General features: G+C 66.2%; 46 protein-coding genes. 20 read left to right on the top strand and 26 right to left on the bottom strand.

The features are described from left to right. The first annotated feature begins 246 nt into the window (after positions 1–246). From OEJ36_RS28750 to OEJ36_RS28760, 3 genes are all read left to right on the top strand, one after another. Entirely contained in the window at positions 247–804 is a 558-nt protein-coding gene (locus tag OEJ36_RS28750; RefSeq protein WP_263404400.1) for a helix-turn-helix transcriptional regulator, read from the top strand. Between the two features lie 113 nt (positions 805–917). Next, a complete protein-coding gene (locus OEJ36_RS28755; RefSeq protein ID WP_263404401.1) occupies positions 918–1,496 on the top strand; it encodes an HD domain-containing protein in 579 nt (192 codons plus the stop codon). A 185-nt stretch (positions 1,497–1,681) separates the two neighbouring features. After that, positions 1,682–2,065 carry a c-type cytochrome gene (locus OEJ36_RS28760; RefSeq protein WP_263404402.1) on the top strand — a complete coding sequence of 128 codons (384 nt, stop codon included), beginning with the start codon at positions 1,682–1,684 and terminating at the stop codon, positions 2,063–2,065. 39 nt (positions 2,066–2,104) lie between these two features. Here OEJ36_RS28760 and OEJ36_RS28765 read toward each other — a convergent pair whose 3' ends face one another. From OEJ36_RS28765 to OEJ36_RS28780, 4 genes are read right to left on the bottom strand one after another with little or no spacing between them, the layout of a single operon-like run. After that, positions 2,105–2,245: a DUF2256 domain-containing protein gene (locus tag OEJ36_RS28765; RefSeq protein WP_081711661.1), complete on the bottom strand. Its 141-nt coding sequence runs from the start codon at positions 2,243–2,245 to the stop codon at positions 2,105–2,107. After that, positions 2,242–3,783 (bottom strand): cryptochrome/photolyase family protein, encoded by a 1,542-nt coding sequence (locus tag OEJ36_RS28770; protein ID WP_263404403.1) that lies wholly within the window; start codon positions 3,781–3,783, stop codon positions 2,242–2,244. Before OEJ36_RS28770 ends, OEJ36_RS28765 begins: the two co-directional genes overlap by 4 nt. Positions 3,784–3,841: 58 nt before the next feature. Beyond that, the gene (locus OEJ36_RS28775) at positions 3,842–4,384 is read right to left on the bottom strand and encodes a DUF3833 domain-containing protein (RefSeq protein WP_263404404.1); all 543 of its coding nucleotides are present in this window, start codon (positions 4,382–4,384) and stop codon (positions 3,842–3,844) included. Positions 4,385–4,395: 11 nt separating this feature from the next. Beyond that, on the bottom strand, positions 4,396–4,947 hold the full coding sequence (locus OEJ36_RS28780; protein WP_263404405.1) for a chalcone isomerase family protein: 552 nt from the start codon (positions 4,945–4,947) through the stop codon (positions 4,396–4,398). Between the two features lie 742 nt (positions 4,948–5,689). Here OEJ36_RS28780 and OEJ36_RS28785 point away from each other — a divergent pair. Then, positions 5,690–6,349, top strand: coding sequence for a hypothetical protein (locus OEJ36_RS28785; protein WP_263404406.1), 660 nt, complete (start codon positions 5,690–5,692; stop codon positions 6,347–6,349). A 322-nt stretch (positions 6,350–6,671) separates the two neighbouring features. On the opposite strand, the gene OEJ36_RS28795 is transcribed toward OEJ36_RS28785, so the two are convergent. Further along, on the bottom strand, positions 6,672–7,613 hold the full coding sequence (locus OEJ36_RS28795) for an aromatic alcohol reductase (RefSeq protein WP_263404407.1): 942 nt from the start codon (positions 7,611–7,613) through the stop codon (positions 6,672–6,674). A gap of 90 nt (positions 7,614–7,703) precedes the next feature. Between OEJ36_RS28795 and OEJ36_RS28800 the strand changes: the two genes are divergently transcribed. Beyond that, the gene (locus tag OEJ36_RS28800; RefSeq protein WP_263404408.1) at positions 7,704–8,162 is read left to right on the top strand and encodes a winged helix-turn-helix transcriptional regulator; all 459 of its coding nucleotides are present in this window, start codon (positions 7,704–7,706) and stop codon (positions 8,160–8,162) included. Between the two features lie 97 nt (positions 8,163–8,259). On the opposite strand, the gene OEJ36_RS28805 is transcribed toward OEJ36_RS28800, so the two are convergent. Then, entirely contained in the window at positions 8,260–9,510 is a 1,251-nt protein-coding gene (locus OEJ36_RS28805; protein WP_263404409.1) for a hypothetical protein, read from the bottom strand. A 240-nt stretch (positions 9,511–9,750) separates the two neighbouring features. On the opposite strand from OEJ36_RS28805, the gene OEJ36_RS28810 reads away from it, so the two are divergent. Beyond that, positions 9,751–10,413 (top strand): hypothetical protein, encoded by a 663-nt coding sequence (locus tag OEJ36_RS28810; protein ID WP_263404410.1) that lies wholly within the window; start codon positions 9,751–9,753, stop codon positions 10,411–10,413. 318 nt (positions 10,414–10,731) lie between these two features. Then, the gene (locus tag OEJ36_RS28815) at positions 10,732–11,208 is read left to right on the top strand and encodes a hypothetical protein (protein WP_263404411.1); all 477 of its coding nucleotides are present in this window, start codon (positions 10,732–10,734) and stop codon (positions 11,206–11,208) included. A gap of 24 nt (positions 11,209–11,232) precedes the next feature. Here OEJ36_RS28815 and OEJ36_RS28820 read toward each other — a convergent pair whose 3' ends face one another. The 6 genes from OEJ36_RS28820 to OEJ36_RS28845 form a co-directional block, all read right to left on the bottom strand. Continuing rightward, entirely contained in the window at positions 11,233–12,900 is a 1,668-nt protein-coding gene (locus tag OEJ36_RS28820) for a GMC family oxidoreductase (protein WP_263404412.1), read from the bottom strand. Between the two features lie 17 nt (positions 12,901–12,917). Further along, positions 12,918–14,219 (bottom strand): carbohydrate porin, encoded by a 1,302-nt coding sequence (locus OEJ36_RS28825; RefSeq protein ID WP_263404413.1) that lies wholly within the window; start codon positions 14,217–14,219, stop codon positions 12,918–12,920. A gap of 109 nt (positions 14,220–14,328) precedes the next feature. Continuing rightward, on the bottom strand, positions 14,329–15,063 hold the full coding sequence (locus tag OEJ36_RS28830; RefSeq protein ID WP_263404414.1) for an SDR family NAD(P)-dependent oxidoreductase: 735 nt from the start codon (positions 15,061–15,063) through the stop codon (positions 14,329–14,331). Between the two features lie 2 nt (positions 15,064–15,065). After that, positions 15,066–16,124, bottom strand: coding sequence for a 2,3-butanediol dehydrogenase (locus OEJ36_RS28835; protein WP_263404415.1), 1,059 nt, complete (start codon positions 16,122–16,124; stop codon positions 15,066–15,068). After that, complete coding sequence (locus OEJ36_RS28840) at positions 16,124–17,395, bottom strand: MFS transporter (protein ID WP_263404416.1); 1,272 nt, start codon at positions 17,393–17,395, stop codon at positions 16,124–16,126. Before OEJ36_RS28840 ends, OEJ36_RS28835 begins: the two co-directional genes overlap by 1 nt. Positions 17,396–17,439: 44 nt before the next feature. Next, positions 17,440–17,973, bottom strand: a complete 534-nt coding sequence (locus tag OEJ36_RS28845; protein WP_263404417.1) for a 2,4'-dihydroxyacetophenone dioxygenase family protein — start codon at positions 17,971–17,973, stop codon at positions 17,440–17,442. A 262-nt stretch (positions 17,974–18,235) separates the two neighbouring features. Between OEJ36_RS28845 and OEJ36_RS28850 the strand changes: the two genes are divergently transcribed. Further along, positions 18,236–19,207: a helix-turn-helix domain-containing protein gene (locus tag OEJ36_RS28850; RefSeq protein WP_236205184.1), complete on the top strand. Its 972-nt coding sequence runs from the start codon at positions 18,236–18,238 to the stop codon at positions 19,205–19,207. A gap of 36 nt (positions 19,208–19,243) precedes the next feature. Here OEJ36_RS28850 and OEJ36_RS28855 read toward each other — a convergent pair whose 3' ends face one another. From OEJ36_RS28855 to OEJ36_RS28875, 5 genes are read right to left on the bottom strand one after another with little or no spacing between them, the layout of a single operon-like run. Beyond that, positions 19,244–20,344 (bottom strand): caspase family protein, encoded by a 1,101-nt coding sequence (locus tag OEJ36_RS28855; RefSeq protein WP_263404418.1) that lies wholly within the window; start codon positions 20,342–20,344, stop codon positions 19,244–19,246. A 30-nt stretch (positions 20,345–20,374) separates the two neighbouring features. Further along, a complete protein-coding gene (locus OEJ36_RS28860; RefSeq protein ID WP_263404419.1) occupies positions 20,375–22,837 on the bottom strand; it encodes an effector-associated domain EAD1-containing protein in 2,463 nt (820 codons plus the stop codon). A 4-nt stretch (positions 22,838–22,841) separates the two neighbouring features. Continuing rightward, entirely contained in the window at positions 22,842–23,699 is an 858-nt protein-coding gene (locus OEJ36_RS28865) for a hypothetical protein (RefSeq protein WP_263404420.1), read from the bottom strand. Between the two features lie 2 nt (positions 23,700–23,701). Beyond that, positions 23,702–24,655 carry a TRAFAC clade GTPase domain-containing protein gene (locus OEJ36_RS28870; protein ID WP_317891609.1) on the bottom strand — a complete coding sequence of 318 codons (954 nt, stop codon included), beginning with the start codon at positions 24,653–24,655 and terminating at the stop codon, positions 23,702–23,704. Then, positions 24,655–25,956 carry a GTPase-associated system all-helical protein GASH gene (locus tag OEJ36_RS28875; protein ID WP_263404422.1) on the bottom strand — a complete coding sequence of 434 codons (1,302 nt, stop codon included), beginning with the start codon at positions 25,954–25,956 and terminating at the stop codon, positions 24,655–24,657. Before OEJ36_RS28875 ends, OEJ36_RS28870 begins: the two co-directional genes overlap by 1 nt. 662 nt (positions 25,957–26,618) lie before the next feature. Here OEJ36_RS28875 and OEJ36_RS28880 point away from each other — a divergent pair. Then, positions 26,619–26,879, top strand: coding sequence for a hypothetical protein (locus OEJ36_RS28880; protein WP_263404423.1), 261 nt, complete (start codon positions 26,619–26,621; stop codon positions 26,877–26,879). A gap of 56 nt (positions 26,880–26,935) precedes the next feature. Here the strand turns inward: OEJ36_RS28880 and OEJ36_RS28885 are convergent, their stop codons facing one another. Beyond that, on the bottom strand, positions 26,936–28,504 hold the full coding sequence (locus tag OEJ36_RS28885; protein WP_263404424.1) for a hypothetical protein: 1,569 nt from the start codon (positions 28,502–28,504) through the stop codon (positions 26,936–26,938). A 235-nt stretch (positions 28,505–28,739) separates the two neighbouring features. On the opposite strand from OEJ36_RS28885, the gene OEJ36_RS28890 reads away from it, so the two are divergent. Continuing rightward, the gene (locus tag OEJ36_RS28890) at positions 28,740–29,588 is read left to right on the top strand and encodes a CAP domain-containing protein (RefSeq protein WP_263404425.1); all 849 of its coding nucleotides are present in this window, start codon (positions 28,740–28,742) and stop codon (positions 29,586–29,588) included. A gap of 248 nt (positions 29,589–29,836) precedes the next feature. Here OEJ36_RS28890 and OEJ36_RS28895 read toward each other — a convergent pair whose 3' ends face one another. Then, a complete protein-coding gene (locus tag OEJ36_RS28895) occupies positions 29,837–30,445 on the bottom strand; it encodes a TetR/AcrR family transcriptional regulator (protein ID WP_263404426.1) in 609 nt (202 codons plus the stop codon). Positions 30,446–30,529: 84 nt separating this feature from the next. Between OEJ36_RS28895 and OEJ36_RS28900 the strand changes: the two genes are divergently transcribed. Continuing rightward, positions 30,530–31,420, top strand: coding sequence for an oxygenase MpaB family protein (locus OEJ36_RS28900; protein ID WP_263404427.1), 891 nt, complete (start codon positions 30,530–30,532; stop codon positions 31,418–31,420). Between the two features lie 61 nt (positions 31,421–31,481). On the opposite strand, the gene OEJ36_RS28905 is transcribed toward OEJ36_RS28900, so the two are convergent. After that, positions 31,482–33,485, bottom strand: a complete 2,004-nt coding sequence (locus tag OEJ36_RS28905; protein ID WP_263404428.1) for a peptidase U32 family protein — start codon at positions 33,483–33,485, stop codon at positions 31,482–31,484. Between the two features lie 227 nt (positions 33,486–33,712). Here OEJ36_RS28905 and OEJ36_RS28910 point away from each other — a divergent pair, with 227 nt between their 5' ends. Further along, complete coding sequence (locus OEJ36_RS28910) at positions 33,713–34,531, top strand: hypothetical protein (RefSeq protein WP_263404429.1); 819 nt, start codon at positions 33,713–33,715, stop codon at positions 34,529–34,531. Here OEJ36_RS28910 and OEJ36_RS28915 read toward each other — a convergent pair. The 3 genes from OEJ36_RS28915 to OEJ36_RS28925 form a co-directional block, all read right to left on the bottom strand. Then, complete coding sequence (locus OEJ36_RS28915) at positions 34,488–34,964, bottom strand: DUF488 family protein (protein WP_263404430.1); 477 nt, start codon at positions 34,962–34,964, stop codon at positions 34,488–34,490. The two genes, OEJ36_RS28910 and OEJ36_RS28915, sit on opposite strands and share 44 nt — an antisense overlap. Positions 34,965–35,086: 122 nt before the next feature. Then, complete coding sequence (locus OEJ36_RS28920) at positions 35,087–35,368, bottom strand: hypothetical protein (RefSeq protein ID WP_184491174.1); 282 nt, start codon at positions 35,366–35,368, stop codon at positions 35,087–35,089. 216 nt (positions 35,369–35,584) lie between these two features. Then, positions 35,585–36,541, bottom strand: coding sequence for a DMT family transporter (locus OEJ36_RS28925; RefSeq protein WP_263404431.1), 957 nt, complete (start codon positions 36,539–36,541; stop codon positions 35,585–35,587). A gap of 133 nt (positions 36,542–36,674) precedes the next feature. Between OEJ36_RS28925 and gcvA the strand changes: the two genes are divergently transcribed. Beyond that, positions 36,675–37,556, top strand: a complete 882-nt coding sequence (gene gcvA / locus OEJ36_RS28930) for a transcriptional regulator GcvA (protein WP_263404432.1) — start codon at positions 36,675–36,677, stop codon at positions 37,554–37,556. A gap of 10 nt (positions 37,557–37,566) precedes the next feature. After that, a complete protein-coding gene (locus OEJ36_RS28935) occupies positions 37,567–38,019 on the top strand; it encodes a GNAT family N-acetyltransferase (protein ID WP_263404433.1) in 453 nt (150 codons plus the stop codon). A gap of 13 nt (positions 38,020–38,032) precedes the next feature. Here the strand turns inward: OEJ36_RS28935 and OEJ36_RS28940 are convergent, their stop codons facing one another. The 3 genes from OEJ36_RS28940 to OEJ36_RS28950 all read right to left on the bottom strand — a co-directional run bounded on the left by OEJ36_RS28940 (position 38,033) and on the right by OEJ36_RS28950 (position 41,909). Beyond that, the gene (locus OEJ36_RS28940) at positions 38,033–39,646 is read right to left on the bottom strand and encodes an FMN-binding glutamate synthase family protein (protein WP_263404434.1); all 1,614 of its coding nucleotides are present in this window, start codon (positions 39,644–39,646) and stop codon (positions 38,033–38,035) included. A gap of 115 nt (positions 39,647–39,761) precedes the next feature. Then, complete coding sequence (locus tag OEJ36_RS28945) at positions 39,762–40,529, bottom strand: substrate-binding periplasmic protein (RefSeq protein WP_263404435.1); 768 nt, start codon at positions 40,527–40,529, stop codon at positions 39,762–39,764. A 426-nt stretch (positions 40,530–40,955) separates the two neighbouring features. Continuing rightward, positions 40,956–41,909 (bottom strand): LysR family transcriptional regulator, encoded by a 954-nt coding sequence (locus OEJ36_RS28950; RefSeq protein WP_263404436.1) that lies wholly within the window; start codon positions 41,907–41,909, stop codon positions 40,956–40,958. A gap of 171 nt (positions 41,910–42,080) precedes the next feature. Between OEJ36_RS28950 and OEJ36_RS28955 the strand changes: the two genes are divergently transcribed. From OEJ36_RS28955 to tpx, 6 genes are all read left to right on the top strand, one after another. Continuing rightward, the gene (locus OEJ36_RS28955) at positions 42,081–43,586 is read left to right on the top strand and encodes an efflux transporter outer membrane subunit (RefSeq protein ID WP_263404437.1); all 1,506 of its coding nucleotides are present in this window, start codon (positions 42,081–42,083) and stop codon (positions 43,584–43,586) included. A gap of 9 nt (positions 43,587–43,595) precedes the next feature. Continuing rightward, positions 43,596–45,767 (top strand): FUSC family protein, encoded by a 2,172-nt coding sequence (locus OEJ36_RS28960; protein ID WP_263404438.1) that lies wholly within the window; start codon positions 43,596–43,598, stop codon positions 45,765–45,767. Next, a complete protein-coding gene (locus OEJ36_RS28965; RefSeq protein ID WP_021219158.1) occupies positions 45,757–45,957 on the top strand; it encodes a DUF1656 domain-containing protein in 201 nt (66 codons plus the stop codon). Before OEJ36_RS28960 ends, OEJ36_RS28965 begins: the two co-directional genes overlap by 11 nt. A gap of 7 nt (positions 45,958–45,964) precedes the next feature. Continuing rightward, positions 45,965–46,849: an efflux RND transporter periplasmic adaptor subunit gene (locus tag OEJ36_RS28970; RefSeq protein WP_411861068.1), complete on the top strand. Its 885-nt coding sequence runs from the start codon at positions 45,965–45,967 to the stop codon at positions 46,847–46,849. A 205-nt stretch (positions 46,850–47,054) separates the two neighbouring features. Then, entirely contained in the window at positions 47,055–47,309 is a 255-nt protein-coding gene (locus OEJ36_RS28975; RefSeq protein WP_236232614.1) for a DUF2790 domain-containing protein, read from the top strand. Positions 47,310–47,489: 180 nt separating this feature from the next. Next, positions 47,490–47,987, top strand: a complete 498-nt coding sequence (gene tpx / locus OEJ36_RS28980; protein WP_021219155.1) for a thiol peroxidase — start codon at positions 47,490–47,492, stop codon at positions 47,985–47,987. Positions 47,988–48,551 lie beyond the last annotated feature (564 nt).

The following is a 48,551-nucleotide window of genomic DNA, read 5'->3' on the forward strand; positions in this document are numbered from 1 at the left end:
CCGCGCTCGGCGCCAACCTACGGCACCTTGCGCAACCCATCGTCGGGAATCACAGAGGCCGCCGGGAGGCACGAAGCCCAACGTCGCGGGGGGCCGGGCATCGTTGCGTTGGGCCTCGCCGCGCTCGGCGCCAACCTACGGCACCTTGCGCAACCCATCGTCGGGAATCACAGGATTATCTGGCCGCGTTCCGCATGAGCCTGCAAAATCCGCTCTCTTTCCACGGATTTCCCCTGGGCCCGCACCATGAACGACTGCCTTCTGAAACCGGCCGTGCTCGGCGTCGCGCTGCGGCGTTGGCGCCTGCTGCATCGGGTCAAGCAGGCTCATGCGGCGCAGCTGTTCGGTGTGGCGCAATCGACCATCTCGCGCTGGGAAAGCGGCGTGCAGGAGATGGAGCCCGCCGAGCGGGCGCGGGTGGAGCAGATGCTGGCTGCCCGCCTGGAGGCCGCAGCCGACCAGGCCCTGGCGCGGCTGGTGACCGACAGCCCGCGCGCCGTGCACCTGGTCTGCGACCTGAGCCATCGCCTGCTGGCCTGTTCCACCGCTCGCGCTGCCGAATTCTCCGTGCCCCTGGCCGAGCTGATGGGGCGCTCACTGTGGCGCTACGCGACACCGGAGATCGCGCGCAAGGAGGCGGCCCTGGATGCCCTGGGCTGGCGCGACCTGCTGATGCCCCCGGCGCTGGAGTTCGGCAGCGGCGCCAATGATTCCGCCATCGTGCCCATCCGCCAGGGCCTGTGCCGCTGGACGCGCATGACCCTCTCCGACGGCACCGCCGCGCGCCTGGTGGAAACCCTCTGAGCCCCGGCCGTCCACGCATAATCCATGCGTGGACGCGGCGCCGCCCTCGCACCTAGGCTGTGCGTTTGCAAGGGCGCCCCCCGCGCCCCAACGGCCATATTCGCGGGTGAACCATGAACATCGACAGGATCAAGGGACGGCTCGACTTCCTCCGCGAGGCGGAGCGCCTCAAGGACGTACTGCGCAGCGCCCACACCTCCAGCGGGCGTGCGGAAAGCACCGCCGAACACAGCTGGCGCCTGTGCCTGATGGCCATCACCTTCGCCGATGAGCTGGCCGGGCTCGACCTGCTGCGGGTGCTGAAGATGTGCGTGGTCCACGACCTGGGCGAAGCCATCCACGGCGACATCCCCGCCATCGAGCAGGGCGGCCATCCCGACAAGGGCGCCCAGGAGCGGGAAGACCTGCTGACCCTGACCCGCACCCTCGACGCCGGGCTGCGCGACGAGATCCTCGCGCTGTGGGACGACTACGAAAACGCCGCCTCCCCCGAGGCGCTGGCGGTCAAGGCGCTGGACAAGCTGGAGACCCTGCTGCAGCACAACCAGGGCGCCAACCCGGCGGACTTCGACTACGCCTTCAACCTCGGCTATGGGCGCCGCTACACCAGCGGTGAGCCGCTGTTCGCGGCCATTCGCGAGCAGCTGGACGCAGGCACGCGACAGCGCATGGAAGCCCAGGCAGGCGAGTAGGCCCCCTCTGGCACCCCGCTCGAACCCCATCACATCTGCGCCCGACATGGCACGAAAACCCTGACGCTGGAGCGGCTGCCTGTGGGACCATGGCGGCGTGCCGGTCGACCTTTCTGGACGACGCGCGTGTTGCAGGAGCAACGCCGAGGCACGCCCTCGATCCCGTCTGGTTCGTACAAGGCCGTATGAAAATCAAACTGTCGCTTATCGCGCTGCTGGGCGCGCTGTCACTCACCCAGCCACTCTTTTGTTTTGCGGGTATCGCCAACGGCAAGACGCTCTACCAGCAGCGATGCGCCGTGTGCCACGGGGCGGATATCAAGGGCACTGGGCCCCTGGCCCACAAGAGCGACCCGCCCACCCCCGACCTGACCACGGCCGCGTTCAAGCAGCGGCTCGCGGACTACCCGGGCGTCATCGTCTCGTCGGTGATTCTCCGCCCCAACGGCAACCTGATTCCCCGCACCTTGCAGGAGAACGGCGTGAAGATCCCGCCCCACACCTGGAGCGTTCAGGACTTTCGCGACCTCAACCAATACATGAGCGGCGTGATCCTCAAGGCGCACTGAAGGGCAGGGCGTAAAGGTGAGCTGGCTCCAGTCCACCCTTCAGTGCGCCGCGTGGCGTTGGCGACGGCAACGCTCGGAGCAGTAGCGCACCTCGTCCCAGCAGTGCGCCCAGCGGCGGCGCCAGGCGAAGGGCCGCCCGCACACCGCGCAGGTCTTTTGTGGCAGGTGGGCCTTCTTCACAGCGCCTCGCCGGCATCCAGCCGCGCCAGCAGCCGTTCGCCACGCTCCCAGAGCGCGTCGATCCGGGCGTCGTCCATGTGCTGCAGGTTGCGATAGGGCATGGCCAGGCGCGGGTTGCGGCCCAGGCGCTCGCTGTGGCGCATCAGGAAGTGCCAGTAGAGCGCGTTGAACGGGCAGGCGTCCTCCTCGGTCGCCCGGTCCACGCGGTAGCGGCACGACGCGCAATGGTCGGACATGCGCTGGATGTAGCGCCCACTGGCGCAATAGGGCTTGGAGCCGAGGTAGCCGCCGTCGGCGTGCATCACCATGCCCAGGGTGTTGGGCAGCTCCACCCACTCGAAGGCGTCCAGGTAGACCGCCAGGTACCACTCGCAGATGGCTGCGGGGGCGATGCCGGCGAGCAGGGCGAAGTTGCCGGTCACCATCAGCCGCTGGATGTGGTGCGCATAGCCCAGCTCCAGGGTCTGGCTGATGGCCTGGGCCATGCAGCGCATCTCGGTGCGGCCGGTCCAGTAGAGCTCCGGCAGCGGCCGGCTGTTGCCGAAGACGTTGAGCGTGGCGTAGTCCGGCATGCGCAGCCAGTAGATGCCGCGCACGTACTCGCGCCAGCCGATCAGCTGGCGGATGAAGCCTTCCGCCGCGTTGAGCGGCACTTGGCCCTGGCGGTGGGCGCTCTCCACGTCGGCGCATAGCTGGCGCAGGTCCAGCAGGCCGATGTTCAGGGCGGCGCTGATGCGCGCATGGAAGAGGTAGGGCTCGCCTTCGGCCATGGCGTCCTGGTAGTCACCGAAGGCGGGCAGGGCGAACGCCAGGAAGTGCTGCCAGAGCGCCTGGGCCTCGGCGTGGGTCACCGGGTAGTCGAAGCCCTCCAGGCGCCCGTAATGGTGGGCGAAGCGCTCGCCCACCAGGGCCACCACCTCGCGGGTGATGGCGCCCTGGCCGAAGCGCGCGGGAAAGGGGCCGCGTACGCCCTTGGGCAGTGCCTTGCGATTGTCGGCGTCGAAGTTCCAGCTGCCCCCCAGCGGTTGGCCGTCCGGCTCCAGCAGCAGGCCGCTGCGCTTGCGCATCTCGCGGTAGAACAGCTCCATGCGCAGTTGCTTGCGCTCACCCGCCCAGCGCGCGAACGCCTCGCGGGAGCAGAGGAAGCGGCTGTCGGCGTGCCAGTTCAGCGGCAACCCGGTGGCACGCAGTGCGTCCTCCACGCGCCATTCACCGCACTCGGTCAGGTGCAGCTCCGGCTCGCCCAGGGCGGCGTGCCAGCGGCGCAGCTCGCCCGCCAGGCTGCCACTGTTGTCGGGCGCGTCGAGCCGGGTGTAGATCACCCGCCAGCCACGCTCCTCCAGCGCCGCGGCGAAGTGGCGCATGGCGCTGAAGACCAGCACGATCTTGTGCGGGTGGTGCGGCACGTAGCTCGCCTCTTCGTTGACCTCCGCCATCAATATCGCGTCGCGAGCCGGGTCCAGGGCCGCGAACAGCGAGAGGTCGAAGCTGAGCTGATCGCCCAGCACCAGGCCGAGCCGCCTTGCAGAGTTTTTCACCGGGGCTGCTCCCGGGGCAGTGACCGGAGGGTTTTCAGCGTCATGGTCACCTCCGCCTTCAGTCGGGCGCGCCCGCCGCCGGGGCGCGGCGGAAGAACAGGGTCACCTGGCCGAGCTCGACGCCGAGCTTGCTCATGCTCGAGCGGTTGATCAGGGTGTCCTCGTCCATCAGGTACATCCAGTCGTCGAAGTCCACTTCCCAGGTCGAGCCGTCCACTTCCAGGTTCAGCGCGTAGCGCCAGCGCAGGGCGTTGCCCGCCACCTCGCCGTCGGCCTCGCCTATGACGTCCGCCGCGCGGCCGCGCCAGCGTCCATCACCCACCGGGGTCAGGGTCCATACCCGCTGCTGGCGGGTGCCGTCGCTGTAGAGGAAGCGCTCGTCGAGAATCAGCCGCTCGCCCTCGCGGTGGCTGCTGATGTCGACCTTGAAGCGCTTGACCACCTCGCCCGAGCGGTTCTGGAAGATGCCCCAGGCCTGCACCGGCCGGGAGAAGAACCCCGGCAGGTCCAGCTGCGGGCGCTCCTGCGCGTAGTGGTCGACCTCCACACCGCCGCAACCGCCCAGCAGCAGGCAGCACAGCAAGCAGATTGCGGCACGCATCATCGATCTCCTCAGGGGTTCTCTTCATTGAGCCCCAGCAGCTCGCGGCGCAGCTGGGGGTTGCGGGTGCGCTCATCCAGCCAGATGGCGAAGAACGCGCGGGCGAAGCCGGCATCGGCCACCGCGTGGCGGAACTGGCCGTCGACGTAGAAGCGGCTTCCCCGGCCCGGCAGGTAAAGGCCGGTGATGCGCTGGCCCGGCTGCACATCGACGAAGGCCTGGCGCATCTCACCGTTCCAGGCCGCCAGGCGCGCCTCGTCGAGCGAGGAGCCACCCAGGCGGCGCATCTCGTCCAGGCTGGCCTGCACCAGGGTGTCCCGCGACAGGTCACGGTGGTAGATGAGCTCCAGGGCGAAGGGCCGCTCCCAGTTCACCGGCGCCGCCGGGCTCCACAGGCGCGCCTGGTACACCCGCAGGCCGAACCAGGTGAACTCGCCCTGGCCCACCAGCTCGGCCTTGGGAAGCTCGCCCCGCCAGTCCGCCCAGCACGGCGCGGCTATCAGGAGCAGGCACAGCACCACGGCACGGCGCAGCGCCGAAGTGGGGGATGTCGCCAGGTGCATGGTGATCCCTTCCTGTCTGCGGGTGGCTGATAAAAACTATACAAATATTAGCGTTGTATAGGTATTTGTATAGATTTATCGATCGGCGACGGGCGCAACAACCAGCACGAAGCGGGCCCGTGCGGGGTGGACATCGCTCTTCATGTCCACCAGGCGGTGCTGGACGGGACTCCGCTGGTGGATGAAAAAAGCGCCATCCACCCTACGAATAGCCGCCTGTAGGTCGGGTGAAACTCGACAGATTCGGTGCTGGGGATTCGCGGGTTTCACCCGCCCTACGGCGTGCCGTACAGCCAACACGGAGCGGGCCTATGTGTAGGGTGGACATCGCTCTTCATGTCCACCAGGCGGTGCTGGACGGGACTGCGCTGGTGGATGAAAAGAGCGACGTCCACGAATAGCCGCCTGTAGGTCGGGTGAAACCCGACAGATTCGGTGCAGGGGATTCGCAGGTTTCACCCGCCCTACGAAGTGCCGCAACAGCCAGTACGGAGCGGGTCCGTGCGTAGGGTGGACATCGCTCTTTATGTCCACCAGGCGGTGCCCGCTGCGACTCCGCTGGTGGATGAAAAGAGCGCCATCCCCCTACGAAGAGCGACAACGGTGCGAAGTGATCACCGGGTCACGCTTAGTACAGATGTACTAGTTGACCCTCGCGGGCGCACGTCGCTAGATTCCCGCTCCCTCTTCGCCGCCGGGCCTGTCGCCCCGCAGCGGTCACAGTGGCAAGGACCGGCCCGTCATGCACAAGATCACCTCCTTTCTTCTCATCAGCGCCCTGGCGCTCAGCTGCCTGCCCAGCCACGCAGATGACAATGAGGTTTACAGCTGCGACAGCGGCTACTTCCCCTCCGAGGGCAAGTTCAGCCAACTCTACAAGGTCGTGAACAAACACCAGACGCACTTCTTCAAGGACGACGAACGCTGCCCCGAGTCGGAAGGGTGCATGCGGAAGGCCTACGTCATCGAGGGCGATGAAGTGCTGGTCAACAAGATCGAAGGCGGTTGGGCCTGTTCCTGGTACCAGGGCAAGAAGCGCGAAACCGTGGGCTGGATCGAGTTGGAGTACCTCGCGCCAGCCGCTGACCCCTTGCCGGAAACCAGCGATTGGCTGGGCACCTGGAAGGCCCGGGCCAGCACCATCACCATCGAGCAGCAAGAGCAGGGGCCGGGCCTGCACGTGACCGGTGATTCGACCTGGGGCAGCGGCGCCAGCACCCACATCGGGCAGATCGACGGCACCTTCAAGCCCAAAGGCCGCTACGCCATGACCCGGGACGGCGACGGCAAGTACGACTGCGCTGTCGAATACACCCGCATCGGCCGCTTCCTGATCGTGGACGACAACAACAATTGCGGCGGCATGAACGTGAGCTTCGACGGGGTTTACGTCAGGGAGTGACGGGCTGGGCGGCGCGGTAGAGCGAGATCAACGCGACTCCCAGAGCCCCAGATGGCCGTGCCGTCTGGGGCTCTTTCATTTGAGCGTGGGAAACCACGTCCTTAGGGCGTGGCCATGAGTCATCGGCTCTGCCTGTGACGACTTGAGATGCTCTACCCGGTGCTCATCGGCCGCCACAAGCTCCAGCATCTGAGCGCGGTGGACGTCTCCCGGACCTTCACCACCGAGCCCCGCTGCCAGGGTGAGAAGCCTGGGGGTTGAGGGGAGGTGATGGCAAACAATCCACTGGGCTGTTCGGCAGATCGCTTGCCCACCGCTGCGCTTACGAGCGTGCGAGGTTCAGCCTGGCCCATTCCTCAGCAGTCGTCACAGAAATACCCTGCTGCTCGTTGAACGTGCCTGCTTTCGGCCACGCCACGCCCCGACCTTGCGCGAATACGGCGCGGTACTTCTTGATGTGGTGGGTGGGGTCCTTCTCCAATTCATGGATCAGATGCTCGACGGTCCACACATTACGTTTGAAGGGGCGTCCCAGCACTCGCTCGAGCATGTCCGCGACCTGCCCGTAGGTAACGGTGTCGCCGGAGAGGTAGATGATCTGGTTGCGGAAGCGTGGCTGGAAGAAAACGATTTCTGCAGTCAGGGCACCGATATCATCCGGTGTCGTGAGCGTGACGCTGTTTTCAAGGCTGCCCAGTGCGTTCAGGGTGTCGCTTTCGAAGTCGACCACCTCGAACACCGGCTCGAAAAGGAAGCTGGTGAACATGCCCGTCGAAATGATCACCCACTCGGTTTTGTCCTGGGCGCGAAGCAGCTCGCGCACATCGAGTTGCGCATCGAACAGATCCTGGGGGCTGCCCCGGCCGATCACCTCGAAGTCCACGCCAAACTGCCAGGGGAAATAGCGCTTCACGCCTGACTTCAGGGCTGCCGTCGCCAGTTTCATGGGCGTTTCACGGCCTGCGATCATGCCTGCGCACCCTATGACGGTGTCGAACCGTGCAAACACCTCGGCGAGTTGATCGATCGAGTCGCTCACCAGGTCAGCGGCGACCATCTGGATGCCCAGGCTTCGCAGTTCGTCGATCTCCACCTTCTTCTCGGGCACCTGGGTGTTGATGGTCGAATCCCTGAGCAGGACGCTGATCTGGGAGCCGGGCGCGCGGTGTGCCACCCGCGCAAGATTGCGCAAAACCGGCAGGCCGAGTTCACCGGCGCCCAGGACGAGAATTGATTGGCGGGAAAGCTGTGTCACTTCGGTCATCTCCGAATTCGTTGTCGATAAGATGAGCAAATGCTTGCATGCTTCGGCAGCACCCGTAAGAAGGCACACCTGTGATACCAGGGGGGAGAAATGACCGATCAGGAAATACTTGGACAGGCGGAAATCATCTGCCAGACGCTCCGAGAGGACGACGACGGCGTCAGGCGGGAGGTGCTCGCTCACGCAGGCAGTCGCTGGTCATTGGGCATCCTGCACGCCCTGGGCGTGTACGGCACGATGCGCCACGCGGAGATAAAACGGCAGATGGCTGGCGTGACCCAGCGGATGCTGACGAAGACGCTGCGTTCCATGGAGCGGGATGGCCTGCTGACCCGACGCGAGTTCGACGAGATTCCGCCCCGCGTCGAATACGAGCTGACGCCACTGGGCATGGGGCTGCTGGTCCGCATGTCCCCCATCTGGACCTGGGTGGTCGAGAACGTCGAGGCGTTCCGCACGGCACGTCGCGCCTTCGACAGCCAGGAGGGCAGGAAGCCTTCCTGGCAGATTCCGGTACCGGAACTACCCGACCAGGATCCCTCCGAGTAATCGCGTCCTGATAGGTCGTTCATGGCTGCAATCCGTGTCTGGCCGAGGTCCGTTCTCGACCAGGGCGGGCGCCCTGACGTGCCTCCGATTCCGTGTGCTACTGCGGCTTCGCCGGAAAGCGCTCGCGCAACTGCCGTGAAAGATCGCCCAGGGCACTGAACTCCGCGAAGTACGGCGCGTGGTCCATGCGCCTGGGCCACAGCTGGGCGGCGGTCTTGTGCCAGTAGAGGATGGCGTCGTGCCCCGCGACGGAGTCCGGCATCTGCCGGCGGGTGTATTCCCAGGGCTCGCCGCCCGCCCAGCGCCACTCGCGCGAGACGTCGTCCGGCTCGCCGCTGGTGGCGACCTTGACCAGCTCGCCGGCCTGGTAGGTGTAGAAGTAGCGCAGGTACATCTCGTCATCGGTGCCCGTGAGCCAGACCGTGCAGACCTCGCCGTTCGGCTTGCTGGTGACGTAGACCTCGGCTTCGTGGCGATACGGCCAGCCCGTGGAGACGGGCAGCGTGGCGAGGTAGCGGCTGTTCTCGTAGCCCTGGCCGTCGGGGAGCGGGCAGTGGTCACGGAGCGAGTCGAGGCGTGTCGCCGGGTTCCAGCGCCAGCCTCCGTCGGGGGCGGGGATCGCCGAGAACATATCGAGCAACTCGTCGCTGACCATCTGCTGGTCATCGCCGAAATGGCCGCGCACGCGCTCCAGCACCGTGTTCCGGTTCGCCCAGCTGATTTCATCGCCGACCTTCAGCCCGCAATCGGCCACCTCGGGCGCCGCCCTGGCGCCGCGCGAATAGGTGAGCAACAGGCCGTTGGAGAGGATCTCGCCGCGTTCGGTGTCGTCGGCGAAGCAGCTCAGGCGGATGTCCATGCGCTGCTCCTCGCACCCCTTGGCGCAGGTCATGTATTCCAGCGACAGGTCGTCGATGCGGAAGGTGCCGCCCTGGTCCTCGATGACCGGGGCGAAGTCCAGCTCCAGGGTGCGCGGGCCGGCCGCCATGACCTGCGAGGCCGGCAGCTTCAGCCACACCGTGCGGTTCAGTGTGCGTGTGCAGCGCTTGAAGGAGGGCAAGGTGCCGAAGCGCGAGGGCGAGACGCAGTTGGCTCGCGAGGTGGTCGTCTCCGTGGTGTTCGGCGAACCGTCCACCAGGGGGCGATAGGTGGCGTTGACCTTCACCCGCCAGGTGCCGACCGGGGGCGCGTCGGGGGCCAGCACCTGCAGGCTGACGCGGTGGTTTTCGGCAGCCAGGCGCTGGGCCGCGCAGGGCAGGGGGGCGCCCAGGCAGGCCACCAGCAGCAGGGCGAGGCCGGGCCGGTTGGCATTCTTCAGCCAGTGGGTGCCGAACGGGTGTTTTCTCAACGGGGTCTTCCTTGGGGCCGATCGCATCGCTCGCGAGTGCCTGCATTCTGATGGGCGCGGATGCGAACCGCGCGTGCATGGCCGACATTTTCGTCGTCATTGCCCGGGCCATCCGCATCGGCTCGTCCTAGTACAGCTGTGCTAGTTGAGCCTCGCTCGCGCCCGTCGCTAGATTCCGGCCCTTCTTCGTAGCAGGGCCCGTCGCCCCGCAGCGCCAACAGTGGCAAGGACCGGCCCGTCATGCACAAGATCACCTCCTTTCTTCTCACCAGCGCCCTGGCGCTCGCCTGCCTGCCCAGCCACGCACAGGACAACGAGGTCTACAGCTGCGACGCCGGCTACTTCCCCTCCGAGGGCAAGTTCAGCCAGCTCTACACCGTCGTGGGCAAGCACCAGACGCACTTCTTCAAGGACGACGAGCGCTGCCCCGAATCGGAAGGGTGCATGCGCAAGGCCTACGTCATCGAGGGCGATGAGGTGCTGGTCAACAAGATCGAAGGCGGTTGGGCCTGTTCCTGGTACCAGGGCAAGAAGCGCGAAACCGTGGGCTGGATCGAGTTGGAGTACCTCGCGCCAGCCGCTGACCCCTTGCCGGAAACCAGCGATTGGCTGGGCACCTGGAAGGCCCGGGCCAGCACCATCACCATCGAGCAGCAAGAGCAGGGGCCGGGCCTGCACGTGACCGGTGATTCGACCTGGGGCAGCGGCGCCAGCACCCACATCGGGCAGATCGACGGCACCTTCAAGCCCAAAGGCCGCTACGCCATGACCCGGGACGGCGACGGCAAGTACGACTGCGCTGTCGAATACACCCGCATCGGCCGCTTCCTGATCGTGGATGACAACAACAACTGCGGCGGGCTGAACGTGAGCTTCGACGGGGTTTACGTCCGGGCGCAGTGAGCCCGTTGGCACGGCCCGCAGGATGAACACCGTGCGCACCTCTGCAGGCTGCTGCCGGTAGAGCGGACGATGGCCATCTCCGTCTTCGGCGCGCTGTCCGCCGGATGATGATCTTCCTCACCCACTACTGCTTGTGCCGCCACCACGAGCGCAGGGGGGCACATGCGCCTCCCCTCTGCGAACCCTTCGGCAGGAACTCATTCCCGGGATTGACCTGGCGCGCGCCCCGTCGATGATGGCGCCCTGGGTACGCCCAACCGCAGGCAGGGAAGCCGCCTCGTCGGGCGTCGGGGATGATCCACACAAGGAGGTTGGCACATGCACGGCATGGCATTGATCGGGATGTTGCTGGTGGGCACGCTGCCCGCGCTGCTCCCTGGATGGCGAGCGTTTCTGGCGGCCCTGGCTGGGGTGGCGGTGCTCTACTGGGTGCAGGTCGCCTGGTTCTTCTGGGCCGTGGAGCGGGAGGCGTCCGAAGGGCCCGCCTTTATGGCAGGCATCGCCATCCTGGGCGTCGAGCAGGTGCTCGTCGTTGCCTCGGTCATCGGGCGGTTCATCGTTCACGCCCTGGCCCGCAGCTTGAGCCGGCGCGTGCGTGCCGGCCTGCTCTGGGGGCTTGCCGTGCTGGCAGCCAGCATCTGCGCCTTCTCGCTAAGCGGTTACGCCTCGACCCTGCTCATGGGGGCGGCGGTGCCGTTCGCCTGGTTGTGGCTGGCCTTGCTGCTGGCGCCTCGTCCGGCCCGGCCCTTATCCCCTGAAGGTGCCAGGCAGACCTCTGGTCTGCTTGGCGGCTGACGTCGTTCCTACCTGGCGCGCACCCTAGGAAGTGAGCTCGGGCAGGGCGACGTCATTGGGTTGCGAGTCAGGCGCCTTGCGTGCCGTACCCAGAATCATCTCCGCCGCCTTCTCCGCGATCATCATTGCCGGGGCGTTGGTGTTGCCGGTGATCAGGGTGGGCATGATCGAGGCGTCCACTACGCGCAGGCCGTTGATGCCGTGGACGCGCAGCTGGTCGTCGACCACGGCGAGCGGGTCGTGGCCCATCTTGCAGGTGCCGACGGGGTGGAACACGGTGCCGAGGTTGTGGCGTATCCATTGCTCGATCTGCGCCTGGCTGTCGATGGCCTTGCCGGGCACCAGCTCGCCGCGCAGGTGCTGGCGGAAGGCGGCGGTGCCGGCCAGGCGGCGTACCAGGCGCACGCCTTCCACCAGTTTGCGCAGGTCTTCGGGGTGGCTGAGGAAGTTGGCGGCCAGGTGTGGTTTGTCGCGCGGGTCCGGCGAGTTCAGGCGCACTTCGCCGCGGCTTTGCGGGTGCATCACCGCCACGTGCAGGCTGATGCCGTGGCCGAAGGGCACTGGCCGTTGCGGCTGGTTCTTCAGTGCCGGGGCGACGATCAGGCCCAGTTCCGGTGTCGGCGCGCCCGGGTCGAGCCGCAGGAAGCCGCCGGCTTCCACGGTGTTGGAGGTGAGCGGGCCGCGCCGGCCGGCCAGGTACTGCCAGGGCGAGCGCAGCAGCGGCCAGAGCCCGCGTGGGGAGAGGCCGTAGCCCAGGGCGGCGTCGCTGCGGTACATGAGCACCACGTCCTGGTGGTCCTGCAGGTTCTGGCCGACGCCGGGCAACTCGTGGCGCAGGGCGATGCCGTGGCGCGCCAGCTCCACCGCCGAGCCGATGCCGGAGAGCATCAAGAGCTGCGGCGAGTTGATGCTGCCGGCGCTGAGAATCACCTCGCGCTCGGCGAACAGCTGCAGCAACTCCTCGCCCTGGCTCACTTCCACGCCCACCGCGCGGTCGCCCTGCAGCAGCACGCGGTGGGTGAGGGCGCCGCTGAACACCTGCAGGTTGGGACGCGCGAGCACCGGGTGGAGGAAGGCCCGCGCGGCGCTGCAGCGTTCGCCGTTGATCTGGGTGACGTGGAAGGGGCCGATGCCTTCCTGATCACTGCCGTTGAAGTCGGCGTTGTAGCGCCAGCCGAGTTCTTCGCCGGCCTGGTAGAACACCGCATTCACCGCACTGGGGCTGCGCAGCTCGGCGACGTTGAGTTCACCGCCCTGGCCGTGCCAGGACGAGGCGCCGGGCTCGAAGTGTTCCGAGCGGCGGAAGTAGGGCAGCACCTCGTCGTAGCTCCAGCCGCGGTTGCCCTGGGCGGCCCATTGGTCGTAGTCGTGGCGGTGGCCCCGGATGTAGATCATCCCGTTGATGGCGCTGGAGCCGCCCCACACGCGGCCGCGCGGGCAGGGCACCTCCACTTCGCCGCTGCCGGTGGCGTGGCTGAAGCGGTGCATCCAGTTCCATTTCGGGTTGGCGATGAGGCGGATGATGCCCGCCGGCGTGCGGATGTAGCTGCCGGGGAACAGGCTGCGGTCGCTGGGGCCGGCCTCGATCAGGCAGACCGAGAGGCCCGGATCGGCGGAGAGCCGGTTGGCCAGCACGCAGCCGGCCGAGCCGGCACCGACGATGATGTAGTCGAAGCGACGGGGTGAGGTCATGGCGGATTCCTTGCGGTTCACAGGCCCAGCAGCGAGCCGAGGTCCAGGGTCAGCTGCAGGGCGACGACGAAGCCGTCGCCACTGATCTCGGTGGCGCCGGGGTTGTAGTAGTTGTCCGGGTTGAAGAGGTACTGGACGCTGGGTTCCAGGGCGAGGTGGCGGGTGAGGGCGAAGTGGCCGTTGCCTTCCAGCGCGTAGACGTCCCGCGAGCCCTGGCTCGGGTCGCCGCCGGCGGCGATGCGGCTCTGGCGCTGGAACTCCAGCTGGTGCGGGTTGAGGCGCAGGTAGCTGGCCTTGAGGTTGAGTTTGTCGCCGGGGCGCTCGAAGGGGGCCAGCCAGCTGATGCCGGCCTCGGCGAAGTGGCGGAAGGGCTGCTTGTCGTCGGCGGCGGCCGACAGCGAGCCGAACAGCTGCGCCGCCTGGGGCGCATCACCCTGGCCGCCGTCGGCGCGCCATACCGTTTGCTGGAACTTGAAGAAGGCGCCGCTGCTGCCGTGCTCGCTGGCGCCGGTGAGCGGGTCGGTCTGTTTTGAGGTGTTGTGGTAGCCGTTGAGCTCGTAGTGGGAGCTGTAGGGGTTGCGCTCGGTGCCTTCGCGGCGGCCGATGCCATAGAGCAGGCTGGTGCCGCTGGCGTCGGTGGTGCTGAAGTCCAGCCCGTGGCGCTTTTTCAGATAGTCCACGGGGTTGGATTCGAAGGCCCCGGCGTGCAGGTACAGGTCCGGCGTCAGGCGGTATTTCAGGTAGCCGCCCCAGGCGCCGTAGGGCGGCGGCAGCACGCCGGTGGAGGCGTCGATCACCGGGTCGTTGCAGGTGACCTGGCTCTCGCAGTTGTAGATGAAGAAGTAGCGGCGTGCGTTGGTGCGGCCCAGGTGGGTTTCGAGATTGCCGTCGAGCCATTGCTGCTCCCAGGTCAGCAGGCTCAGCTGGCTGGCGCCGATGTCGTTGTGGATCGGCGCGCCGCCGAAGTAGCTGCCGACGGCGCCTTGCCAGGCGCCCGAGGTGGGCTGGCCGGTGTTGCGGTCGAGGATGAACTGGGTCTGCTCGATGTGCAGGGCGGCGCCGTCCAGGCCGGCCATTTTTCCCAGGTCCAGGTCGGCGCCGAGGAACAGGTCGCCGCTGTTGCCGAAGCTGTGCGGGCGCGGGCCGGTGTCGAGGTTCTTCACGGCCAGGCTGAGGAATACCGCGTGGGTCTTGATGCCGTGTTCGGCGAGCTGGCTGCCCAGCTCCGCCAGCGGGCCGGGGGCGTCGTCGGCGAGGCCGGGCAGGGGCAACAGGGGCAGGCTGAGGAACAGGGCGTTGCGGGCCAGGGTGCGGTTCATGGTTGGGCGGTCCTTTCTTGTTGTTGTTAAGGCGCGGTTGTTTTGGGCAGCAGGGCCCCGCCCCGGGGCGCGGGCTCCGGGGTGGGCGTTGTCGGGTTGGGTCAGGGCTTCAGGTGCAGAGGTAGCCGCCATCCACGGCGAGCACGGCGCCGGTGATGAAGCTGGCCGCCGGGCTACAGAGGAAGGCCACCGCAGCGGCCACCTCGGCCGGTTCGCCCCAGCGCTCCAGCGGCGTGCGCTGCATGATCCGCCGGGTGGCTTGCGCGTCCGCCTTGAGGCCGGCGCCCAGGGGCGTGTCGATCCAGCCGGGGGCGATGGCGTTGACGCGGATGCCGAGGGCCGCGTACTCGATGGCCAGCGACTTGCTCAGCTGCACGATGGCACCCTTGCTGGCGCTGTAGGCCGGGCGGTCGGCCGAGCCGAAGGTGCTGAACATCGAGGCGATGTTGACGATGCTGCCGCCCTGGCGGGCCAGCAGTTCGCGGGCACACTGGCTGGCGCGCATCGCAGCGACGAGGTTGATCTGCAGCACGCGCTCGAAGCTCGCCGGCTGGTATTCCTCGCGGTCGCGGCTGATGCCGGCGCAGTTGACCAGCACATCCAGCCGGGGCAGGGCCTGGATGGCCGCCTCCAGCGCGGCGGCATCGCTCACGTCCAGCTCCTGCGGGCGCACCAGCGGGTGGCGCGGGGTGAGCGCGCCATCGGCGTTAAGCCCGAGGGCCAGCACCGAGGCACCCAGCTCGGCGAACTGCAGGGCGATGGCGGCGCCGATGCCGGAAGTACCTCCGGTGACCAGCACCTGGCGATCGCGGAACAGCCCGGGGTTGAAGGTCGATGCGTGCATGTTCAGGCCTCCGCCAGTTCGGGGTTGGGATTGACCAGCACCTTGATCTGCGCCTTGTCCGCCAGCAGGGCTTCGAAGCCATCGCTGACGGCGCGCTCCAGCGGCACGCAGCGGGTCACCGCGCGGCCCAGGTCGAGGCGGCCGCTGTCCAGCAGGGCGATCAGCTCCGGGTAGACGTCGCGGTAACCGACGCTGCTGGTGATGCGCAGCTCGTTATTGACCAGGTGGAAGGCGTCGAAGCGCGCCTCGCCCATCAGGCCCACCAGCACCGCTTCGCCACCCTTGCGCAGGCCGTGCAGGGCCGCGTCCAGTGTCGCCTGGGTTCCGGCGGCCTCGAAGGCGCAATCCACGCCACCGCTGGCCTGCAACTGCTGCACCACGTCCACCTGGCGGGCGTCGAGCACGCGCTCGGCGCCGAACTCCAGGGCCCGCGCCAGGCGCTCGGGGGCCACGTCCACCGCGACTATGTGCTCCACGCCGCGCAGCCGGGCGAGGGCGATCAGCAGCAGGCCGATGGGCCCGAGGCCGAACACCGCGCAGAGGTCGCCGGGCTGCAGGCTGCTCTGGCGCAGGGCGTGCAGGGCCACGGCGGCCGGCTCCAGCACGGCGGCCTGGCGCAGGCTCACGCCGGCCGGCAGGCGGTGCAGCATGTAGGCCGGCACCCGGGCGCGCTCGGCGAAGCCGCCATCGCCCATCAGGCCGATAAAGCCCATGGAGCTGCACAGGTTGTACTGGCCCGCGCGACAGTAGCGGCAATCACCGCAGCGGTAGATGGGCTCCACCGCCACCCGGTCGCCGACCATGAAGCCCTGCACCCCGGCGCCCAGCGCGGTGACCACGCCGCTGAACTCGTGGCCCAGGGTCAGCGGCGCGCGGCAGCCGGACAGCGGGTGCGGATGCTGCTGGGGGATGGAGTGCGGGCCGTCCTGGTACTCGTGCAGGTCGCTGCCGCAGATGCCGCAATAGGCCACCTTGAGTTCCACCTCGCCGGGGCCGGGCGGGGGGATGTCGAGGGCGTCCAGGCGCAGGTCCCGGGCGCCGTGCCAGCGCAATGCGTTCATCAGGGTTGTCCTTGCAGGTTGGCGGTGTCGGCGAGGGGGCGGCCGGCCTTGCGGGCCAGTACCGTGGGCGCGGTTTCCTTGAGGAACAGCGAGAGCAGGGCGGCCAGCAGGGCGCCGCCGCAGCTCATCCACATGACGATGGAGAGGCCGTAGCGGTCGGCCGCGAAGCCGGCGATGGTCGGCGCGATGAAGCCGCCCACCAGCTCGCCGATGCCCATGATCAGCCCCAGGGCGGTGGCGATGACGCCGCGCGGCACCGTCTCCGCCGGGATGGTGGCCATGAACAGGGTGAAGCAGCCCAGGCCGGTGTAGGTCAGCAGCATCAGCGCGCCGAGGCTGAAGGGCGTGGGCGCATAGAGCAGGGCCAGCGGGCAGCAGGCGGCCACCAGGGAGAACAGCACTAGGGTCGGGCGCCGGCCGATGCGGTCGGAGATTGCCGCCACGGCGAAGCCCCAGAACACCCAGGCCACGCCCAGGCAGCTCATGATCCCGCCCATGCTCGCCGGGCTGTAGCCGCGCTGGCTGACCAGGAAGGTGGGGGTGAAGGAGATCAGCACGATGAACCAGGTGAGGAACACGCAACTGATCAGGGTGCACAGCAGGATGTTGCGGCTCTTCAGCAGGGCCAGGCGGCCGCCGAGCCCGACGCCGTGGCCGGCCGCGCTGGCGTCGGGTTTGCGTGCCCTGTCGTCGGGGCGCACGTAGCGCCAGATCAGCCAGGCGATCAGCAGCCCCGGTACCAGGGAGATGACGAAGGCATGCCGCCAGCCGAAGGCCTCGGCCAGGCCGATCAGCACCGGCGGGCCGATCACCGCGCCCAGCAGGCCGGCGGCCGAGCCTTGCAGCAGGCCCATGTTGAGGCCCCGGCGGTGGGGCGAGGAGGCCTCCACCATCAGCGATTGCGACAGCGGCAGGATCGGCCCCTCGGCCAGCCCCATCACGCCCCGGAACAGCAGCAGGCTGAGGAAGCCGCCCACCAGCCCGGACAGCGCCGAGCACAGCGAGAAGAGGATCACCGCCGCGATCAGCAGCGGCTTGCGCACGCCGTTGCGGTCGGACCAGAGGCCCACCAGGGCCCCGGATACTGCCCAGGCCAGGGCCAGCACCGAAGACAGCATGCCCAGGTGGCGGTTGCCGAGTTGCAGCTCCTCGGCCATGAAGGGAAACAGGAAGGACAGTGCCAGGCGGTCGAAGAATACGAAGCCGAAGGTGAGGAAGAGCACGCCGAGCAGTACGTTTTCATACCGGGCGTTGGAAGTCGTGGGCGCCATGTCGTTCTCCTCCGGGGTGCCGTGCGGGCGCCCCGGGCAAGGGGTCAGCGGAACAGGGAGTCGATGTAGGCGGCGCCGAGGCCGATCTTCTCGTAGTGCTCGCGGCACATGGCGATGTAGGAGTGCACATCGAAATAGCCGTCCGGCTCACCGTGCTCGTCGAGCCAGATCAGCGGGCCCTTGACGATGAAGAAGGCGCGCATGGGCTCCTCGTGCTCATAGGCCACCAGGGTGTGGCCCTCGCCGGGCGTCTCGTAGACGAAGTCGCCGGCGGTGGCGGTCCAGTCGTGCTCCAGGTAACCCCACTTGCCGGAGAGGGTGTAGGCGAACACTTCGTGGGGGTGGTAGTGGCGGTTCACCAGGCCGGCGCTGCGAGCCATGAGGATGTCGCACCAGCGGTTCTCGCTCGGCGAGATCCACAGCGGGCGCGAGGACACCGTCTCGGTGAAGGGCACGTACAGGCTCAGGTCGTCGCTCGCCGCGTTGGGCAGGTACATCTCGGGCTTGGCGTCGGGCTTGAAGCAGTTGGGGATGGCTTGCAGGTCTTTCCAGAATTCGTTGCGGGCAGGCTCGGCCATGTTCCAGTCTCGTTGTTGTTATGGACTGGGGCCGACTCTAGAGGGCACGGCGGCAGCGGGTTTGATCGCCTCGGCCCTGTTGTTTGCGCTTTTCGGACAGGGCCCGGGCAGCGGGCGGGGGGCGATTGACGGCGGGCAGCGTTCAGATGTTAATGACCGGGCGTCGCCCACACCCACAGAGGATGCGCGACGCCCGGTCCCCGGGAGCTGCCGATGTTTGGCCCGGGGGTTCGATCCGCGGCGACCCACGAGAACAATAAGAATGACCACACCCGCCTTGCTCGAGACCCGGCGAGCCAGTACCTGCGACATCCCGGTCGAACAGCGGCTGAGGTTCTGGGAGCAGTACAACGCCTCCATCCTCGTCGGCCTCAAATGCTCCTCCTACGCCGACGGCGGCCTGGCCGCCTCGCAGTCCAACCTCGAACTGGGCGCCATGAGCCTGGCCCTGGTACGCGGCAACCAGCACGTGGTGGAGCGGGACTGCTCGATGATCCGCTCGGTGCCCAAGGAATCGGTGTTCGTCTCCCTGGTGCAGGAAAGCCGCTCGTTCTTCTACCAGGGCGAAGGCTGCACCCTGCTGGAGCCGGGGGAGATGATCATCTACCGCACCGACAAGCCCTACCTGTTCGGCTTCTCCGGCGCCATGCGCCAATTCATCTTCGACATCCCCCAGGACCTGTTCGGCGAACGCTGCCTCGGCCGCCTCGACGGCCCGCTCAAGGTGGGCGCGGAAACCCGCCTGCAACGCCTGCTCACCCGCACCCTCTGCGAGCGCACCCAGGGCTTCTTCCAGCGCCCCGCCAACCGCGAGGCCGAGCACTTCGAGGACGACGCCCTGGAGCTGCTCTCCAGCATCATCGCCGGCAGCACCGGCGAACACCGCGTCAGCGCCCAGGGCGCCTCCTATCTACTGGCCGCCAAACGCCTGATCGCCGAACAACTGGGCGACCCGGCCCTCAGCTGCGAACGCGTCGCCCAGGGCATCGGCATCTCCGTGCGCCACCTCACCCGCCTGTTCGCCCAGGAAGGCGGCTCGCCCAGCCGCTACATCGCCGAGCGCCGCCTCGAACTCGCCCACCGCCTGCTCAGCAGCCCGCAGGCCAATGGCCTGGATATCAGTGAGGTGGCCTACCGGCACGGCTATTCGAGCCAGGCGCATTTCGCGCGGAGCTTCAAGGCGAGGTATGGGAGGACGCCGAGTGAGGTGAGGGGGGAGGTGGGGGAGAGGTAGGTGCGGGTCTCGTTTATTTGTGGTTGCTTTTGGCTATTAACTGCCGCTGGCAAGTCTGGTTAGCTCTTGGTGATGCGGAAAATCCTGCAAAGCCGTGTCGATTAATGAGTTTTGACTTATTCCAGACCCACCGCCGCCTTGCCGTAGCGAGCGAAGAGCAGCGAACCAGTTAGCGCGACCAGTAGCCCCCAAACGCAATCGGGAGATATCGCCACATGCGCGTAACCAAACATCTTGATCCTGAGGCCCTGCCGGATACAGATCCGACAGAATTTCTTCGAGTTGGCGCCAAACCTTGCCACCCTCTGCTGGAGCAGATGTGGCATCGAGGCGTTTCACTCCCCCTAGCTCGAGCGCAACCGGAAAGTTGTCTTCCAGATCGCTCGCTTTGAAGATAGGGTGCTGCCGGTCTGGCATGACCTGACGCACTCTTTCGCTGACGTGATTGAACACCTCGAAGACTCGTACCAACCCATCGCCATGAGTACGTGCCTCACCCCGTAAAGCCCCCAGCAAGTGCTCGGTAAAGAGGCTGTTGCGCGCCCCGCCCAACACATGCGAGTACTCCGAAGCCCGGGACGACGCGATCATTACCCTCCCGGTACCTTGAGCCAATTGGCTGAGCGATTTCTCATTGAAGCCAAGGTCCAGGGCAGCGCTGGCGCTCTTGAGGCTCGCGGCGGCACCGGCATGGCATGCGTCAAGCAGGACAACGAGACGCTCAGCCTTAATACGTGCGAGCGCAGCTGAGAACTCCTGCTCCGACAGTGTGGTTTGAGCGATACAGCGTGTGTCGCAATCAAAGGGCACCAGAGCGCTTTCATCCCCCAGCCGAGTTCCGTGGCCAGAGAAGAAAATCAGAACGGTATCGCTCGATTGGGCGCGAGCTACAAGCGCTTCGAGCTCTTGACGAATAGCTTCCAGTGTCGCTTGGTTGTCCAGTAGCAGCTTGACGTTCTGCGGCGCGTAACCGCAGTGCGCTGCAGAGGTTAGCGTGGCGACAATATCTTGGGCGTCATTGAGAACAGAAGGAGGCAGCGGATTGACCTGCGCATAATCTGCAACAGCAATAACCAACGCATGCCCACCCGGAAAAGACGTCTTCTCGGCCACCTCAACTACCTCTACCGTATTCATCCTTACTCCATTGCTCCACTTGTAGGCATGTCAAAAGCGAGCGTCGCTCACTAGCTCTTTGAGGAGCTCGTTAGACGGATAATCATGCCGCATCTCTTTCAGCAGGGCACTGACGTGGAGCCCTTTTCCTTTTCTGATTTGGGCAAGCGCGTAGCGCCACCGATTTCGACCACTTCCGCTATGTCGCAGGTCAGCATTGCGACCGCCCGCACGACTCCATAGCTCTTCGTGGTCAGGCCCTTCTGGATATAGGTCTACGGCTACCGCTTCCAGGCAGTCCCAGTCATCCTGCGCTGAGTGCGACGAGAACTTCACCTTCCAGCGATCGATCGTTCCCAGCAGCTCTAGGCAAACTCGTAGCGCTGGTCTTACATCGCTCCGGCCTGAGCGCATAAGCTTAACCAGCTTACTTGCAGCCGTCCCCCAATTACGCCTCAAGATCATGTGACCTAGCGCCTCGGCCTCTGACATCGACAGAAGACTACTCCCCCAGGTCCCAGCATCGAGCCACCGAATAAGTCGCAACTCGCTGAACTGGGTCAAGGTCGCCATGATTTGGATGCAGATCCCAGGAGGTGTCAGCCCCTCGAGAGTTCGGTACAACTCAGAGCCAGCAATAATGAAGGTCTGGAGTCGTGCATCAGGCGTCGAGATGCTCCCCTCTGCAGCACGCTTGAGCCAACCCAAGCTAGTCGCGCGCAGAAAATTATCAAGAGCAGGCTCGTGAAACCGTCCCCAGACCTCCGCTACGTGCGGATACTCGCTGAGATCAGCCAGAGGTGTTGTAGAGAGCACGGTAATCAACTTGCGGTTAGTTGCACGCCCCTCTAACAGATTCTGCAGGAGGCAGAAGAATGCTTGCTGTGGTTCCCTCAGGCCCACCCATGCTGCTGCATTGAGGTCTAGCACCTTGAGCCAAAGCTCTTGTACCCGAGCTGTAGCAACGTTGACGTCGCTCAAAAGCTCGGGGTTCTTAGCGATTCGCTCCGCACCAATAAGCAGTAGCCGCGGTTCCTCTACAGCCAGAACAACTTCAAGCAACTGTGTGGGGGCCACAGAACGTAAAGCGGCCCGAAGGCCGTCGAGATACTCCATCACCACATCGATCGAGAGCTGGCAATCGACTGCAGCCCTAGCTGCAAGGCATGCACCTGCAGCAGCGCCGTGAAGTGCAAACCAATGTTTCTGCTTGGCGATCCGCATCACGACATCGCCAACAACCTCAGTCATTTTCACAGGTGCAGCATCGACGAGCCGACCCTCCAAAGCACTCTCTATTGGCAGGTACTTGGAAAGGATCTGCAGGATGTCGCCACGCTCTACTGCCCAGCGCCAGAATGCAGTAGGGAACTCACTATCAGCCCTACTTGAGGCCTCGCAGATACCTGCGATAATCGATTTGCGCCACGACTCGAGCGCATCCGACATGGAAAGCGCATCATTGATGGCAGAAAGCATCTGCGCATCTTCTTGGGGCTCGAATTTATGTTTTGCTGCCCAGGACTGTAGGGCAGCCCATATCCTGTTTGAGGAAGCAAAGCCATCTGCAACTAGATTTCGCAGCTGCAAGACCTCCGCCACGGACGCGTTGCTTAGCTGCAGCAAAAATTTCTCGATCAGTACTTCTTTCGCCGTTACCCCAACCGAGCGATCGGGGGACAATCGCTCCACCAATCGAATGGTCACTAAGCACTGCGCAAAAATCGGGTTCACCGAGGTGCCTGCGTCAAAGGCGCGCTCGAGCATAGGCAGGTCCGAAAACTGCTTTAGCTGAGCTCCGATTTCCTGCGCATAGCGCAGGATGGGTGCAGCCTCAGCACTACCACTGAGCATGGCCGCAGCACGCGTTATGGCACTTGAGCTGTCAGCCCCCACAATGCGATATCCTCCCCACCGTGCCGCTAGCACCAGCGGTGAACACACAATTGTAGGCTCAGGCGACTCAACAACATCATGCGGACCAAAGCTGAGCCGAAAAGCAAAGCGGGCGCGGATGGCTGGCCAGCAATTGGCCCATAGAGCCGTTATCAGCTCCTCGCACCCGTCAAGACCGATCCTCACAATAGGTCCTTTTCCACGAGCAACCAGCGCTTGCGCCATAGCAATCAATTCTGGCGTAGAGCTTGGCACCGTCTGCGAGGGTGTCAGGTCAATCGAGGTAAGCGCATTCGGAGGCATGGGGGAGTCAATAAGAAGCGCAAATAGCGGCCTCAGATTAGTCCAGTAGATCACTTCCTGGAGCGGAGCCAAGACAGCATGCGAGATGACCATGCCAGACCTGCTTGCAGCAGGATCTGCAAAGGTGCGCGCCAGAACATACCACTCACCAAGCACAAAGCCGCTCACGTAGGGAGACCATACGACCCCCGGCGGTGCGGTATCAGGCAGGTCCAGACGTGCCGCAAGTTCCGGCGGAATGCACGTGGTGTCACTGGCCAACCGAAGAGCGTGCCCGCCAAGCGCCTCACCAAAAACGGCCTGCTCAACTCTCACAGCATTACCCCGCCACTTTTAAAGCGCTAGCCGCCAAGAGGGATTGGATGGGTTGGGTGAGATCTGGAGTGTGCTGTCCATTCGGCAGCACCACATAGCCAAAGTGCTCGGGGCCTTGAGCGATGTAGTCCATGTCACTGTTGTTGGGCGTGAGCGCTCGCCCCAAAGCGGACAGGCCCAGCACCAAAGGCTCAGCCCAAACGCTGTGAATGAAGTTGGAGAACATAGGCAGCCTGCGTTCTAAGACTTGCGCAGGTGGCTGCTCGAGCTCGCCAGCGCCGAGCTCATCCCAACAGCTCAGAAGCACACCTAGGCGAGGGCTTATCAGCGGCTTCGTGGTGCTTTCATTTCGGATGTAAAGAAGCATCTGGAGCAGCTCGATGAGGCGCGCCTGATCGGACACCTGAACCTCGCCATTATCGACGTTTGCACCGGTGATATCGCTCATGGGCCGGGAAAAGATGTCCTCACTCACTCGAGTTTGCTGAAGGCGAATCAGCAATAGCCAAGCCGGCGTGGCTACAACACGATCGTGCCAAGCAGCGGGAATTCGTCTGGTCGAGGACATAGCCTTAATCTGCTCGCCGCCATAATCAGGCCATACCAACTCGGCCTTCAGGCCGTTCTCATCGCTGATTGGCCACAAGCTATCAACGTAGGTGGTGGTAGGCGTGTGGTCTGCGGGAAGGCCCTCGTTCAGACGCCCCAGAGCGGATTCGAAAGGCTCAAGGTTCGTCGCAGCCCCATCCATACGCAGCTTGCCCGCACCATTCATTAGGCGGTTTAGAAGCTGGGCACCATAGTGGGTTTTGCCGACACCTGACTCACCGATGAGCAGGATCGAGTTATCGCTAGCGCTCATGGTTACTTCACTCCAAACATGAACAGAAGATCCGAGATAGCCGTCTGGGGCGGTGGCAAGGAAAGATGAGCTCGCCGGATAGTAAGGGTCCAATCGAGCAGCTCGAGCAGCCCCTGCCCCTTGTTCTCGTTGTCACATGATTTAGAGACGCTGACCGAAAATTCATGCGCATCCGGCATCAGCTTCAGCACTGCATCGCGGACTGCCGCCTCAATCTCAGGCGCGATGGACACATCAGCTTTGGTCCAAACGAGCGCGACCGGGCGGCCAGCACGCTCCGCTGCCAATCGACGAGCCAGCATCTGAAGTGAGCTGCGGGCTGATCCCTTGTTTTCTCCGGCAAGTGCTTGGCGATCAGCAATCAGCAATAACACATCTGCATGTACTGCCACCCAGCGCGCGCCCTCGGCATCAGGCGCATCTCGGTTCAAAGACCACTTTTGGAACCACTCGCCCGGGGCGTCGGTAAACAGGTAGCCGCGGGCATCACCTGAGCCATTTCTAAACGAGGCATGCAAGAGACCTGGGGCTCTACCGCCTCGGCTCGTGGTGTGAGGCGGAAAAATTGGGGGATAACCTGGATTCCATCGTAGTGAGCCTGCCAGTGCTTCCCAACCCGCTAATGAGTAAGAGCCGGCAAAGCGGCGTTTCTCAGAGCAAGCGAGACCGCGCCCGATAAGCAGGTACCAAGCTGCAAGTAGCGTGGTCTTGCCTGCGTTCTGCGGCCCTACTACTGCAACAACCAGTGGCTTTCCTGGACCTGCGACAAAGCCCAAATCAGCTAGGCCTAGCGCGCTTCCCGACCAAGGAAGCAGCAGGCTATTGGCATCCACCATCGCAGATGCCGGGGCAACCTCTTCCCCCTTCCCCCAGGTAGGGCATTTGGTGTGGTTCACATAGCCCAAATCGCAGCTGCAATCAGGGGCAAAGCATGAGGGGCGCAAGCAAGCATTCATCAGTCTTTAGTTCCTGGCTTCTTAGCCTTCACGACCTCTCGCGTAGCCCGAGCTGCTTGCAACTCCCTGAAAATCCAAGCGGCCCACTCAGAGATGGTCAGTGCCGCGTCAGCAGGTACACCGACCCTCGCGCGGAACTGGGTGTCGTTCATCGCAAAAGTACCCTCATCCTCTGCAAGCAAAGACAAAATAGGACCTCGCCCACCTGGCTGCGGGATAAGTTGCCGCGCAACCGTCCGCAACGGGCTCAGCTCTGCTGATTTGACTGCTTCACCAACGAGCTCACGCAAAGACAGATTGTTCTCTGGATCCACGGAGGTCAGGCTCAGTACGGTCTCGCTGAGAAAAGCGGCCACGCTGACGGGGGAGAAGGTGGGCACTTGCTGGTGTAGGTCCAAAGCCATCAGCGCTCCCACAGTCGATGCTGGAAGTGTGCGATAGCTGACGCGAGCGCTAGGCGAGTACAGGGTCTCTTTCCACCAAATCAGATTGGTTCTTCGCTGCAGGCCAGCAGTCGCCGCACTTACAAGCTTCAGCGTATCCCCAACATGAGTTGTCACTGCTTCCGAAAGGGCCTTTAGCGGCTCTGTAATGTTGATCGGTTCAAACTGAAGGCTTTCCAATGCCGCATTAAGCGAATCGGCAATGGCGTCTCCTGCCAATCTGCCAAATTGTTTTCCCCAGCTATGCGGGTCGTTACGGTTTGAATGGGGGTTGGTTGGTGCATATGTAGCCGCAGCCAATTCCTCTGCCAGATTGTCAGCTTCAATGCCCACTTCAGGCAGCGAAATCTCGATTGGGGATGGGGCCGAGTACTTCATATGTGGCACATGAATCGACTCGGGGGTCGCCCACTCGGCCTCCGCCCGAGCGTCAACTCGCCTCTCTATTTCGAGCACAGCCTCTGCCCAGATGCTCTGCTCGTTACCGGCTTCGATAAAGGGCAGCGCATTGCGAGCTGACGTAACAAACGCGACCCCCACCCTTTCGTCGCTGGCAGCCTGAACGAGGGCATCGAGCAGCAGAGCCCGCAGCACCAACAGGGGCGTACCAGAAAAGGTGTTGATGTAGGTGGGCCAGCGCTTCCTTAGCGCATTACAAACCTCTGTGATGACTGGGTCATCCTCGGGTGATGCAGGATCAAAGGCAATCAGGGCAAACGAGGAGGTCTTCGATGGAGTCTTTTGTAACGAAGCAGCTAGGTCAGAAGCAGTCTCTCGAAGCTTACCGAGTTTGGCATCATCGCCGCCTACATCTATCAGACCTGCACTCAGAAAACGAAGTAGGATTTGGTCGCTCATACTAGCTTAATCTCTTCCTTGATCAGGGCCCCAGCCACCACTGGGCAGAGGTCTAAACCCAATACTAAATCCCCATCTGTCGCGAGGGCAATGCGACATCATCGTGACCATGGCGCCCCTCGCGCGACTGCATAGAACATGCTGTAAAAGCATCGCGCGTGTACTGGTGCCTCCAGCGGTTTCTCGGATTAAAGGGCCGGAGTCTCGCACTTAGGAACCGACACCGAGAGCCAAAAGCGATACAAAGATGACGGTCCGCTTCTGGCCGTCGACCTCCCTTGCCCTCCCGCCCCCTCATCCTTATCCTGCACCCGCCACGGTAAGTCCCGTGGCCGGGTTTGACAGCCCGCAGCAAAGGCGCGATTGCGCCACCAAGGTGCATGCGAAAAACGGCGGACGTTTTTTGCAGGCCTTTGTACGCATGCAGTTTTCATAACTGCTCTGCTCTATGGCAGATCGCGTGGGGAGACCCTTGCGGTCTGCCGGCTCCTTTGCCCGGTCTGTCAACCCTGCGCGATCTGCCGCCTTTTGAATGACAGCGAATGGCGGCAGCTGATGAGCCTCAGCAAAGGACTATTCGCCATGCACGACGCATTCACCCCCCTCATTCTCTACCGCTCAGCCCCGCCCCCCATCCTTCCCACCCACGGGGAGGTTTCGGCATGAGCGATATCACTCACGAACAACGCCGCCTCCGGCAACTGGTCCAGGGCCTGGATGCACGCCTGCATACCACCCTGGTGATCGCCGAGGTGATTCTGGAGAACGTGTCCCTGCACGATGGCGTGCCGGGGCCGTTTCTCGATGGTTACCGGGAGGGTGCGTTGATGGATGCGGTGATCCACCTGTCGCGCAGCAACTATGAGGATTACCTGCGGCTGGTGGAGATGGTCGGACTGCCCTTGGGGCGCCAGGTGCCCTGATAGACAGCGGGGCAGGGCGCTGCGCTGCCATTGCGGCGGCGCAGCGTTGGTGTGGATCAGATGTCCGGGAAGTCGGAGCGCCGGTTCCAGAACTGCGTGGCGCTGGCGTTGTAGAAGATGCCGGCGCCGGCTTCCGGGCCGAGGGCCATTACCACGGTGACGCCGATCGGGTGGGGGCTTTGGTTGGCGCCTTGCCAGCTGCCGTCCCACAGCAGGTTGACCGAGATGCCGCCGATGAACTGCGCGGAGATGGTCACGCCGTTGCAGGCGCCGTTGATCTGGTCCACTTCGCCGTACCAGACCCCGACCGCGCAGGCGTCGATGCTGCCGCCGATATCCAGCCCCGTTGCGCCGCCGAAGGTGACCCATTCGACGCTGTAGTCCGCCAGCGGTGTATTGGCGGGCACGTTGCCGAATTCGTTCAGGGGCCAGAACCCGCCGGATTCGACGCCCACGGTGCCCAGGCCGTAGCCGCCATGCAGCCCGGCGCCGATGCTGACGTAGCGGATGTCGGGCAGGCCGGTCACCTGGTTCTGGTAGGCGCCGATCAGTTCCTTGCTGACGTCCTGCTTGCCGACCTTGTCGAACAGCTTGGCCAGGTGCTCGCCGTGCTCGTTGAACCATTCGACCGCGTAGCCTCTTGCCGACTGGGCGCCGGTGGAGGTGGACAGGGCGGCGTGGGCCTCATCGACGGTGGCGGCGCGGAATACGGCGACGCCGGGGCCCCAGCCTTCATGGGCTTCTTCGATGAAGTCGTAGATGTAGCGCAGCTTGCCGTCACCGAAGGCTGCCGTGTGCTCGTAGACCAGGTGCAGGAAGGGGTCTTTGGCATTGATGGCGAAGGCGTGGAAGTTGGGCGCGCCCGTGGTGTTCTCGGTGGGCAGGCGGTATTCACCGTCTTCTTTCTTCGGGGACAGCTTGAAGCTGGTCGGGTGGGTGGGCGAGGCCGGCAGTTGGAGCAGGTAGATCGGCAGGGTGTCTTCCCCTTGCACCGGCTGGCGCAGGGCGAAGAAGGCGGCGTTCCTGCCGGCGTACGACTGGGCCTTGGCAAGCGTGTCGAGGTAGCCGCTGGGCGGTACGGAGTAGAGGTAGCGGTCAGGGTCCGCCACCGGGCGGTGCCTGAGCGGGACGACCGGGGTGAGGTATTCCAGCAGCTTGACCAGGGGTGGAATGGGCTCTTCCACCAACTCGACCGTGAGCGCCCATTCGTTTTCGGGCAGCGCCATGAGGAAGTGCATGGTTGCCAGCGGCCAGTTCTGCTTCGCGGGGCGTGAAACCACCGCGCCGTCACTGACGCGTATCAGCCGGCCGCCTTCCAGCTTCCAGGCGGCGGCGTTCATCTTGTACGACAGGTAGAGGCAGTTGGCCGTGGTTTCCCAGGACAGCCAGTAGCCATTGTCGGCCTGCAGGTAGTTGAGGCCGTCCGAGAGGGTTTGCCAGGTGAAGGTGAGTGGCCGGCTGCCGGTGCAGCAATAGGATTTATACGCCTCGGCGTCGTTGACGGCCTGGCACAGCCAGTCGCCGCCGATATTGTGGCCCGGCAGGCTGAGGCGGAGTTTGAAGCGGCGGATTCGGGCGGCTTCGCCGGGTGTGACGGCGAGGGTGTTGGAGAGTGAAAGGCTCATAGGTAATCCTCCATGATGAAAATCCCTGTGGGGGGATGGAGCAGTGCGTGTACTGCCCAACCTGCGCTGCGCGGGTAACTGTAGTAGCGGGCGGTTCAACTGTCGCAACCGCCGGGCGCCGCTGAACTCGGCGGCGCCGTTGCGGTTCCAACCTTCACGGGCTTGCGAACCCCGTGTGCCGTGGCACCGGGCTGGCGCCGTGGTTGCCCGACTTCCTTTATATGAGGCTCGAACCATGCGCCCATTTGCTGCCTTGCCTATCCGTCCGTTCGCTTTCCTGCTCGGCCTGTTGCTCGCCACCGGTGCTTCCGCCGCCGAGGAGGCGGTGCTGGTCGATGCCATCAATGCCTACCGCGCCCAGCCGCAGAACTGCGGCAACCAGCCCACCGTTGCGCTTACGCCTTTGGCCAGCGACCCGCGCCTGGTGCTGCCCACCGGTAATGGCGAAACCTGGCGCGCGGCGCTGGAGCAATCCGGCTACCGGCCGGGGGATGTGCGCACCATTCGCCTCACCGGCCCGGCCGATGCCCAGGCGGCGTTCAAGGCGTTGCTGGGGTACTGCGATGTGCTGCTGAACCCGCAGTTCGTCGATGTGGGCGTGAGCCAGGCGGGGCCGGTGTGGCGGGTGACCTTTGCGCGGCCGTTGCGCAGCGCGGCCCTGGCCGCCGGGCCTTTGCAGGGGCCGATGCTGCTGGAGCAGGTGAACGCAGCGCGGGCGCAGCCGCGCCTGTGCGGCAACGAGCCCTTCGCCTCCGCGCCGCCGCTGCGCTGGAACGAGGCCCTGGGAGTGGCGGCGACCAACCACAGCCAGTCGATGGCGCTCAACGGCTTCTTCGCCCACCAGGGCACCGACGGCAGCGCGCCGGCGGACCGGGCGCGCAGTGCCGGCTATGGGGGTACGCGGGTGGCGGAGAGCATCGCCGCCGGCATGGGCTCGGCGGCCAGCGCGGTGCAGGGTTGGCTGGCCAGCCCGGAGGAATGCTCGCGGTTGATGAGCCCGCTGTTCACCGACCTGGGCGGCGCCCAGTCGCCGGCGGCGAAGGCGGGTGGGGAGTATTGGACGCTGCTGCTGGGCGCTCCGTGAAAACCTAACTGCGTTGCCATCGCGGCGTTGCAAGTAGGGGAGCCCGCCGGAAGCACCGTGCGGAGGTGCGCACGGCACACCCTACGGCTCGTGTTCGTCCTGCTCTTGATTCGCATCGTCACAGGGCGTAGCCCGGGCTTCAGCCCGGGAGTTTTGTGCGCATCGATTCCTGGGCTGAAGCCCAGGCTACAAGAGCTTTCGGCCTTGGCAGCGCTGATGCTTTTTAGTGGCTTGTCTGGGCATAGCCCTTACTTCGCCTTGGCCAGGCTGGCCATATAGGCCGCGAACATGTCGCTCAAGGCGCCGATCAGTTCGCTGCGGGTGAGCGGCGGATGGGGGTGGCTCATGAAGCGGATGATGGTCATCAGCGCGCTGTTGATGACGACGTAGAGCGTGGGCAGCGGGTTGTCGATGGGGATTTCCCGCAGGTGGCGCAGCAGGTAGAGGCGGCAGAAGTCGAACAGGTGCCGCTCCATTTCGTCGACCACCTTCAGCGTGCGCAAGTCCTGCCAGTGGCGCGCCAGTTCGAGGTGCAGGCTGGCGTTGCGGTCGATGAATGCGAATACCGCCTGCAGCAGGCGCTCCACGGCGGTGTGCACGTCGTCCGCCAGCAAGGCCGTGGCGTTGTCGCGGACCACGCCGGCCAACGCCTGGCTCATGCGGTCGAGCAGGGCCTCGACCAGGGCTTCCTTGCTGGCGAAGTATTGATAGAGCGAACCGACACTGACCCCGGCCTCGGCGGCGATGAGGTTGGTGCTCAGGCGTGCCAGGCCCTCGCGGGCGATGACCCGGGCGCAGGCTTCCACCAGGTCGGCGACCATCTGTTGCGAGCGTTGCTGGCGGGGCTGCTTGCGCATGGCGGGCTCCGGACGCGAATTGAATGCGAGCGGATAGTCGCATTAGCGTGAGGGCGTTTCCAAGCCCTTGCCGGAGCCGCTTCCATGCACGCACCAGACCTCGCCCAGCCCGCCCATCCACCCGTCCCGCCGAGCCCGCTGGGGCCGGATTCACTGACCTGGCGCTACTTCGGCGACCTGCGCGGCCTGCTGCTGATCGGGCGCACCGGCATCCTGCAGAACATGCACCCGGGCCTGGCCGCCGGCGTGCTGCAGCATTCCGACCTGTTCGCCAACCCCTGGAACCGCCTGCTGCGCTCCATCCCGCCCATCCTCGGTGTGGTCTACGACGGTGGCCAGGCTGCCGGCACCGCTTTGCAGGTGCGCTCCTTCCATCGCGATATCAAGGGCCAGGACGGGGAGGGGCGGCCCTACCACGCCCTCAGCCCCGAGCTGTTCTATTGGGCCCACGCGACCTTCTTCGAGGCGCAGATCGCCCTGCAACAATGGCTCGGCGCGCCCCTGGACGAACAGCAATGCGAGCGCCTCTACCAGGAGTCCATCCACTGGTATGCCCTCTATGGGTTGCCGATGGGGCAGGTGCCGGAGAGCTACGTCGCCTTCCAGGGTTATTGGCAGCGGATGCTGGAGCAGCGCCTCCAGCCGACGGAGATCACCGCCTGGTACTTCGGCTCGACCGGGCGCTTGCAGGCGCCTTATCCCTGGATGCGCGGCCCGCTGTGGTGGTGCCTGCAGCCGGTGCTGGTGGGCGGCGTGCGCTGGGTGGCGCGGGGCACCTTGCCGCCGGTGTTGCGGGAGCGGCTGGGGCTGCGCTGGACGGCGTCGGACCAGCGCCGGTTGCGCCTGCTCGCCGGGTTCCTGCGGCTGGCCTGGCGTGTGCTGCCCGGGGAGTGGGGCTATTTCCCCCGGGCGCGACGGGCGATACGGCGTGCGCGCCTGGCTGCCCCTGCAGAGCAACAGAGTCCCGGGGCTTGATGGGCTTCACCGTTCCCGGGCTGAAGCCCGGGCTACAGGGGTGGCGTGGTTGGGCGGGGCCTTAGTGCGGGGCGCGGTTGCGGATGGTTTTCATCAGGTCGTCGGGGCTGATGTGGCCGACCACTTGGGTTGCGGCGCTGCCGGGTTGCGGCAGGTCGAGGATGTGGCCCTTCATCTTGCCCACCACGTGCATTTCGCAGGGTTTGCAGTCGAACTTCAGGGTCAGCACTTCGTCGCCGTGCACCAGTTGCATCGGTGCCACCTTGGTGCGCACGCCGGTCACGCCCTTGGCCTGCTTGGGGCAGAGGTTGAAGGAGAAGCGCAGGCAATGCTTGGTGATCATCACCGGCACTTCACCGGCTTCCTCGTGCGCCTCGTAGGCGGCATCGATCAGCTGCACCCCATAGCGGTGGTAGAAGTCGCGGGCCTTCTGGTTGTAGACGTTATAGAGGAACGACAGGTGCGCTTCCGGGTACACCGGCGGCGGCACGGCGACGGGTTTGCGGCCGCCGCGCGGGTGGGCGGCTACGCGGGCGGCGGTCAGTGCCTCGATGGCTTCGCGGCGCAGGGCCTTGAGCTGGGAGTTGGGGATGAAGAAGGCCTGGGGCGCGTCCAGCTCCACGGCGTCGGCGTGGTACTGGGTGGTGCCCAGCTGGCCGAGCAGGTCGTGCAGCTGTTCGAGGGCCTGCTCGGGCTTGTTGGCGGCGCCGAAGGGGCCTTCCAGGGCGACGCTGGCGGTGATGCCTTCCTCGCTGGTGGCGCTCAGCTCCAGGCGCTCTTCACGCAGCTTGGCGACCCAGGAGAGGCCGATGCGGCGCTCGGACGAGGTCTTCTGCAGGGCCTGCTGCCAGTTGTGGTCGAGGTTGCGCGAGAGCGGGTGGTTGGGGCGCAGGCGGAACAGGCCCTCGGGCATCTCGTTGGGTTCGACGCGGTAGCGGTAGCGCTTCTCGCCGTCTTCCTCGAACTCGCCCTTGGGCTCGGCGATGTTGGCGCGGAAGCCTACGACTTCGCGCTTGACCAGCACGTTGAGGCCGTCGCCGTTGGACAGGGGCTCCTGGGTCACCACCAGCAGGTCGCGCTTGTTGACCTTCTCGACGTTGCCCACCAGCAGGCCGGTGAAGGTGGGGGAGTCGAAGGCGCCGATGTCGATCTTGCGGTCGGTGACGAAGTAGTCGGTGCTGCCACGGTGGAAGGTCTTGTCCGGGTCGGGCACGAAGAAGTGATCGGTGCGGCCGCTGGAGGCGCGGGCCAGGTCCGGGCGGTTTTCCAGGATGCCGTCCAGGCGCTGGCGGTAGTAGGCGGTGATGTTCTTCACGTAGCCCATGTCCTTGTAGCGCCCTTCGATCTTGAAGGAGCGCACGCCGGCGTCCACCAGGGCGCTGAGGTTGGCGCTCTGGTTGTTGTCCTTCATCGACAGCAGGTGTTTTTCGAAGGCGACGACGCGGCCCTGGTCATCCTTCAGGGTGTAGGGCAGGCGGCAGGCCTGGGAGCAGTCGCCGCGGTTGGCGCTGCGGCCGGTCTGGGCGTGGGAGATGTTGCACTGGCCGGAGAAGGCCACGCACAGGGCGCCGTGGATGAAGAACTCGATGGCGGCGTCGGTGTGGTCGGCGATGGTGCGGATCTGCTTGAGGTCCAGCTCGCGGGCCAGCACCAGCTGGGAGAAGCCAGCCTGGTCGAGGAACTTGGCCCGCTCCAGGGTGCGGATGTCGGTCTGGGTGCTGGCGTGCAGCTCGATCGGCGGGATGTCCAGTTCCATCACGCCCATGTCCTGGACGATCAGCGCGTCGACGCCGGCGTCGTACAACTGGTGGATCAGCGCGCGCGCAGGCTCCAGCTCGTCATCGTGGAGGATGGTGTTGATGGTGACGAACACGCGGGCATGGAAGCGCCGGGCGAACTCCACCAGCTGGGCGATATCGGCCACCTCGTTGCAGGCGTTGTGCCGCGCGCCGAAGCTCGGCCCGCCGATGTAGACGGCGTCGGCCCCATGCAGGATGGCCTCGCGGGCGATGTGTACATCGCGGGCAGGGCTGAGCAGTTCGAGGTGGTGTTTGGGTAGGGACATGGCAAAAAGGCTTCCGGCACGGTGCAGGGCGCGAATTGTACCGGTCCGGTGCCCGCTCGGCACCCGGTCCGGCGACGAATAGCGGGATGGCCGCAAACGCCTGCACGCTCGCGCTGTTGATCCTGCCCCTGTAATGGGAAAACGGAGCCTGGAGCGGCGGCGGTGTTGCCTGGTTCCGGCTAGGGGCGATGTCTAGAGTAGTCAGCTGGACAAAAGGAGTTGCCCCCATGAGACGAAAGGCTCGCATCCTCATCCTCTGCAAGACCTACCCCAGCCCTAGTGCCACTTATGCCGAGACCTCCTGCGTGGCGGGCATGGATGAGCACGGCGCGTTGATCCGCTTGTTCCCCGTGCCGTTCCGCCTCATTGGCGAGGAGCAGCAGTTCGCCAAGTGGCAGTGGATCGAAGCCGGTATCGAAAAGAGTACCCAAGACCACCGCCCTGAGAGCCACAAGATAGGCGTAGACACCATCCAGCCCCAGGAAACGCTGCCCGCTGGTGATTGGCTGCAGCGCAGGCGCCAGCTGGAGAAGTTACCGCTATACGAGAGCTTCGAGGCGCTGGAGCAGGCGCGGTTGAGGGACGGTACCACCCTGGGGTTGTTGAGGCCTGCACGGATAACCGGCTTGCAGATTCGCAAGGCGGGCACCGAGCAGTGGACGGCCGAGGAGCTGGAGAAGCTGGAGCAAATGCAGCGCCAGGCCAGCCTGTTCGATGAGGACGAGGTTGCCAGCATCAAGCGCCTGGAAAAGGTGCCGTTCGATTTCTACTACCACTACGAGTGCATGGTCGGCGGGCAGGTGGTCAGCCATACCCACAAGATTTCGGATTGGGAGGCCTGCGAGTTGTACCGGAAGGTGCGCCGAAGTCACGGCTCCGGCTGGGAGGTGCCCTTCAGGAAAAAGCTCGAAAGGGATCTACCACGTCAGGACCTGATGTTCCTGATGGGCAACATGCACCGTTTCCCAGGCCAGTGGCTGATCGTCAGCCTGATCTATCCGCCTAGGCTACAGCCGGGAATAGGTCTGCAGCTGCCGTTACTTTGAGGGGGAGGTGAACGGCCTGCAGGGCGCCGTCGAGGCTGTGGGCGCGCTGGGCGATCAGGTTGCGGTGGCAGAACCGGGCGTCCGCTTCGTAGCAGACCATGCAGATCCGTTGGCTGGGCACTTCGGCGAGCAGCTCATGGAGCCGCTCGTCCTGGGTGTCGATATAGGCATTGAAGCCACGCTCATAGACGGCCCAGTCACCATCTTCCTTGTAGCGCTTGCGTACGGGCTTGGGGCAGCCGAGGGCGGGCTCGTGCTCGTAGGCGATGCCCGCTTTCGCCAGGCATTCGGCAAAGGCTTTCTTGGAGAAGCCCGGCTTGCGCGAGAGGGGGTATTCACGAACGTCGAGGACCTTGTCGATCCCGGCTTCTTGCAGGCGCGCGATGAAGGCATCGATGGAGAGGCCTTCATAACCCGCTGTGTAGATATTCATGATGTCCTCCGCTTCCGTGCCGACCTGGCCGCAAAATCGCGGCGGACTATATCACCGCAACCTGGAAGCAGGGCTCGCCGACGATGGGCGGCCCTTAGGGCGCGTCGATGTCCTACAGGCCCTCAGCAACTGGATATATCGCGGATCCAGTCGTGGATCAGCGGGCGCGGTTGCAGCAGGTCGGCGTCGGCGGCGTCCAGCAGCGGCAGGCCCTGGTGGCCAGCGCGGCGGAAGTGCAGGCGGGTGCGGGCCTGCTGTTCATCGAGGATTTCGCCGCTCAGGCGCAGGCGCGCCAGCAGGCGTTCGTCCACCTGGTAGCTGCCGCACTCGCGACAACGCAGGGCGAGGCCGGGGCCGCCCGATTCCAGGGCCTTGGCTTCGTGTTCGCAGATCAAGCACTTCACGGGGCAACTCCTTTGTCCGGCAGACGACAGGCTTGAGTGGGGTCGCGATCCTGCCGACCGCTGCGCGACGCGGCTCTGTGGCCGCTGTGCAACGGGCGTGACGATCGCTGATAACCATAGACCGGGTGCCGGAGGGTGAGTTGCAGAATTATTCGAGCCTTGTGTCGGCTGGGTTGCCAGGCCCCGCGCGCCGGGGCCTGGTGAGTGGCGGGAGGGCTAGATGTCCTTGCCGAGGAAGCTGTCGCGGTCGGGGTGGCGCGGTTTCGGGCGCAGGGCGGTGACCAGGCGGCCGTCGAGGGCGGCCAGGCCGGCGGCGATCAGGGCCATGCCGATGAAGTGCTTGGCCTCCAGCTGTTCGCCCAGCACCAGGGCGCCGAGGAGGATGGCGCTGACCGGGATGAGGAAGGTCACCAGCATCAGGTTGGTGGCGCCGGCGCTGGCGAGGATGCGGAAGTACAGCACGTAGGCCAGGGCGGTGGAGAGCAGGGCGATCCCGGCCAGCGCGGCCCAGGTGGCGGGGCCGGGCAGGGGCAGGGTCCAGGGGTGGTCCACCAGCAGGGCGACGGGAATCAGCAGCAGGGTCGAGGCGCTGATCTGCCCGGTGGCGGTGATCATCGGCGGCACGCCCATGGCCTTGAAGCGGCGGCCGAAGATACCGGCGAAGGCATAGGACAGCGCGGCGCCGAGCACCGCCAGCTGTGCCCAGATATGGCTGCCGAGCCCCGACAGCGCGGCGGGGCCGATCAGGGTGGCGACGCCGGCCAGGCCGATGAGCACGCCGGCGAGCTTGCGGCCGGTCATCTTCTCGTCCTGGGTCAGCAGGTGCGCCACCAGCACCGAGAACAGCGGCGTGCTGGCGTTGAGGATGGAGGCCAGGCCGCTGGCGATGTGGGTCTGGCCCCAGACGATGAGGCAGAAGGGAATCAGGTTGTTGAGCAGCCCCATGCCGAAGAACGCCAGCCACACGCGGGGATCGCGCGGCATCCGCAGGCCCATGAGGTGCACCAGGGCCAGGAGGGCGAGGGCGGCCAGGCCGATGCGGGCCATGACGATGGTGAAGGGGGGCAATTCCTTCACGGCGATGCCGACGAAGAAGAACGAACCGCCCCAGAGGATGGAAAGGGCCACCAGCATGCCCCATTCGCGTGTGCCCATGACGTTCTGCGTGTTCATCGCCTGTCTCCTTGCTTGAGTTCCATTCGTTGCAGGCGGTCGCTTGAATCCCGTCTGTGGCTCCCTATTATTCGGACGGGGCTCGGCGTGACAAACGAGCTTTTCTCCATGGACGATCGAGTTTTTCTAAAGCATGAGCACCTTGCCTTCCCTCAGCGCGCTGCGCGCCTTCGAAGCGGCGGCCCGCCACCTCAGCGTGACCCTGGCGGCCCGTGAACTCTGCGTGACGCCGGGGGCGGTGAGCCTGCAGGTGAAGGAGCTGGAGGCGACCCTCGGCGTGCAGCTGTTCCTGCGCCGGCCGCGCAGCCTGGCCCTGACCGCCGAGGGCGCGGACTACTTCGCCACCCTGCGCACGGCCTTCCGCCTGATGCGTGAAGCCACCGCCGAGATCACCGCCCGCGCGCGGCCGGCGGTGCTGACCCTGACCTGCACGCCGGGCTTCGCCCTGCAGTGGCTGGTGCCCCGGCTGGGTGGCTTCGAGGCGCGGATGCCGGGGATCGACGTGCGCATCAGCCCGTCCAATCGGCGCATGGATTTCGCCCTCGACGGCATCGACCTGGCGGTGCGCCACGGCTTCGGCCGCTACGAGGGGCTGGTGGCCGAGCGGCTGGTGGATGACGAGCTGGTGCCGGTGTGCAGCCCGGCGCTGACCGCCGATACGAGCCTGTCGACGCCCGCGCAACTGGCGGGCTTCACGCTGCTGCACGACGAACACCGCCACGACTGGCCGCTGTGGCTGGAGGCGGCCGGCGCTGCGGAGGTGGACGCTGCGCGCGGGCCGCTGTTCGTCGACAGCAACGGCGCCATCGAGGCGGCCCGGGCCGGGCTCGGGGTGGCGCTGGTGCGGCGCTCCCTTGTGCATCGCGAGCTCGCGGCCGGTACCCTGTTGGCGCCTTTCCACCAGGGCGTTGCCAGCGCCCTGGCCTATTTTCTTGTCTACCCGGCCGGCGTTCTGGAGCGTCCCGCAGTGGCGGCGTTCCGCGAATGGCTGCTGGCCGAGGCAGGCAGGGCTTGAGGAATCGAACATGGAATACCTGATCAGAACCGCCACCCCTGACGACGCCGCGGCCATCAGCCAGGTGGTGCTCCTGGCGCTGGCCGAGAGCAACGCCCGCGACTACCCGCCGGCGGTGATCGCCTCGGTGCAGGCGAACTTCGGCCCCGAACAGGTGCGGGGGCTGCTGGCGGCGCGCGAGGTGCTGGTGGCGGAGGAGGCGGGCTGCGTGATCGGCACCGCCAGCCTGGATGGCGATGTGGTGCGTACCGTCTTCGTCGCGCCGGGTGCCCAGGGGCTGGGCGTCGGCCGGCGGCTGATGGAACAAGTGGAGGCGCTGGCCCGGGAGCGCGGCGTCGCGGTGTTGAAGGTGCCTTCGTCGATCACCGCCGAAGGCTTCTACGCAGGGCTGGGCTTCCAGGCCGTGCAGCAGATCATCCGGGGCGAGGAGCGCACCATCGTGATGGAGCGCTCGCTCGCCTGACCCGGGCTAAGGGTTACCAGCCGCAGGCGGCCTCGAAGCTGTCGGCGCGGGCCATTTCCCACATGCGGCCGTAGAAGTCGGCTTCGATGGTGTCCTTGAGCAGGTCGCCCGGCTTGAGGAACACGTGGAGCTGGGAGAACAGGCGGATCTCGCTGTCGGAGACGCGGCGCACCAGGTGGCGCGGCTCCAGCTGCGCCGGGTGATCGAGGCCGGCGGCGGCGAGCATCTCGGCCAGGGCCTTGAGGGTGTTGCGGTGGAAGCTGTGCACGCGCTGGGCCTTGTCGGGTACCACCAGGGCGCGCTGGCGCAGGGCGTCCTGGGTGGCGACGCCGGTGGGGCACTTGTTGGTGTGGCAGCTCTGCGACTGGATGCAGCCGATGGCGAACATGAAGCCCCGCGCGGAGTTGGCCCAGTCGGCGCCGATGGAGAGCACGCTGGCGATGTCGAAGGCGCTGACGATCTTGCCGCTGGCGCCGAGCTTGATCTTGTCCCGCAGGTTCAGCCCCACCAGCACGTTGTGCACGAACAGCAGGCCCTCGCGCAGCGGCACGCCGATGTGGTCGGTGAACTCCAGTGGCGCGGCGCCGGTGCCGCCTTCCTTGCCGTCGACGACGATGAAGTCCGGGTAGATGCCGGTGGCCAGCATGGCCTTGGCGATGCCCATGAATTCCCAGGGGTGGCCCAGGCAGAACTTGAAGCCCACCGGCTTGCCGCCGGACAGCTCACGCAGCTGGGCGATGAACTGCATCATTTCCACGGGGGTGGAGAAGGCGCTGTGGCGCGAGGGGGAGATGCAGTCCTCGCCCATCATCACGCCGCGGGTTTCGGAGATTTCCTTGGTCACCTTGTGCTTGGGCAGGATGCCGCCGTGGCCGGGCTTGGCGCCCTGGCTGAGCTTGATTTCGATCATCCGCACCTGCGGGTTCTGCGCCTGGGCGGCGAAGCGCTCCGGGTCGAACAGGCCGGCGGCGGTGCGGCAGCCGAAATAGCCGCTGCCCAGTTCCCACACCAGGTCGCCGCCGTGCTCGCGGTGGTAGGGGCTGATGCTGCCTTCGCCGGTGTCGTGATAGAAACCGCCGAGCTTGGCGCCCTGGTTGAGGGCGCGGATGGCGTTGGCGCTGAGGGAGCCGAAGCTCATGGCCGAGATGTTGAAGATCGATGCCGAGTAGGGCTGCTTGCACTGCGGCCCGCCGATCTCGATGCGGAAGGCCGACGGGTCGCTCAGTGGGGCGGGGCGCATGGAGTGGCCGATGAACTCGAAGCCCGCCTGGTAGACGTCCATCAGCGTGCCGAAGGGCTTGTCGGCGCCTTCGTTCTTGGCCCGCGCGTACACCAGCGAGCGCTGGGCGCGGGAGAAGGGCAGCTTGTCGCCGTCGGCTTCCAGCAGGTACTGGCGGATTTCCGGGCGGATGCCTTCCACCAGGTAGCGGATGTTGCCCAGGATCGGGTAGTTGCGGCGCACCGCGTGGGGTTTCTGCAGCAGGTCGATGAGACCGACCAGCGACAGCACGCCGGTGAGCAGGGTGAAGGGCCAGACCCATTCATGTTCGATGAAGGGCAGGGTGGCGAGGGTGAAGAGCACGCAGAAGGCGAAGAACGCGTAGCGGCTGAGAAGCGACAGGCTCATGCGGTTTCCTTGTGAGAGGGCACGGGTTCAGCGTAGCGGAGCGGCAAGGTTACGCCTTGTGGCACGGCGAGGGGCACCCTGAAGCTCGTCGGGTGAGCCCGCCAGGCACCGTAGGCTAGCGCGGCGCGGCGAAGAAACGCCGCCACAACTCGGCCTCGCGCCCGCTGGCGCGCAGGGCGGCCAGGCCCTTGTCGAAGGCCTCCACATAGCTGCGGTTGCCGGCGGGCTGCCCGGCGAACAGCACGAAGTACTCCCAGCTCTGCAGCGGCGCGGTGGTGGCCAGGTGCGCGGCTTCGTCCGCGTCCAGCTTCTGGTTCACCAGCCACTGCCCGGTGCCCTTGACCATGTCCACGGCGTCGATGCGCCCGGCGGCGAGCTTGCGCAGGTTGCTGGTTTCGTCGCCGCCCACTTCGTATTTCAGCAGGCCGCGTTGTTCGGCTTCCTCCAGCAGCGGGGTCTTCGCCGAGCCCAGGGGCAGGCCGATGGTCAGGCCGCGCAGGCGCTCGATGTCGGCCGGCGTGCCGTCCCATTGCACCGGGCGGGCGCGGTTGTAGAAGAGCACCACCTCGTCGCTGTAGACCCGCTCGGAGAACAGGCAACAGGCCTCGCGCTCGGGGCTGCGGCCCCACACGGCCGAGGCCTGCCAGCGGCCCTGGCGCACTTCCTCGAAGGCGCGCTTCCAGGGGAAGAAACCGTATTCCACGGTGATGCCCTGGGTGGCGAAGGCTTCGCTGACCAGGGTGGGGATCACGCCATTGCCGGGCTGCGAAGCGCTGATAAGGGGCGGCCACTCGCCGATGGCGATGCGGATATGGCCCTCGGCGAAGAGCGGGCGGGCGCAGGCGAACAGGCAGATGAACAACAGGACCCGGAATCGGGACATCGAATTCTCCCGGCGATGCACGCCCGGCGGCGTGGCACCCGTTCAGCCAAGCACAGGGCGTGCCGGCCCGCCAGCCGTGGCGTCATGTACGAGGGGGCGCGCCATTGGGTGAGTGTTTTCAGGGAGGCCCGATCGCGAATGAATTCGCTCCCACAGGGACGGGTGGCTAGGGCGTGGAGCTCTTTGTAGGGTGTGCCGTGCGCACCTCGAGGGTGGGGCGTATTCAAGAGCAGAAATGAGTGAGGAGGGTAGTGCTCGTGGGGGGAGCGGGGCTCGGGCTCGGATAAGCGGTGGGCTGAAGCCCACCCTACGCTTCACCCCGCGCCTCACCTGACGTCTTACCCTGCGTCCGTCTTGCGCTTGGCGATGTACGCAGCATCGCGAATGAATTCGCTCCTACGGGGGGCTCTGTGTGATGGGCTCAGCCTAGGGTTGTGGCGGCAGGGCGTGGGTGCAGGCGGTGAGCACGGCTTCGTCGGCCTTGAGGCGGTCGGGGAGGAAGTCGCGGAGGAATTCCACCCAGGTGCGGATCTTCGCGTCGAGGAATTGCCGCGACGGGTAGAGGGCGTAGATGCCCAGGGGGAACAGGCTGTGGTGGGGCAGCACGCGCACCAGGCTGCCGTCGGCCAGGCCCTTGACGGCGGAGTACACCGGCAGCACGCCGATGCCCATGCCGGCGATCAGCGCTTCGGTCATGGCGTCGGCGGTGTTGACCTGGAAGGGGGTCTGGTTGATGGAGATCATCTGCTGCCCGTCGGGGCCTTCGAACAGCCACTTGTCCAGGGCCATCACCGAGTTCACCAGGCGCAGGCAGCGGTGCTGGGTGAGGTCCGACGGCTGGCGCGGGGCGCCGTGTTTCTCGATGTAGGCGGGGGAGGCGCAGAGCACGCTGTAGGTGGTGCCGAGCTGCTTGGAGATGAAGCCCGAGTCGGGCAGCTCCTGGGCGATCACCACCGAGATGTCGTAGCCCTCGTCGAGGATGTCGGTGGTGCGGTTGGCCAGGGTCATGTCGAAGCTGACGTCGGGGTAGGTCTCGCTGTACTGGGCGATGGCCTTGATCAGGTAGTGCTGGCCGATGCCGGTCATGGCGTGGACCTTGAGGTTGCCGGCGGGGCGGGCGTGGGCCTCGCTGGCTTCGGCCTCGGCTTCCTCTATGTAGCCGAGGATCTGCTCGCAGCGCAGCAGGTAGCGCTGGCCGGCTTCGGTGAGCGCGATGCGACGGGTGGTGCGGTGCAGCAGGCGGGTACGCAGGTGGGTTTCCAGGGTGGCCACGGCGCGCGATACGTAGGAGGTGGTCAGGTCGAGGCGGGCCGCCGCAGCGGTGAAGCTGCCGGTTTCGGCCACGCAGACGAAGGCGCGCATGTTGAAGAGGATGTCCATGAAGGGCTCCGGCCTGGAAGGGGTGCGAATTCTGGCATGAAGTGCCGAGGGGATTATGGCCGATCAGTACACAATGAATCGCCTATCCGAGCGCTTATCCCGAGGCCGGGCCACACATAGAATCGCCGCCGTTTCGGGCCTTTCCGGCCCTTGCCTCAGGATGTGCCGCACGTGCCCCGCAATCGTCGGCCCGGGTTGACCCGAGCCAGTCTGTTCGCTGTCTTCCCGCTTCTGTGTTCCTGTATCGATTCCTCCGGCCTCGCGCCATCCTCCCGGCCCCTGGACGCCCATGTACTGGCGCCGGGCGCTGCCATCAGCGCCGCCCAGGCCGAGGCCGGCTGGCCCGCCGGGCAGTGGTGGCGCGCCTATGGCGACCCGCAGCTGGACCGCTGGATGGACCGCGCCCTGGCCGGCAGCCCGAGCCTGGCCATGGCCGCCGCGCGGGTGCGCCAAGCCCGGGCGCGGGCCGGGGTGGTGGAGGCCGACGAGGCGCCGCAGCTGGGTCTGGACGCCAGCCTGCAACGCAAGCGCTGGCCCGACGATGCCTTCTATGGCCCCGGCGATCTGGCCCGCAGCAGCAGCTGGAACAACACCAGCCAGCTGGGCTTCAGCTACCCGCTGGATCTCTGGGGGCGCGAGCGCAGCCGCGGCGAGTCGGCCCTCGACCAGGCCCGGGCGACGGCGAGCGACGCGCGCCTGGCGGCCCTGGAGCTGCAGGGCAATCTGGTGCGCAGCTACATAGGCCTGGCCCTGCACCACGCCGAGCTGGATATCGCCGAAGCCGAGCTGGCCCGCCAGGAACAACTGCTGGCACTGACCCGCCAACGCCGCCACGACGGCATCGGCACCGGCCTGGAGGAGACCCGTGCGCAGCTGGGCCTGCCCGAGGCTCACCGGCAGATCGACCTGCTGCACGAAGCCATCGCGCTGGACCACAACCAGCTCGCCGCCCTGGCCGGCGCGGGCCCGGGGGAGGGCGAGGCCCTGCAACGCCCGGCGCTGTCGCCACTGCTGGACCTGGGCCTGCCGCCGCGCCTGCCCCTGGAGCTGCTCGGCCACCGACCGGACCTGGTGGCCGCGCGCTGGCGGGTGGCGGCCGAGGCGCGGGGCATCGAGGCGGCGAAGGCAGACTTCTACCCCAACGTCGACCTGCTCGGCGGCCTCGGCACCTCGGCGGTGCAGGGCGGGGTGCTGGACTTCCTGCGCTACGACAAGCTGACCTGGGGCCTGGGCCCGGCGCTGTCCCTGCCCGTCTATGACGGTGGCTTGCGCCGTGGCCGCCTGGCCGAGACGGGGGCCGGCTACGACCTGGCGGTGGAGGGTTACAACCAGGCGCTGGTGCTGGCGATCAAGGGCGTGGCCGATGCCCTGGTGCGGCTGAAGTCCCTGCGCGAGCAGCAGCACCTGGCCGCCGATTCGGTGGCCCAGGCGCAACACGCCTTCGACCTGGCCCAGCTGGCCCGCCAGCGCGGCCTCACCGACCAGCGCGCGGTGCTGGAGGCGCAACCGGCGCTGCTCCAGGCCCAGCGCCTGCAGCAGCAGGTGCGTGCCGCGCGCCTGGTGGCCCAGGCCGACCTGCTGCTGCAACTGGGCGGCGGCGTGCTGCCGGTGGCCACCGGCCCGCAGCCGGAGCGACTGACGCCCACCGAACCCACGCTGCACATCCCCCATCCCTGAGAAACGACCATGACCACAACCTTGCGCCGCGACCTGGCCAACTGGGCGCGCACCGAGGGCCTGACCTGGGTGTTCATCCTCAAGGCCCTGCTCACTGCCTTCATCGCCCTGTGGCTGGCCTACCGCCTGGAGCTGCCGCAGCCCGGCACCGTGCTGGTGACGGTGTTCATCGTCATGCAGCCGCAGAGCGGCCAGGTATTGGCCAAGAGCTTCTACCGCATCATCGGTACCCTGCTGGGGCTGACGGTGATGGTGGCGCTGATCGCCCTGTTCAACCAGGAACGGGTGCTGTTCATGCTCAGCGTGGCCATCTGGATCGGCCTGTGCACCGCCGGTGCCGCGCGCTACCGGGACTTTCGCGGCTACGCCTGCGTGCTGGCCGGCTACACGGCGGTGATCATCGGCCTGCCGGCGACCCTGCACCCGGAAGGCGCCTTCATGCAGGCGCTGTGGCGGGTGCTGGAGATCACCCTGGGCATCCTCTGCACCGGGCTGGTCAATGCCCTGGTGCTGCCGCAGACCAGCAGCGCCGACCTGCGTGCCACCTTGCAGGCGCGCTTTCGCGACTTCGCCGCCTTCGCCTGCGAGGGGCTGGCCGGGCGCCTGGACAGCGATCGCTTCGAGGCCCTCAATGCGCGCTTCGCCGCCGCTGCCGTGGGCCTGGAGAACCTGCGCAACGCCACCGCCTTCGAAGACCCGCACATGCGCCTGCGCGCCGGGCGCCTGGGGCGGCTGAACAACGAGTTCATGGTGCTCTCCACGCGCTTCCATGCTCTGCACCAGTTGCTCAACCGCCTGGCCGCGACCGTGGAGCCGACCGGCCAGCTGGTGCGCGAGGCCCTCGCACCCTGCCTGGCGGAAGTGGCCGCGCTGCTGGCCGCCCAGCGCGAAAGCCTGGGCAGCGACGCCGAGGCGGCGGAGTTCGCCGGGCGCCTGGCGGCCTGCCGGCAGGAGCTGATGCAGCTGATCCGCGCTGGGCGTGGACGCCTGGCCATGCAGCAGGTGGACGAGGCCGGCGCGCTGGATTTCGATACCGCCGCCGAACTGCTGTTCCGCTTCGTCGATGACCTTCACAGCTACGCCCTGACCCTGGCCTCGCTGCTGGACCACCGCCACGCCCGCGAGGACTGGCGGGAGAGCTTCCGCCCCCGCGCCAACTCCCTGGCCGCCGCCGTGGCCGGCATGCGCAGCAGTTTGCTGATCCTTGCCCTGGGCACCTTCTGGATGGCCACCGCCTGGCCGGCCGGGGAGACCTTCACCATGACCGTGGGGATGATCTCGGCACTGGCGTCGTCCTCGTCCAACCCCAAGCGCCTGGCCCTGCAGCTGACCATCGGCGCCACCGGCGGCGCCCTGGCCGGTATCGCGACCACCTTCTGGGTGCTGCCCTGGCTGGACGGCTTCGCCATGCTCTGCTGCGCCCTGGCGCCCACCTTCGCCCTGGGCGCGCTGCTGCTGTCGCGCAGCCAGTGGTCGGGCTACGGCGTCGGTCTGCTGGTGTGGTTCTGCCTGCTGTCGCTGCCGGCCAACCTGACACACTACGACCCCTACCGGCTGTTCAACGAGTACCTGGCGGTGCTGCTGTCCATGACCCTGGCCACCCTGGCGGCGGCGCTGATCCTGCCGCCCAACCGACCCTGGCTGTGGCGGCGCCTGGAGCACGACCTGCGCATGTGCGCGGTGCACACCGTGAGCGGGCGCATCCGTGGGCTGGTGAGCGGCTTCGAGAGCGGCACCCGGGACCTGCTGGCCCAGGCCTATGCCTTCTCCGCCGGGCGCCCGGACGTGCAGCGCCGCCTGCTGCGCTGGATGTACGCGGTGCAGGAGGTGGGGCACGCGGTGATCGAGCTGCGCCTGGAGCAGGCACGGCTGCCGGCGTTGTCCTGCTATGCCGAATCCATGCCCTGGCGGCAATCGGTGCGGGTGATGGGGCGGGCGCTGATCCGCCTGTTGATCCAGCCCGGCGAGGCCAACCGCCTGCGCGCGTTGCAGGCGGTGGAGCAGGCCATCGAGGCGGTGCGCGCCACCCCCGAGCCCTGTGCGCCGCAGTTCGAGACCTCGCCCTTGCGCCGCCTGCAGAGCTACCTGCACTTCATCCGCACCTCTCTGCTCGACCCGCTGGCGCCCTGGGCGGATGCCCCCGAGCCGGCACCCGCCCCGGTACTCGCCCATGCCACGTGAGATCGCCCTGCACGGCGTCTACCTGCCGAGCCTGACGCTGCTGTTCCTCCTGGCCCTGGCTGGCGGCTGGGTGCTCGACCGCCTGGCCGCGCGCCTGGGGCTGTACCAGCACGCCTGGCACCCGGTGCTGCTGCGGGTCAGCCTGTTCACCTGCCTGTACGGCGCCCTGGCGCTGGCCACCTACCGTTGAGAGACCCCTGTCCGTGAAACGAATCATCAGTGTCGTCGCGACCCTGCTCATCCTCGCCTTGGCGGTGGCCTTGGTGCACCAGCTGTGGCAGCACTACATGGAGTCGGCCTGGACCCGCGACGGCCGGGTGCGCGCCGATGTGATCAACATCGCCCCCGATGTCGCCGGGCTGGTGGTAGAGGTGCCGGTGCGCGACAACCAGGCGGTGAAGGCCGGCGACGTGCTGCTGCGCATCGACTCGTCGCACTACGCGCTGGCGGTGAGCGAGGCCGAAGCGGAGGTGGACGCCGCCCGCGCCGAGCTGGACATGCGCCGCCTGAACGCCCGCCGCCGCGCCGACATGGACGACCTGGTGGTGTCGCGGGAGAGCCGCGAGGACGCCAGCCATATCGCCAACGGCGCCGAGGCCCGCTACCGCCGCGCCCTGGCCCAGCGCGATGCGGCGCGGCTGGACCTGGAGCGCACCGAAGTGCGCGCGCCGGTGGACGGCTACGTCACCAATCTCAACATCTACCGGGGCGACTACGCGCGCACCGGCCAGGCCAGCATGGCGCTGGTGGACGGGCGCTCGTTCTACGTCAACGGCTACTTCGAGGAGACCCGCCTGCCGCGCATCCGCGTGGGCGCGAAAGTGGAGATGCGCCTGATGAGCGGCGAGCGCCTGCTGGGGCATGTCGACAGCATCGCCCGGGGCATCTACGACCGCGACAACCCCGAGAGCCGCGAGCTGGTGGCGGACGTGAACCCCACCTTCAACTGGGTGCGCCTGGCCCAGCGCGTGCCGGTGCGCATCCACCTGGACGAGGTGCCCGAGGGGCTGGCGCTGTCGGCGGGGATGACCTGCACCGTGGTGGTGGACGAGGGGCAGGGCGGGGACGCTCCGCGGGGCTGAGGGATTGTTGAGCCAGCGGCCACAGTCCTTGTGCTGGATCGGTCTGTAAGCGTCGGGTGGTGCTCCTTAAAATTGACCTGCCTCCCACGACGAGGCGTACATGCTGATCTACCTCACCGTCCTGCGGTGTTGCGCAGTACCTTCGGCCCGTTCGTGGAGAGCGGGCCGAAGCCCCTCCCTCCAAGGCAATTCGGATAACAGATCAATGAAAGCGTTCATGTTGCTGGCCCTGGCCGGCCTGTCTCCTCTCGTCTTCGCTGCCGCCCCCGAACAACCCGCTCCCGCCGAAACCGAGCCCTACCACTACGGCATGGAGCTGGACATCGCCCGGGTCATCTCCCGCAGCGAAGTTCCCGATGTCTGCGGCGTGGTGCCGGCCTACCTGACCTATGAAGACCACCAGGGCAAGGTGCATCGCCTCGAGTACATGGTGTTCGGCAATGGTTGCTCCAACGGTTGAGCCCAACCGCTCGACGTGACAGATGCCCGGCCCGATAAGCCGGGCATTGTCGTTTGAGGGGGTGTGGTGGGGGCCTACGTGAAGCTTGGATTAAATATCTGACTTGCCGGTCGGAATTCATTATCCTGCGGCACTCTTGCTTGCAGTACAGAACAACCCATCAATAAAAGGATCAATTCCATGGCTCAAGTAACCCTCAAGGGCAACCCCGTCAGCGTCGATGGCCAACTGCCGGCCAAAGGCGCCCAGGCACCGGCTTTCAGCCTGGTCGGCGGCAACCTGGCGGACGTGACCCTGGCCAGCCTGAGCGGCAAGCGCAAGGTGCTGAACATCTTCCCGAGCGTCGACACCCCCACCTGCGCCACCTCCGTGCGCAAGTTCAACACCGAAGCCAGCAAGCTGGCCAACACCGTGGTGCTGTGCATCTCCGCCGACCTGCCGTTCGCCCAGGCGCGCTTCTGCGGCGCTGAAGGCCTGGAAAACGTGATCAACCTGTCCACCATGCGTGGCGCGCAGTTCCTCAAGGACTACGGCGTCGCCATCGCCAACGGCCCCCTGGCCGGCATCGCCGCCCGCGCCGTGGTCGTGCTGGACGAGAATGACAAGGTGCTGCACAGCGAGCTGGTAGGCGAAATCGCCGACGAGCCGAACTACGCAGCCGCCATCGCCGCGCTCTGATCGGGTGAAGGTGACGAAAAAGGGAGGCCGGTGGCCTCCCTTTTTCTTTGGGCGCGATTTCGTGGCCCAACGCGGCGATGTGTGGCCTCGCTGCGGGCATTCCTTGTGGGAGCGGCTTCAGCCGCGAAAGACCCACCGTCGGCACCGGGCTGCGAGTGGGCGGATGTTTCATCGCGAATGAATTCGCCCCCACGGGTTCCGGCAACAGCTTCGCGAGCAGAGCTCGCTCCTACGGGGCGTGCCAGGGCCGACACGGCGGTGTTTGGCGGGGCTCCGATGGTGGATGGGGGAGGCGTCATCCACCCACACACCGGTTGGCTCCGTAGGGCGGGTGAAACCCGCGTGGTGGTGGGTCGGGGGTGTCGGATTTCACCCGACCTACGAGGGGCTCGGTGCCGTAGGTTGGCGCCGAGCGTAGCGAGGCCCAACACAGCGGTGTTCGGCCTCGCTGTGGGCATTCCCTGTGGGAGCGGCTTCAGCCGCGAAGGGCTTACCGCCGGCACTGGGCCGCGAGTGGGCGGGTGTTTCATCGCGAATGAATTCGCTCCCACGGGTTCGAGCAAC

Source organism: Pseudomonas sp. PDM13 (assembly GCF_025685765.1).
Taxonomy (GTDB): Bacteria; Pseudomonadota; Gammaproteobacteria; order Pseudomonadales; family Pseudomonadaceae; genus Metapseudomonas; species Metapseudomonas solani.

What these genes read in the sequence shown, in the direction of transcription:
- OEJ36_RS28750 (WP_263404400.1), top strand. Translation starts at nt 247, where the DNA reads ATGAACGACTGCCTTCTGAAACCGGCCGTGCTCGGCGTCGCGCTGCGG.
- OEJ36_RS28755 (WP_263404401.1), top strand. Translation starts at nt 918, where the DNA reads ATGAACATCGACAGGATCAAGGGACGGCTCGACTTCCTCCGCGAGGCG.
- OEJ36_RS28760 (WP_263404402.1), top strand. Translation starts at nt 1,682, where the DNA reads ATGAAAATCAAACTGTCGCTTATCGCGCTGCTGGGCGCGCTGTCACTC.
- OEJ36_RS28775 (WP_263404404.1), bottom strand. Translation starts at nt 4,384, where the DNA reads ATGCGTGCCGCAATCTGCTTGCTGTGCTGCCTGCTGCTGGGCGGTTGC.
- OEJ36_RS28780 (WP_263404405.1), bottom strand. Translation starts at nt 4,947, where the DNA reads ATGCACCTGGCGACATCCCCCACTTCGGCGCTGCGCCGTGCCGTGGTG.
- OEJ36_RS28785 (WP_263404406.1), top strand. Translation starts at nt 5,690, where the DNA reads ATGCACAAGATCACCTCCTTTCTTCTCATCAGCGCCCTGGCGCTCAGC.
- OEJ36_RS28795 (WP_263404407.1), bottom strand. Translation starts at nt 7,613, where the DNA reads ATGACCGAAGTGACACAGCTTTCCCGCCAATCAATTCTCGTCCTGGGC.
- OEJ36_RS28800 (WP_263404408.1), top strand. Translation starts at nt 7,704, where the DNA reads ATGACCGATCAGGAAATACTTGGACAGGCGGAAATCATCTGCCAGACG.
- OEJ36_RS28810 (WP_263404410.1), top strand. Translation starts at nt 9,751, where the DNA reads ATGCACAAGATCACCTCCTTTCTTCTCACCAGCGCCCTGGCGCTCGCC.
- OEJ36_RS28815 (WP_263404411.1), top strand. Translation starts at nt 10,732, where the DNA reads ATGCACGGCATGGCATTGATCGGGATGTTGCTGGTGGGCACGCTGCCC.
- OEJ36_RS28820 (WP_263404412.1), bottom strand. Translation starts at nt 12,900, where the DNA reads ATGACCTCACCCCGTCGCTTCGACTACATCATCGTCGGTGCCGGCTCG.
- OEJ36_RS28825 (WP_263404413.1), bottom strand. Translation starts at nt 14,219, where the DNA reads ATGAACCGCACCCTGGCCCGCAACGCCCTGTTCCTCAGCCTGCCCCTG.
- OEJ36_RS28830 (WP_263404414.1), bottom strand. Translation starts at nt 15,063, where the DNA reads ATGCACGCATCGACCTTCAACCCCGGGCTGTTCCGCGATCGCCAGGTG.
- OEJ36_RS28835 (WP_263404415.1), bottom strand. Translation starts at nt 16,124, where the DNA reads ATGAACGCATTGCGCTGGCACGGCGCCCGGGACCTGCGCCTGGACGCC.
- OEJ36_RS28840 (WP_263404416.1), bottom strand. Translation starts at nt 17,395, where the DNA reads ATGGCGCCCACGACTTCCAACGCCCGGTATGAAAACGTACTGCTCGGC.
- OEJ36_RS28845 (WP_263404417.1), bottom strand. Translation starts at nt 17,973, where the DNA reads ATGGCCGAGCCTGCCCGCAACGAATTCTGGAAAGACCTGCAAGCCATC.
- OEJ36_RS28850 (WP_236205184.1), top strand. Translation starts at nt 18,236, where the DNA reads ATGACCACACCCGCCTTGCTCGAGACCCGGCGAGCCAGTACCTGCGAC.
- OEJ36_RS28855 (WP_263404418.1), bottom strand. Translation starts at nt 20,344, where the DNA reads ATGAATACGGTAGAGGTAGTTGAGGTGGCCGAGAAGACGTCTTTTCCG.
- OEJ36_RS28865 (WP_263404420.1), bottom strand. Translation starts at nt 23,699, where the DNA reads ATGAGCGCTAGCGATAACTCGATCCTGCTCATCGGTGAGTCAGGTGTC.
- OEJ36_RS28870 (WP_317891609.1), bottom strand. Translation starts at nt 24,655, where the DNA reads ATGAATGCTTGCTTGCGCCCCTCATGCTTTGCCCCTGATTGCAGCTGC.
- OEJ36_RS28875 (WP_263404422.1), bottom strand. Translation starts at nt 25,956, where the DNA reads ATGAGCGACCAAATCCTACTTCGTTTTCTGAGTGCAGGTCTGATAGAT.
- OEJ36_RS28880 (WP_263404423.1), top strand. Translation starts at nt 26,619, where the DNA reads ATGAGCGATATCACTCACGAACAACGCCGCCTCCGGCAACTGGTCCAG.
- OEJ36_RS28885 (WP_263404424.1), bottom strand. Translation starts at nt 28,504, where the DNA reads ATGAGCCTTTCACTCTCCAACACCCTCGCCGTCACACCCGGCGAAGCC.
- OEJ36_RS28890 (WP_263404425.1), top strand. Translation starts at nt 28,740, where the DNA reads ATGCGCCCATTTGCTGCCTTGCCTATCCGTCCGTTCGCTTTCCTGCTC.
- OEJ36_RS28895 (WP_263404426.1), bottom strand. Translation starts at nt 30,445, where the DNA reads ATGCGCAAGCAGCCCCGCCAGCAACGCTCGCAACAGATGGTCGCCGAC.
- OEJ36_RS28900 (WP_263404427.1), top strand. Translation starts at nt 30,530, where the DNA reads ATGCACGCACCAGACCTCGCCCAGCCCGCCCATCCACCCGTCCCGCCG.
- OEJ36_RS28905 (WP_263404428.1), bottom strand. Translation starts at nt 33,485, where the DNA reads ATGTCCCTACCCAAACACCACCTCGAACTGCTCAGCCCTGCCCGCGAT.
- OEJ36_RS28910 (WP_263404429.1), top strand. Translation starts at nt 33,713, where the DNA reads ATGAGACGAAAGGCTCGCATCCTCATCCTCTGCAAGACCTACCCCAGC.
- OEJ36_RS28915 (WP_263404430.1), bottom strand. Translation starts at nt 34,964, where the DNA reads ATGAATATCTACACAGCGGGTTATGAAGGCCTCTCCATCGATGCCTTC.
- OEJ36_RS28925 (WP_263404431.1), bottom strand. Translation starts at nt 36,541, where the DNA reads ATGAACACGCAGAACGTCATGGGCACACGCGAATGGGGCATGCTGGTG.
- gcvA (WP_263404432.1), top strand. Translation starts at nt 36,675, where the DNA reads ATGAGCACCTTGCCTTCCCTCAGCGCGCTGCGCGCCTTCGAAGCGGCG.
- OEJ36_RS28935 (WP_263404433.1), top strand. Translation starts at nt 37,567, where the DNA reads ATGGAATACCTGATCAGAACCGCCACCCCTGACGACGCCGCGGCCATC.
- OEJ36_RS28940 (WP_263404434.1), bottom strand. Translation starts at nt 39,646, where the DNA reads ATGAGCCTGTCGCTTCTCAGCCGCTACGCGTTCTTCGCCTTCTGCGTG.
- OEJ36_RS28945 (WP_263404435.1), bottom strand. Translation starts at nt 40,529, where the DNA reads ATGTCCCGATTCCGGGTCCTGTTGTTCATCTGCCTGTTCGCCTGCGCC.
- OEJ36_RS28950 (WP_263404436.1), bottom strand. Translation starts at nt 41,909, where the DNA reads ATGGACATCCTCTTCAACATGCGCGCCTTCGTCTGCGTGGCCGAAACC.
- OEJ36_RS28960 (WP_263404438.1), top strand. Translation starts at nt 43,596, where the DNA reads ATGACCACAACCTTGCGCCGCGACCTGGCCAACTGGGCGCGCACCGAG.
- OEJ36_RS28965 (WP_021219158.1), top strand. Translation starts at nt 45,757, where the DNA reads ATGCCACGTGAGATCGCCCTGCACGGCGTCTACCTGCCGAGCCTGACG.
- OEJ36_RS28975 (WP_236232614.1), top strand. Translation starts at nt 47,055, where the DNA reads ATGAAAGCGTTCATGTTGCTGGCCCTGGCCGGCCTGTCTCCTCTCGTC.
- tpx (WP_021219155.1), top strand. Translation starts at nt 47,490, where the DNA reads ATGGCTCAAGTAACCCTCAAGGGCAACCCCGTCAGCGTCGATGGCCAA.